We start from the raw sequence: 57,671 nt of genomic DNA on the forward strand, positions 1-57,671 counted from the left end.
GGTCGTCCCATCGCCATGCTGACGTCTCCCGTTCCGTTGACGTCAACATGCTACGTGAACATAGACCGGTTAACAACGGAACAGGACACTAGTACGCCGCTGCAGCCGGGATGGCGAGTTGTCGCCAAGGGTGAGGCCGAGTCCATTTGGGGAAAGGGGCCCACGAGCGCGACCCAACCGGGTGACGCCAACGATCCGACCGCCAACAACGGACCGAACAATTGCAATAGCCCGATGTGTGGCTATGACATCAAGGAAGGGACAGTCGGCGTTACGCTGTCGGACACCCCGGTCGGTTACGTGCCACCAATCGGCCCGTCGATGAAAGTGAAGGTGACGTACAACCAGCGCGAAGACAGCCAGCCCGCCAATTTCACATTCTTCAACGTTGGTCAGAAGTGGACATTGAATTGGCTAACCTACGTGACTGACGACCCGACAAATGCGGGCGGGAACGTGTCACGCTACCTTCCCGGCGGAGGAGCGTACTACTATACCGGGTACAGTGCTGGCACTGGACGCTTCACTCAGCAGAGTGATGACGGCTCGATACTGCTGCTGGCATCGCAATCGCCCATCACCTACCGTCGCATGCTCGCGAACGGCGGCGTCGAAGTTTACTCGCAGTCCAATGGTAGCGCCGCGTATCCGCGGAGAATCTTCCTGAGCCAAGTGATTGACCCGCAGGGGAATGTGGTCACGCTCAACTATGACAGTAGTCTGCGATTGACATCGATTACGGATGCGACGGGTAGGCAAACAACGTTCGCATATGGACGGCCCTCGTCGCCGTTGGCTGTCACCCAAATTACCGATCCGTTCGGGCGCAGTGCAATTCTGCGTTACGACAACTCTGGCCGGCTCACCTCGATTACAGACGTCATCGGATTAACTTCGAGTTTCGGCTACGACGCCAACTCACTGATTAACAAAATGACGACGCCTTACGGCACGACGAGTTTTTCGTATACGGCGCCGACCTCGAGTGGGCCACCGAGATTCGTCGATGTAACGGATCCGTTAGGCTATCACGAGAGGGAGGAGTGGGTGGAGCCGGCCTCGATACCGGACAGCGATCCGGCTGCCACCGTGCCGCAGGGTATGCCGATTACCTTGACCAACCAGTATCTTTCGTATCGAAGCAGCTTCCATTGGGACAAGAGTGCATACGTCACGGCGGGGTGTACTCCGACGGGCGGCTGCGACTACACGAAGGCACGGGATACGCATTTTGCCCACGTGTCGGGCGGGGCCGCAACAAAGTCGACCACGATCGAGAGTATCAAATATCCGCTCGAGAATCGCATCTGGTTCGCCTATCCAGGGCAGACCCAGAGTATCGCCGCGGGAATCTACAGTAGCCCCATAGCGACTGGCCGCGTCCTGGATGACGGCTCAACCCAGCTGACGCAAGCGTCATATGACACTTCCGGCTTCTTCAACCAGATCCAATCGAGTGATGCAGTAGGCCGGGTAACTGGGTTCAGCATTCCAAACCAGATCGATCTAGCTGCAGTGGTGCAGACGACAGCTGGTGCTCGGACAACCGTTGACCAGTACACCTACAACTATCTGCACCGCCCGATCGTACATACAGATGCGGCGGGGCAGACGACGATTAGCGCGTATAACGCGGCGGGACAGTTGACCGCGAAGACTAACCCGCTTGGTCAGACAACGCGTTATCAATACGATCCGAACGGAAATCTGACATCGATTGTGAATGCCAACGGGGTAACCTCGGCATCCTATACGTACGATACGTTCAATCGCGTTGCGACTTTTACCGACTCTGAAGGCTGGCAAGTATCGTATAGCTACGACAATGCCGATCGTGTTACGCGGGTCACCTACCCCGATGGGACGTACAAGAGGTTCACATATGACAAGCTGGACCTTGTTTCATATTCCGATCGAATTGGTCGCGTCTGGCGCTATACCTACGATGCGAATCGTCGACGGACCTCGATAGTCGATCCGGGCGGTCAACAGACTCTTCTGAACTATGATCCAAGCGGGCGGCTTGTCAGCCGAACGGATCCCAAGGGTAACGTCACAAGCTGGGACTATGACGTGCAAGGCCGATTAACGACGAAAACCTACGCGGATACAAGCAAGGTCACCTATACCTACGAGAATACGACGAGTCGCGTGAAGTCAATTACCGACGCGCTCGGACAGACCAAGCAATTCAATTATGCGAAGGACAATGCGGTTACGGCGATCACATACACCGGTGCGGTAAATCCGACGCCGAACGTTTCGTTTTCCTACGATGCGTATTGGCCTCGCATCGTGTCGATGAGTGATGGTACGGGCACGAACCAGTATAGCTACGTGCCAGTCGGAACATACGGCGCACTCCAACGTCAGCAGGAGAGCACGCCGTTTGCGAGCGGGACAATCTCCTATGCTTATGACGCGCTCGGTAGATTGAGCAACCGAACAGTTGCAGGTGCGGGGCCAGAAACTTTCCAGTACGACGCGCTTGGTCGACCGGTGACCCATGCAAGTGATCTGGGTTCTTTCACACTTGGTTACCTCGGACAGACCCGTCAGATCGCGTCACGCCAGCTTGCGGGTGCCTCGCTCGGAACGACATGGAGTTATCTTCCGAATTCGGGTGATCGGCGTCTTTCCGGTGTCAATACGACCGGATTGTCGTCTGGCCAGTACACAACGTTTCAATATACGTCAAACGACGAGGACATGACGACGGGCACCACTCAAACGAGTGACGCAACGATTTCCTATCCGTCAAGCGCGACGACGCAGACAGCGAACTACAATACGCTCAACCAACTCACGACGCTGTCAAATCCGCCCGCAGCAAGCCAGCCTTTGACGTACGACGCCAACGGAAATCTCCTATCGGATGGAGGGCGCACGTATAGTTGGGACGCCGAGAACAGACTGGTCGCGATCGCGTATCCTGGCCAGTCTGGCAAGGCGACCAGTTTCACCTATGACGGGCTGGGACGCAGAACATCAATTAGCAGTACGCCCGCGGGCGCTGGCGGAACGGTAACGACTTCCTACATCTGGTGTGGTCTGCGTCCTTGTCAAGCAAGAGGCATCAGCAACGCCGTGACACGCGGCTACTACGCGGAGGGCGAATTCCAACCGGGGAGTCCGGCGCAATACGCCTATTACGGGGTCGATCAAATCGGATCAGTTCGACGGGCCTTTACGAGCGGTAGCGCACCGGCTTACGACTATGACGCATACGGTGCCGCGTTGCAATCGAATCCCCCCTTGACCGACTATGGATATGCGGGGATGTTCGCGAACGCGGATAGCGGTCTGTACCTGACAATGTTCCGCGCCTACGATCCCGTGACGGGGCGATGGCTCTCACGCGATCCGAGTGGCGAGACAAGCGACTCAGAAGGAAACCTGTACGCTTATGTCAGTGGGGATCCGGTGCAGTTCAGCGACCCGACGGGGTTGCAGGCAATTCCAATTCCCATTCTGCCGCCAATGCCTGCGCCGGGTTGCAGTCCTGATACAGGAGGTGTTCCGAACTGGTTCATGGATCTGTTTAATGGGCCGACGTTTAATAGGCCAAAAAATCCTCCCGATGAGGGTCCCGAGAATGGTTGGATTGAGGGGCCGCGTCGAGGACGTGAATACGGACCGGATGGCTTGCCACTGCGCGATTATGACAAACCGCATCAAGGCAATGAGGTCGACCATGTGCATGAGTGGCCGGGGGGAGAGCGCGAGGAGCCAGGGCGCCCTTATTCTCCATGGCCCCGCAGGCCATGACAAACAGGAGTTCACCAATGATCGATTTCTCTGATTTCGTAGAAGCGCATGTCACTGGGATCGTCCTGACCGAGGACGATAATGGTGTCAGCATTTCTTTCCGCGGACAAGCCAAGCAGCGTTTCACCCTAGTTGCGAAAGGAGTGGAGCGTTTTGTCGCTGAAAAGTTCCGCGACAAGAGCATCGTTGACAGGGCTTTTCTATGGGACTTAATGAGTGATCCGAATGACTATCGGACCTCGCTAGCGCTTCTGCTGTCAGGGGTACCCCGTGACCAAATGAATGAGGCCATCTGGCTACCGGCAGTTGAGCGCGAGATCGCTGCGATCAAGCGCGGCGAGAAAGTCTTCCTTGAAATCGAGCCTGTATATGGAGGTTGGATTGTTCTTCTGGCGAAGAGCGTAACCGTAAGTAGATAGACGCCTTCTGGTGTGACACCATGGCACGGGATGCCTTCATTCGCGGCGCCTCTGCACTTGCGTACTCCCTCCGTACCGAAATATCAGGATCCGAAGAGCGGCGCCACCTGGAGCGGTCTAGGCAAGCCGCCTTCGTGGATTGCCAAGGCCAGAAATCGAGACCGCTTCTTGATTCCGCAATGAATTCGAGCCGGCGGGTCACCTTCGGTAGCTCACCGAAATCCGGCGGCTCACAGCAGGGGCTGAACCATTCCTTTCCACACGCGCCCACTGTCTGCTGATTTCGTTAGGAATTCATTTTACATAATTGTATCTGGCGAATTTTTTGTTGTAGCAGCTAGATTGAAATGTCCGCTTTGGTGTGCGGCAGCACGGCTGGAGTTGACGACGCGGCAGGCTCGCCGGCTGGTCGCCCGGCTGCGTGAGCATGGCCCGGCGGATTTGGTGTCTGGACACCGAGCGAAGCCTGGCAATCGTCGCCTCGACCCGGGAGCCGCCGACCGGGCGCTGTCGTTCATCCCCGATCGCTACGCCGATTTTGGGCCGACGCCGGCCTGCGAGAAGCTCTTGGAATGCCACGGCATTCGGCTGGCCAAGGAAACCAGTCAGGAAGCTGATGACGGACGCTGGCTTGTGGATTCCGCGCCGGCAACGACCGCCGAAGGTGTATCAGCCGCGAGCGCGCCGGGCGTGCCTGGGCGAACTGATCCAGATCGATGGCAGCGACCAGGATCGGGGATGGCGACATAGCGATGCAGTTCGCCCTGGATTGCCGCGCCGTTATTGCCTTCGCTGACTGTGCGCGGGTTCCCAATCGCGCTCAGGGAGCTTTTTTGTACGCCAGCAGTCCCCGCATCGCCTCTCCATCTGACCAACGACCAATCTCTGGATGGCGCGTTGCGAGGTTCTCGAGCCCTGACAGAACGACAACAAGCAGGACCCCCGCTTGTGAGGCCGTCTGTCCCTGGAGAGGAAAGACGCAAACTACCGCCGCTGCCAGAAACGTTGCACCCACGCCTGCAGCGTACACCGCGACACGCCGTGGCCGGGATATCGGCAACCATTTGAATTCGACGTGACCGGTGAATGGTAACCAACCATGCAGGAGCCGGAAATTCGGGCCGAACTGAAGGACCAAGCGCTGCTTTCCACCACCAAGTCTGAGCTCCGAAACGGGTACGCCGAATGCGATCCCCATCAGCAGATGCCCAAGCTCATGGATGACCGTCGATACCGGAACGGAAAGCCAAGCTGAGGCCACTAACATAAGCGCAGGGTCACGGTAGGCCGGATAGAGGTCAGCTGCAGCCGCGCTTGCGTAGATAAGCGAAATTGTTAATACGGGTCCCTAGATGAAAGACCATATCCGACTGATTTTCCGTGCCGTTACTCCGTCCACCGGCTACATAACCCAGAAGTACGAAGCGGCAAGGAGGCCCAGCGCCACGCTGACGGTTGCGGAAGCGATCAAGACGATCCGATCGCGCTCTCTCAATGGACCGTCTTCGTTCCAGGCGGTTACGGTGAACACCGTTGCTGCGAGGTATGCAACAGTAAGCGTCAGAAAGGCCGCGATCCCGTTCTTCGGCATCGCGTGCCCCAGCATAGAGCCGATCGAGAACATCACAATGAATGTCGAAATCGGAAGTGTGAGCGCGATCAGGCGCGTCACGCCCCCGACCCGCGTCCGCCTTTTAGTGTTTTTTTAGTGTTCAGACTGGGGTAAGGGAAGTTTGGCTTTGGGGGCCGGAGTGCAAAGCCTTGCTGGCATTGCCTCGGTACACAGCCACAATTCAAAGTTAAATGAAACGTGATGATCGGGATGGTCCGTCGAGGTGCGCTGGAATTTGCCGAAGCGCCGGCTGGTTACGGCCATCGAGCGGGTGAGCCGCCGACGGTGGCCGAGCCTCTGTTCGAGACGCGGTTTTTATTGTCTTTTTAGTGTTCGTCGAGCCGCGTGATGAATCCGGACTTGGGCTTGCCGATCGAATCGGATCGGGATGTGAGCGTTGTTCGATCGCGGTCGCGCATCACGTCGGGCGGCCGATGCGCGTGTGGACGCGGAAGTTTGACGGTTTTTATGTAGAAACTTCAGGGGGCCAGGTCAGGAAGAACGGTGCAGGAACGCACGCGATGCGGGTCCACCGGACCGCGCATGGTCGATGCGACGCCGCACTACGCCCGGTCGAGCAGGTCGGCGAGCAGCCTGGCCCCGGCGGCCCCCTTCGTGGAATCGGTCCACAGCCGGTCGATCATCTTCCGGTACATCGCGACGGCATCCGCCGACGTGGTGATCGTCGCGATGCCGGTACGGATGTTCGGCAGCTCGCCGAGCCGGAACGGCGATACCGCGATATGCGCGCTGTCGTCGTCCTCGAAGATCTGGAAGGTCTCGTTCGGCAGGTTGTCGCTGACGATGCCGATACGCACGCCTTTCGCATCGTCCTCGAGCATCCCGACGATTCGCATCACTTCCCGGCGCGCCGCCAGTTTGCGCTCGAGCTGCACGCCCGGCGGCAGCCCGAGGCGGCCGACCAGGCCGTGGTGCAGGAACTGCTCGATCTGGCGCAGCCCGATCAGGCTCGTCACGTTCAGCGGTGCGCGTCGGAACGCGGCTTTCCGGTCCGCGAGGATCGCCATCACTTTCGACAGCGTCTGCCGCCACGCGGCATCGGTCAGCGACGGCGGGATGCTTTCCTCGAGCATCTGGCGCAGCCAGCCTTCGTAATCGTCGGAGGTCAGCAGGAACGAGAACGGATCGAAATGCGCGAAGATCCGCTGCGAGCGGCTCTCGATCTGCCGCATGCGCTCGAAATAGCTGATCGCCGAATCGTGATACTCGACCTCGACGCCCATCAGGTTCGCGAGCGACACGCCGAACAGCGCGGCGAGCCGCTCGAGCGTATCGATCTTGACGATCTCGCCACGTTCGAGCTTGTAGACCGCCGCGCGCGAGATGTTCAGGCGCTCGGCGACATCCTCGCTGCGCAACTCGGCAGCCATCCGGTACGCGCGCAAGCGCTCGCCAATGCTGTCGAAGTCGAAGCGCGCGCCGCGCAGACGTGTTTTTCGGGAACCGGCGGTGGACATGAAGTACCTCTAGGTGGCGGGTGAAAAATCGACAGACACCGGTTGCGCGACCGCGCCGCCATCCTGCCGGGGGCATCGCGAAGATCGATGTTTGTCTATTTTTTTGTATCGGGTATTTTAACGTAGCCGACGACGGATGCTCGCACACCCGCGGCTTGCGCTCGTCTTGTGCGCGGTAACGGCCTGCGACCGGCCCGTGTCCGTGCGCGGGCACGCCGTCTAAATATTTGGACGAACGGCGCGCGCGCAGACGTGTCGGCGATAGAGGCATCGCACCTTCCAGACATTCCCACGTGCCGGCCCATTGCGCCGGGAGGAGAAAAGCATGACGTTGCGCACCCCGTGCGCCCGATTTCGGGCAGGATTCCTGATGGCCGGCGCGGCAGGCGCCATTGGCATCGCGCCGCTCGCGCACGCGCAGTCGAGCGTGACGCTGTACGGCGTTGCCGACGCTTTCGTCGGTTCGGTGAAGCAACCCGGCGCTCGCACGGCGCTCGTGCAGTCGGGCGGCGGGATGACGACGTCGTTCTGGGGCCTCGGCGGCAGCGAGGATCTCGGCAACGGCAACAAGGCGTTCTTCGTGCTCGAAAGCTACTTTCAACCGCAAAGCGGCGCGTACGGCCGCTACGCCGGGGACAGCCTGTTTTCGCGCAATGCGTACGCGGGATTGCAGACGCGGTTCGGCCAGCTTCGTCTTGGCCGGATCACGACGCCGCTGTATCTCGCGACGATCCAGTTCAACCCGCTGTTCAATTCGTACACGTTCTCGCCGATGATCTTCCACACGTTCAAGGGCGTGGGCGCCGAGGGCGTGGTCGGCGATTCGGCGTGGAACAACGCGCTCGCCTATACGAGCCCGACGTTCGGCGGCTTCAATGCGGGGCTGCTGTATGCACTCGGCAATACGGCCGGCCGGAACGGCGCCAAGAAATGGAGCGTCAACGCGAACTACGCGCGCGGCGCGTTCGCGGCCGCCGTGGTCTTCCAGTACGTGAATTTCAGCGCGACGCCTGGCGATCTCGACGGCGCGCTCGCCGCGGCGCCGGGCCTGTCGAGCCAGCGCACGGTGCAGGTCGGCGCGTGGTACGACTGGCGTGTCGTGAAGCTGTTCGCGCAGTACATGAACGTCGCGAACCGCGCGCAGCGCGGCAACTTCCACGGCGATACGCTGCAGGCCGGCGTCAGCGTGCCGATCGGCGTGGGTTCGCTGCTGGCGAGCTACGCGTATACGCATTCGAGCGGGGCGCTCGCCGACGGCGCGCATCGCAGCACCGGTGCGCTCGGCTACGACTATCTGCTGTCGAAGCGCACCGACCTCTATTCGGCGATCAAGGTCGATCACGTCGGCGGGCTATCGACCGGCATCACGTACGGCGCGGGCCTGCGCACGCGTTTCTGACGCAGGCATCGCGATGCGAGGCTTCGCGGTTTACCCCGATACATCGGATGCTTGCATTCCGTTTTTGATGCGGGTAGTCTAAATATTTAGACGAGGAGGAAAGCATGAACCTTATGGACGCCACGCAGTGGCTGGCACAGGACGTCGTCGGCTTTTCCGACATTCACCGGTTCGCGACGCGCTGCCGGGACGCGGCGGCGCCGCACGGGCGGGAATCGGCGGCGCTGGTGCTGCTCGCACAGGCGGCCGCGACGTTCGCCGAACGGCAGGAGGGCGTGGCGGTCTGCACGGAGACGGTGCAGGCGTTTCTCGCCGAACTGCGCGAGCACGCGCGGCGGCTGAGCGATGCGAGCGGGCGCTCGGACGACGCGCTGCTCGCGGCGCTCAACGGCTTCGCCGCGCAGGTGTCGAAGGAACTGGTCGTCTGATGCGCGACGCCGGCGCGAATCTGCCCGGGCCGCGCCCTTAAGCTGTGCGATGCCGACGATCGGGTCGCGGTCAGTTCGTCTAGAAAAAACGACAAACGACCGCGAAACGGACCGCCGGCATCGATATTTCCTCCTCACGATACGGACAATCATGGAAGCGAACCTTCGATCCTCCGCGGCCGCGCCCGCCGGCGCACCGCCCGAACGGGTGTCGCGCTACGCGTGGAAAGTGCTGGCCGGCTCGGCCATCGGCTATGCGATGGACGGCTTCGACCTGCTGATCCTCGGCTTCATGCTGCCGGCAATTTCGGCGTCGCTGCAGCTCGGCGCGCAGCAGGCGGGGGCGCTCGTCACGTGGACGCTGGTCGGCGCCGTCGCGGGCGGCGTGATTTTCGGCACGCTCAGCGATCGCTACGGCCGCGTACGCGTGCTGACCTGGACGATCCTGCTTTTCGCGGTGTTCACCGGGCTATGCGCGTTCGCACAGGGCTTCTGGGATCTGCTCGCGTACCGGACCATCGCCGGCATCGGCCTCGGCGGCGAATTCGGCATCGGCATGGCGCTCGCGGCCGAAGCGTGGCCTGCAGCCAAGCGCGCCCGCGTGTCGTCGTACGTGGCGCTCGGCTGGCAGAGCGGCGTGCTCGCGGCGTCGCTGCTGACGCCGCTGCTGCTGCAGAGCGTCGGCTGGCGCGGCATGTTCGCGATCGGCGTGCTGCCCGCGATCGTCGCCTGGGTGCTGCGCAACAAGCTGCACGAGCCGGAAGTGTTCGTCCGGAGCCAGCAGCCGGCGCGCACGGGCGCGCGTTTCCGGCTGCTGTTCGCCGATGCGCGCACGACCCGCACGAGCATCGGCATCGTCGTGCTGTGCGCGGTGCAGAACTTCGGCTACTACGGGATCATGATCTGGATGCCGACGTTCCTGTCGAAGCAGCTCGGCTTCTCGCTGACGAAATCCGGAGTGTGGACCGCGGTGACCGTGCTCGGGATGATGGCCGGCGTCTGGCTGTTCGGACATCTGGCCGACCGGATCGGCCGCAAGCCGACGTTCCTGCTGTACCAGCTCGGCGCGGTGGCGATGGTATTCGTGTATTCGCGGCTGACGGACCCGGCCACGATGCTGTGGGCTGGCGCGCTGATGGGCATGTTCGTGAACGGCATGGTCGGCGGCTACGGCACGCTGATGTCCGAAGCGTATCCGACCGCGGTGCGCGCGACCGCGCAGAACGTGCTGTGGAACGTCGGCCGTGCGATCGGCGGGCTCGGGCCGCTCGTCGTCGGCGCGCTCGCCGCGCGCTATTCGTTTCAGATCGCGATCGCGATGCTGGCCGCGCTTTACGTGCTCGACATGATCGTCACGGTCACGCTGATTCCGGAACTGAAGGACCGCGCGCTCGACTGACGCGCGTGCCTCCGCCCAACCGTAACGAGGAGAGAACGATGGACGTGATCGACGGGGCGCGCGCCTGCGCGCAGCCGTGGGCGGCCACGGTCGCCACGCACGCGTGCGACGTGGTCGCGCATCGCGCGGTGAACCGGCGCTATCGCTATCTGCGCGTGCGCGCCGACGCGCCGCTCGCGAGCGTCACGCAGGCCGGCCAGTTCTATCAGCTCGTCTGCCCCGTCAGCGATCTGCACCGGCCATTCCTGCCGCGCCCGATGAGCGTGTACGGCGTCGGCCCCGGCGCCGGCGAAATCGAGTTCCTGTACAACGTCACCGGCGAAGGCACGCGTGCGCTCGCGCAACTCGGCGTCGGCGCGCGGCTGTCGATCGTCGGGCCGCTCGGCCGCCCGTTCACGCTCGACGCCGATGCGCGACGGCTGCTGCTCGTCGCGCGCGGCGTCGGTCTCGCGACGATGGCGCCGCTCGTGCAGCGCGCGGCGCGGGCGGGCCTCGCGCTGACGGTCGTGATGTCGGCGCGCACGCCGGACGACCTGATGACCGCGGAATTCCTGCGCGGCGCGCCGGCCGACGTGCATGCGGTGTTCGACAGCGACGGCTCGTCGGCGGTCGCGAACGTGGACGCGCTGCTGCGCGCGAGAATCGCGCGCGATCGGCCGGACGCGGTCTACACGTGCGGCTCGCAACGGTTGCTCGCGCTGCTGCAGCGCGTGCTCGCCGGCCATCCGTCGATGCGCGGCGAGGTCGCGCTCGAGCAGCGGATGGCTTGCGGGATGGGCGTCTGCCTGTCGTGCGTGCGGATGTTCGACGACGGCGCGACCCGCGCATTCCGGCGCGTGTGCCGCGAGGGCCCGGTATTCGCGATTCGCGACGTGGTGACGGAGGGGGAGGTGGAAGTTGGCTGACCTGAGCGTACGCGTGGGCGAACTGCGCCTGCGCAATCCCGTGATGCCGGCATCCGGCTGTTTCGCGATCGAGTATCGCGATGCGCTCGACCTGACCGGGCTCGGCGCGCTCGTGATCAAGAGCGTGTCGCCCGTCAGCCGCCCGGGTAACCCGACGCCGCGTGTCGCCGACGCGGGTGACGGCATGTTGAATTCGATCGGCATTCCGAGCCGCGGCATCGACGACTATCTCGAACACGTGCTGCCCGCGTACACGGGCCACGGCACGCCGGTCGTCGCGTCGGTGTCCGCCGATACGGCGGACGCGTTCGCGCGCGCGTGCGAGGCGCTGTCGCGGCCGGACGTCGCGGCGATCGAGGCGAACATCTCGTGCCCGAATCTCGAGGCGGACGGCATGGCGTTCGGGATGGACGCGGGCATGACGTGGCAGGTCGTCGACGCGATCCGCATGCGCACCGGGCATCCGCTGTGGGTGAAGCTGACGCCGAACGCGGGCAACATCGCGAAGATCGCGCAAGCGGCACAGGACGCGGGCGCCGATGCGATCGTGATGGGCAACACGGTGCTCGGCATGTCGATCGACGTGCGCACGCGCCGGCCGTCGCTCGGCAACGTGATGGGCGGCCTGTCCGGGCCGTCGATCAAGCCGATCGCGCTGCGGCTCGTCCACCAGTGCTATCGCGCCGTGTCGATTCCGGTGATCGGCTGCGGCGGCATCCGGAGCGCCGCCGACGCCATCGAGTTCCTGCTCGCCGGCGCGAGCGCGGTGCAGGTGGGCACGGCGTCGTTCCGCGATCCGGGCGTGATGCGCACGATCATCGACGGGCTCGAGCAGTTTTGCGCGGACGAGGGCGTCGGCGCGATCGCGTCGCTGACCGGGCAGGTCAGGCTCGACGCGGCGCTGAGCGAGCGCTGGCAGCGCTTTTGCGCGGCGCCGGCGCGCGCGCGCGGCACGACGGCGGGGGCGTGATGAACGCGCATACCGACAGGCCGGACGCGCCAGCGGACCTCGACGTGCACGACGCGGCGGCGCTGCCGCTTGCCGAACTGACGGCGCTCGCCGAGCAGTGGTTCGACGAGATCCGCGTGCTGTCGGCGGACGGCGTCGGCGTCACGCGCGAGAGCTACGGCGACAGCGAAACGGCGGCCGCGCAGCGGCTGGCGGCGCACGCCGAACGCGAGGGCATCGCGGTGCGCGTGGACCGTGCGGCCAACCTGGTCTTCAGCCTGCCCGACGCGGACCCGCATGCGCGTGCGATCTGGGTCGGCTCGCATCTCGACTCGGTGCCGCATGGCGGCAACTACGACGGGCTCGCGGGCATCGTCGCGGGGCTGCTGTGCCTCGTCGCGCAACGGCGCGGCGGCCGCGCGTCGCCGCACCCGTTGAACGTGATCGCGCTGCGCGGCGAAGAGAGCGCCTGGTTCGGCAAGGCCTACATGGGATCGAGCGCGCTGTTCGGCCGGCTGACGCCGGACGATCTCGCGATGAAGCATCGCAGCACCGGCCGCCCGCTGGCCGATTGCATGGCGGCGGCGGGCGTCGACATCGACGCGGTGCGGGCGCGCAAGCCGCTGTTCGACGTGCGGCGCGCGCATGCGTATCTGGAGCTCCACATCGAGCAGGGGCCCGTGATGGTCGCGCGCGGGCTGCCGGTCGCGGTCGTGTCCGGCATTCGCGGCAACGTGCGGCACAACTCCATCAGCTGCATCGGCGAGGCCGGCCACTCCGGCGCGGTGCCGCGCGACCTGCGGCACGACGCGATCTTCGCGGTCGCCGAGCTGATCACGCGGCTCGACGAGCACTGGCGCCGGCTGCTCGAACGCAACATCGATCTCGTCGTGACGACCGGCATCGTGTCGACCGACCAGGACGAGCATTCGATTTCGCGGATTCCCGGCCAGGTGCATTTCAGCTTCGAGGCGCGCAGCGAGAGCACGGAGACGCTCGACGTCTTCCATGAATTGCTGATCGCCGAATGCAATTCGATCGCGCGCGAGCGTGGCGTGCGATTCGATTTCGACCGGCGGTTGGCGAGCGCGCCGGCGCGGATGGATGCCACCCTGCGCGCCGCACTTGCCGACGCGTGCACGCGGCTCGACGTGCCGTATGCGACGCTGCCGAGCGGCGCGGGCCACGACGCGGCGCTGTTCGCGAACGCGGGCGTGCCAAGCGGGATGCTGTTCGTGCGCAACGATCACGGGTCGCACAACCCGCACGAGGCGATGTCGATCGATGATTTCATGCTGGGCGTGCGCGTGCTCGCCGACACGATTGCGCGGCTGTGACCGGCAATACGGGAAGCGACGGGAAGCGATGGCGGCCGACGCGCCGTGGAGCCGGAACGCGTGCGGTTCACGCCGACGGAACGTGTGCGCCTGCGCCGCCCGCCGCGCGGTTCACGTGCGCGAGCACGAATGCATAGACGTCATCGAGCGCCGACACGATGCGCGTGCCGGCCGCGACGCCATCGAACGCGCTCGCGGGCCCGGTGCAGATCAACGGCTTCGCGAAGCGCGTCGCGAGGCGGATCTCGTCGAGCGTGCCCTTGCTCCCCGGCAGCGCGACGACGACGTCGCTCGTCAGCACGTTCACGTAGTTGCGGCTCAATGCGTCGTCCGGCGCGTCAGCTTCCTTGCGCGGCAGTGGCGTGACGATAGGCAGGTCGATGAACGGATTCGGATAGCCGGCGATCGGCACGAAGCCGAACAGCGGGTGCGCTTCGCTCGGCACGATGCCGATCGAGCGGCCGCGGCGCCCCGGCGTCGTCGCGTAGGCGCGCGCGACCGACAGCATCACGCCGCGGCCGGCGCCGGTCAGCAGGTCGAATCCTTGCGCGGCGATCCACGTTCCGAGCGGCGTCGCCCACTCCGGCCATTCGTTCTTGCCCGAGCCCATCACGCCAATGATCGCCATCTTGTCCTCCTGGTTGGCCGACGCGCGGCGTGTCGATCTCGGCGATCGCGCGCACCGTTCGTCTTTTTAATTATACACATCGACCGATTTCTGGTGATGCGGCGGCGATGACGGGCTGAAAATTGTGGATTTTCCCGCCTTGCATTTTTCCTTCACTTTATTTAGTCTAAAAAAATAGATTTATCGACGGACGTATCGCGACTCGAGGGTTCGCCGGTACGCAGCCGTCTCCGGGGCGATACAGCCCGCTACAACCTGAGAGAGAGGTGTATTCATGCTTGACCACGCCACCAACGAATTGCTGACCCGCGTGGGGCCCGGCACGCCGTGCGGCGAGTTGCTGCGTCGCTACTGGCATCCGGTCGGTTATTCGTCGGAGCTGGCCGAAGCCGGCCAGACGAAACGCGTGCGGATTCTCGGCGAGGATCTGGTGCTCGCGCGCACCGGCAACGGCGGCGTGCTGCTCGTGCAGGAGCGTTGCCCGCATCGCGGTGCATCGCTGCTGTACGGCTTCGTCGAGGAAGCCACGATCCGCTGCGCGTATCACGGCTGGCAGTACAACGCGGCCGGCGAATGCGTGGAGCGGCCGTTCGAATCGGCGAAGGCGAGCCGCGTCTGCAAGAAGCTGATCGACAGCTATGCGACGCACGAATGCGGCGGGCTGATCTTCGCCTACATGGGGCCGGCGGAGCAGAAGCCCGCGTTTCCGAACTGGGACATCCTCGTGCGCAACGACGGCCTCCGCCATTTCGAGGTGCAGGACGATCTCGCGTGCAACTGGTTCCAGGTGCAGGAAAACGCGGTCGACGTCACGCACACCTTCTATACGCACTCGAAATACTTCGAGCGCCTCGGCATGCGCGACGCGTCCGGGTTCGGCAAGCCGTTCAAGCGGTTCGGCTTCCAGCGCTTCGACTGGGGCATCGTGAAGAGCTGGGAATACGAAGGCGAGGGCCGCGGCTGGGGCAACCTGATGGTGTTCCCGAACATGCTGCGGATCATGACCGAGATGCACTGGCGCGTGCCGGTCGACGATACGACGACGCGGATCGTCTGGGTGTCGTTCACGCCGAACGCGGACGGCGCGCAGCCGCCCGCTCACGAGGCGCCGAAGATCGTCCGGCAGCCGGCGCGCACCGACGCGGCGGGCCGCTACCTGATGGACACGTTCATGAGCCAGGATGCGATGGCGGTCGAGACGCAGGGCCCGATCTTCGATCGTTCGCGCGAGAACCTCGGCGCGTCCGATCGCGGCATCGTGATGTTCCGCCAGATGCTGCAGGAGCAGATCGACGCGGTCGCGCGCGGCGAGCGGCCGGTCGCGAACGTGTACGGCGGCGCGCCGGACGTGACCGACCTGCGCGCGTGGATGGGCGGCTATCTGCCGATGAGCTGCGCGCCGGACCCGACGTTCCGCCAGCAGCGCGAATTCGGCGACATCTTCGACGAGTCGCACGTCGAGTACGAGATCCCGGCGAACTCGCCGGTGATGCGCGCTTGAGCGGCGGTGCGCTCGGCGGGCCGGGCCGCGGCGCCGGCATGCTGACGGCCGGCCGCGTCACGGTCGCGCTGCTCGCGGCGGGGCTCGCGAGCGTCGCCGCGCTCGGCGCGCGCGGCACGGTGTCGGCCGGCGACGCACGCATCGTCGCGATCGTGTTCACCTGCATCGTGCTGTGGGCGACGGGCGCGGTCGCGAGCCTGTGGGTGTCGCTGCTGTTTTTCTTCCTCGCGGCGACCTGCACGCCGGTGCCCACCGCCGAGATCTTCTCCGGCTTCGGGTCGAGCGCGTTCTGGCTCGTGTTCAGCGGCGCGGCGATCGGCTTCGCGCTGAAGGAGAGCGGCCTGAGCGAACGGATCGGCATCGCGCTCGCGCGCCGGATCGGCGGCTCGTATCTGAAGGCGCTGCTCGCATTCGCGATCCTGAGCTTCCTGCTGTCGCTCGTGATGCCGTCGACGTTCGGGCGGATCGCGATCCTGATTCCGATCGCGATCGGCTACTGCGACGTCGTGAAGCTCGGCGCGCACGCGAACGGGCGGCGCGGCATCCTGCTGCTCGTGATCGTCGGCTCGTACGAGCTCGCTGCCGCGGTGCTGCCCGCGAACCTGCCGAACGTGATCATGGCGGGGATTCTCGAGCAGTCGCACGGGATGCATCTGCGCTTCTCCGAGTATCTGCTGCTGTTCTTTCCGGCCGGCGTGATCGTGCGCGGCGCGGTGCTGGTGTTCGCGTCCTGGTGGCTGTTCGCGGATACGGTCGGCGAAGTCGAGATACCGGCGGCGCGCGTCGCGCTCGGCCGCCGCGAATGGCACGCGATCGTGCTGCTGGCGATCACGCTCGCGTTCTGGTTCACCGACGCCGTGCATCGCATCGCGCCCGGCTGGGTCGGGCTCGGCTTCGCGCTCGTCTACTTCGGCACGTCGCCGCCCGCACAGCTCGAGCGCTTCACCGCGACGCTGAAGATGGACCTGCTGTGGTTCATCGCGGCGATCATCGGGCTGACTGCGCTCGTCAACCATCTCGACATGCGCGTGCCGGACACGCTCGCGCTCGACGCGTTGCGCGACAGCCCGATGCTCATGTACTTCGCGCTGACCGCGCTGTCGATCGTCGTCTGCTTCGCGGTCACGTCGAATGCGGAACCGGCGCTATACGTGCCGATCGTGTCGCGCCTGCTCGCGCAGGGGCTGCACCTGAAGGCCGGCCTGCTCGCGCAGGTAATGGGCTATGCGACCACGGTCCTGCCGTACCAGTCGCCGCCGATTGTGTTCGGCAACGCGCTCGCGCAGCTGGACCGGAGGGCGGTGCTCCGGTACTGCATCGCGACGGCGCTGCTGGGCGTGGTGTTCGTGATCCCGATCAATGCGTTGTGGTGGCGGCTGATCGGGCTGCTGTGAGTTTTCCTGAACGGTGAATCCAATGATCGAAAACGATCTGCTTGCCGCGCGCGTGATTGCGCGCGAGCGCGTCGCGTGCGACGTGATTTCGCTGCGGCTCGTCAGCGACGCGCCGGGTCTCCCCCTGCCCGCGTTCGAGGCCGGCGCGCATATCGACCTGCATCTGCGCGACGGGCTCACGCGCAAGTATTCGCTGTGCAACGATCCGGTCGAGCGCGGCGTGTACGAGATCGCGATCAAGCGCGAGCCGGCGTCGAGCGGCGGCTCCGCGCACGTGCACGATGCGATCCGGGTAGGCGATGTGCTGCGGATCGGCGCGCCGCTGAATTACTTCCCGCTCGCGCCGGACGACAGCCCGGCCGTGCTGCTCGCCGCCGGGATCGGCGTGACGCCGTTACTCGCGATGGCGCACAGCCTGATGCGCGCGGGGCGGCCGCTCGCGTTCCACTACTTCGTGCGTTCGGCCGACGCGGCCGCGTACGGGGCGACGCTCGCGTCGCGGCTCGCGGACGTCGCGACGGTGCACACGGGGCTGACGCCCGACGCGACCCGCGACGCGATCGCGACGATCGTCGGCGCGATGGATTCGCGCTCGCATCTGTATTTCTGCGGACCGGCGCCGTTCATGGCGGCCGTCGACGCGATCGCGCGCCCGGCGCTCGGCGATGCGCGGCTTCATCACGAGTATTTTTCCGCGCCAGCCGCGGAGCCTGCCGACGGCGCGGCCGACGCGTTCCGGATCGAGCTCGCGCGCGCGCAGCGTGCGCTGCTCGTACCGCCGGGGCAGTCGATCACCGATGTGCTGTACGAGCACGGCATCGCGGTCGCCACGTCGTGCGAGGCGGGCGTGTGCGGCGCATGCCGGACGACCGTGCTCGAGGGCACGCCCGATCATCGGGATGCGTTCCTGAGCGCGGCGGAAAAGGCCCGCAACGACTGCATGATGCCGTGCGTGTCGCGATGCCGCGGCGAACGGCTGGTGCTGGATCTCTGAGCCGTCACGGAGGGCTGAGTGAGGCCGGTCGGAAAAAATGGAAGCCAACGTTTCGTAGAATCGGGAAACGGAGGCATGGATGAATCGCATTCCACGAGCGGTCGATACGAAGGCGCTTCGCGACGAAGCTGCCAAACTGGCGTGGACTGAAGGTGTTGGGGGATCGGAAGCTTTCCGGCGCTTGCCGATCCCGATCGAGACGCTGGCAAATCGGCACGTCGTTCGACGATGTGCAGGACGACGAGCGCGAATGGATCGCCTCCGCATAACGCTTGGGATGCGCTCTTTTATTTTTCGGCGAATCACTCCGAAGCATGGCACAGCATACCGACCAACTTGTCTCGGTACAGGTTCTTCTCTGCCGGACTGCGCTGTACGCATACGTGCAGGTTGCGCTGGGACCAAGGCTCAATCAGCGGGATGACCGCGATCTTTCCCTCATCCGATGATTCGATCGCCGTTCGCGGAACGATACCCATTCCAGCTCCCGACGATACGAGGCGAGCGATAGCCCGATAACCGGATACCTGCACGCGAATGTCGAGTCGTCCATCCAGCGCGGAGGCATGGTTCACCAGAAACGTGTGCAGCGCAGCCCCTGATTGCAGACTAATGAACGGCTGGCCCAGGCACGCCTCGAAGCTGACTTCGCTCTGCCTGGCGAGCGCGTGCGTCACAGGCGCGAGCAAGACCAACTGGTCCTTCTTGTACGGTACGAATCGCAGCGCCGAATGCCCGGAATCCAAGGCCACGACACCGACATCCGCTCGACCGGCCACCACCGCGGCGACGATGTCGTGACTCAGTCGTTCTTCCAGTGTGATGCGCACGCTCGGGAACGCCGCGAAGAAACGAGCGAGGTCGTCCGGCAGATGGGAGCTGATCGCGTTGTTGTTGGCGAATACGGTGACGTGCCCGGTCATTCCCTGGGTGAAAGGCAAAAGATCCGAGCGCATTTGGTCGAGTTGAGCGAGACAACGCCGTGCGTGCTCCACGAGAACCTGGCCCGCCGCCGTCAGCGCGACGCCTCTCGGATGCCGACTCAGCAACGTCACCCCTACCGAGTCTTCAAGATTCTTCACGCGAAGGCTCGCAGACGATGGCGCAAGGTGGCAGCGTTCGGCGCCGCGCGAGACGTTGCCTTCCTCGGCGACGGCGACGAACACCTTCAGGTCAGTCAAGTCATAGCTCATCGTGTTCGAATTTGGCGAAGATGACGCCGGCTTTATAGCACAGCAGCACTCGCCAGCTTGCGGTACGCAAATTGCTGCATTGCACGATTTCGTTAATCCCGAACGATCCTTTCGTGAAATCTCGCTGTAATCGACCGCCGCGTTTTCCGATACTGGTAGCCATCAACCTAACTCGGGAAGGCAGTGATGGTCGCATCAGTGGGTGAAGCATCCTCGGCGAAGCCACTCGCCGGCGTCGTCGTCGTCTCCATCGAACAAGCGCTGGCGGCGCCTTTGTGCACAGGACGCCTGGCGGAAATGGGGGCGCGGGTCATCAAGATCGAACGCGCGGAGGGCGATTTTGCGCGTGGCTACGACGCGGCCGCGAACGGTCAATCGTCGTATTTTGTCTGGACAAATCGCGGCAAGGAATCGGTCGTGCTGGACTTCAAGGACGCCGATGACGCCGCACTCCTGCATCGGCTTATCGCGGAGGCCGATGTCTTCGTTCAAAACCTGGCCCCCGGCGCATTGGATAGAGCCGGATTCGGCAGTGAAAGACTGCGTGAAATGCACACGCGTCTGATCACGTGCGATATCAGCGGCTACGGCACGAACAACGCTGCGAGCCATCTCAAGGCGTACGACCTTCTCGTGCAGTGCGAAAGCGGTCTGGCGGGTATCACTGGCGCACCGGATGCATGTGGGCGCGTTGGCGTTTCCATCTGCGACATTGGCGCGGGGATGAACGCAACCATTGCCGTGCTGTCGGCTCTCGCGCTTCGCTCGAGCACCGGCAAGGGATCGGGTGTCTCGGTTTCCTTGTTCGACGGTGCGGCGGACTGGATGACGATCCCCTACGTACACCACGTTTACGGAAATGGAGCACCTGCACGCCAGGGTCTGAAGCATCCTTCCATTGCGCCGTATGGCGCGTTCAAGACCAAGGACGGTGACGAAATCGTCATCAGCATTCAAAACGAGCGCGAGTGGCGTCAGTTCTGCTCGGCGTTCCTCCAGCAACCGGACGTGGCGGAAGACGCGCGCTTCTCGTCCAACACGAATCGCGTGCAAAACCGCGCAGCCCTCGAACGGGTGATTGCCGACGCATTCGCGAAGGTCGACTCCAGCGAAGCACTTCAACGCCTGTCAACCTCGAACACAGCGTATGGTCAGGTTCGCTCGGTTGCCCAGATGGCTGAACACCCTGCGCTGCGGACGTGGCCGATGACAGTCGACGGCGAAGCATTGCGAATGATTGCGCCGGCGGTTCGCGCGCCGTGGGACAGCCAACACTTTGATGCAGCACCTAAGTTGGGAGAACACACCGAGCGGATTCGCGCCGAGTTCGCCACGAAACAAGTGGGAGAATTCGCATGAGCGTCGTCGACATTGCCCACCTCCGCGAATGGATCGGCAAGAGCCAGTCCGACCGTGACGTCCTGTCGTCGCGTCACGCGCGACTGATGGCCGCGACCCTCGGAATGCCTCAGTCCGACTTCGTCGACGGCGCACGATTGCCCCCGCTTTGGCATTGGCTCTATTTCCTGAGTGGCGACGCACCTTCGGCGCTCGGTCGAGACGGGCACCCCGCAAGAGGCGGCTTCCTGCCTCCCGTCCCGTTGCCGAACCGCATGTGGGCCGGGGGCAAGCTCGAATTTCATGGCGACCTGCCGCTTGGCGCGGAAGTTGAAAAGCGTTCGAGCATCGCATAGGTCGAGCACAAACAAGGACGAAGCGGCGAACTCGTCTTCGTGACCGTCCTGCATGAAGTCGTGCGCGAAGGGAAAGTGCTTGTCACCGAGCACCACGACATTGTCTACAAGGAAGCGTCGAAGGGCGGCGCCACGCCTGCGCAAACGGACATGCCCCAACCGCAGCGGACGCGTCGAGTGAAACCCGATTCGACGATGCTGTTCCGCTACTCCGCGCTGACGTTCAATGGCCACCGCATTCACTACGACGCGGACTACTTCCTTGGCAGGCAAAAGACTGTCGAACAGAAGTCGGTATCAGAGCGTCTCGTAGAGGTCGCTCGCTAAGCTCATCACGATGCTCGCGTCGGAAGACCGATGCCTCTTGCGGCTTGCAAGACGCAAGCTCAGCCCCTGGACAAATCGTATGTATCCGAGATCCTATTTGTTCGTTCCCGGCAATCGACCGGAACGATTCGACAAAGCGTGCGCTGCGGGCGCAGACGCGGTAATCATTGACCTCGAAGACGCGGTGCCACCCACCGCAAAAGCGCAGGCTCGTGATGCCGTCATGTCGTGGCTCAGGAATGGTGGACGAGCGTATGTGAGAGCGAACGCGGTGGATACCGAGTGGTACAAGGACGATATAGCGGCTCTTCGGACGTGTCGGAGCCTCCAGGGCATCGTCGTCCCCAAGGCTGAGCGAACCGACCTGCTGTCGAACCTTGCGAACGAGATCTCCGATGAAGCGGCACTGCTGCCGCTCATCGAGACCGCGGTTGCATTTGATGACCTCCGCTCGCTTGCGAAGGTGCCGAAAGTCGAGCGCCTTCTGTTCGGAACCTTGGACTTTCAGGTCGACACCGGTATTCAAGGTGATGGCGATGAGCTCGTGTACTTCCGCTCGCAACTAACCATAGCGTCACGGATTGCCGGCATCGCGGCGCCCGTGGACGGAGTCACTGCAGCAATCGATGAGGCCCAGAGGATCCGTCGGGATACGGTTCGAGCTCGCAATCTCGGTTTCAGGGGCAAGCTGTGCATCCACCCCAAACAAATCGAGCATGTACACGCGGCTCTCCGCCCTTGCCTGGAAGAGATCGAGTGGGCGCACCGCGTCCTTTCTGCCGTTCAGGAAAGCGACGGCTCGGCCATTAGCGTCGATGGAAAAATGGTGGACGCCCCTGTCATTGCCAAGGCGAATGACATCGTAAGCAGTTCGGTCGCCGAGTCGGCGACCGAGCCGCGTCATCCGGCGTCGTCCGATGGCGCGGCAGGCGCTTCGCCTTGACCGCCGCGCTCCGTCGTCGACCCATGGCTCAGGCGGGAAGCGATGTCGGCCCCGAGCGCATGGAGAATCGATCGGCCTTTCTTCGTCAGATACGCGCGTCGGCGGCCGGGGGCGCCATGTTCGAGCATGACGAGTTGCCGTTCGAGCAACGCATCGAGTTCGGCGCGATTCATGTCGAGCTGATCCGGCGCCTGGCACACCAGCATCAGCGTCGCGAATTCATGCGGGCTCAGCATGGCCGCCCCCCGTCGCGTACGGCGCCGCCCATAGCGGGCGCGATCCAGAAAAACGAAACAGGGTGCACCACGCGTCCGCGCGCGGCGATCCGACGGCGCGGCGGCTTCGGTCGGCCGATCGCGGCGGGTTGGGGCGCGCCGCGCAACGCGAACGGCTTGCGCACAGCACGTACGCGAGCGCCGGTCGGCGCGAAGCGACGCGTGCCGTTGCGCGCTGCCCGCAGGCCGACCGGCAGGCCCGTGACGACGCGGGCGGCGCGTCGCGGTCGGCGGCCGACCTCCGGCAGCCGATCGAAGATAAAGAAAGGATCGTTCATGATTCGCTCCGGGTTGAACCTCGCACGGAGGACAAACCGGACCACGCGCTCCAGTTCGTCGATCCACGAGAGGCCTCGCTGACAAACCAATCGAAACACGCAGCGCATAAGCCGCGGCTGCTTGAGCGCTACCCAAAATAGGATGGGAAGCGCGGATTTCAAGTACCGCTTCGCGACGATTCGCATGGCCCGTCGCGAGACAACCGCCGATCATCAAACAGTCCATTCCGCGTTGAAACATTTTGTTACAAACGTCCTGTTTTCACCCTCTTGAAGCGCGCTCCCCGCGCCACTATTTCGCTTTTCGCCAATCGATGGCACGCGGGCGCAGTGCAGCCTTGCGCGTGCACGCGCCAGCGGATTCCTTTTTCAGGTGATCTCATCGCTCAGGAGATGAAAATGCAGATTCGTCCCCTCTACGACCGGGTTATCGTCAAGCGAATCGAACAGCAGCGAACGACGGCCTCCGGCATCGTGATTCCCGATTCGGCCGCCGAACGGCCCGAGCAGGGTGAAGTGATGGCGGTCGGCAGCGGCCGGCTGCTCCAGGACGGCTCGCAGCGCCCGCTGCAGCTTCAGGTCGGCGACCAGGTTCTCTTCGGCAAATATGCAGGCCAGACCGTGAAGGTGAACGGCGAGGAACTGCTCGTGATGCGCGAAGAGGACGTCATGGGCGTACTCGAACCCGAATCGCCGGCCGCCAGGAAAGCGGCCTGAATGCCGATTCGACCGCGCCGCACGGGTGATTGCCCGATGCGCGCGGCATCCCGTTCAACGACTGTATCCGGAGCAAGAAAATGACTGCAAAAGACGTGAAATTCCGCGACGGCGCGCGCCAGCAGATCGTCAAGGGCGTGAACGTGCTGGCCGACGCGGTGAAGGTGACGCTCGGCCCGAAAGGCCGCAACGTCGTGATCGAACGCGGCTTCGGCGCGCCCGTGATCACGAAGGACGGCGTGTCGGTCGCGAAAGAAATCGAGTTGAAGGACCGCTTCGAGAACATGGGCGCGCAGATCGTCAAGGAGGTCGCATCCAAGACCGCCGACGTGGCCGGCGACGGGACGACCACCGCCACCGTGCTCGCGCAGGCGATCGTGCAGGAGGGCATGAAGCACGTCGCGGCCGGCATGAATCCGATGGATCTGAAGCGCGGCATCGACAAGGCCGTCGGCGCGGTGCTCGACGAGCTGCGCAAGCTGTCCCGGCCGATTTCGACCCACAAGGAAATCGCGCAGGTCGGCGCGATTTCCGCGAACTCGGACGAGGCGATCGGCAAGATCATTGCCGACGCGATGGAGAAAGTGGGCAAGGACGGCGTGATCACCGTCGAGGACGGCAAGTCGCTGGAGAACGAACTCGACGTGGTCGAAGGCATGCAGTTCGATCGCGGCTACGTGAGCCCGTATTTCATCAACGATCCGGCGAAGCAGGCGGCCTATCTCGACGATGCGCTGATTCTGCTGCACGACAAGAAGATCTCCAGTGTCCGCGACCTGCTGCCGATCCTCGAAGCGGCGTCCAAGGCCGGCAAGCCGTTGCTGATCGTCGCCGAGGATGTCGAAGGCGAAGCGCTCGCGACACTCGTGGTGAACTCGATGCGCGGCATCCTGAAGGTCGTCGCCGTCAAGGCGCCGGGCTTCGGCGACCGACGCAAGGCCATGCTCGAGGATCTCGCGATCCTGACCGGCGCGACGGTCATCTCGGAGGAAACCGGCAAGCAGCTCGACAAGGCCACGCTCGAGGATCTTGGCAGCGCGAAGCGCGTCGAGGTGCGCAAGGACGATACGATCATCATCGACGGCGCGGGCGATGCGGCGCGCATCGACGCGCGCGTGAAGTCGATTCGCGTGCAGATCGACGAAGCGACGAGCGACTACGATCGCGAGAAGCTGCAGGAGCGTGTCGCGAAGCTCGCGGGCGGCGTGGCGGTGATCAAGGTCGGCGCGGTCACCGAGGTCGAAATGAAGGAGAAGAAGGATCGCGTCGACGATGCGCTGCATGCGACGCGCGCCGCGGTCGAGGAAGGCATCGTGCCGGGCGGCGGCGTCGCGCTGCTGCGTGCGCGCGCGGCGCTGTCGGACATGCGGGGCGCGAATGCAGACCAGGACGCCGGCATCCGGATCGTACTGCGCGCGCTGGAGGCGCCGCTGCGCGTCATCGCGGCCAATGCGGGCGACGAACCGTCGGTCGTGGTGTCGAAAGTGCTCGAAGGCACCGGGACCTTCGGCTACAACGCGGCGACCGGCGAGTACGGCGATCTGGTGGACGCGGGCGTGGTCGATCCGACCAAGGTCACGCGTACCGCGCTGCAGAACGCCGCGTCGATCGCGAGCCTGGTGCTGACGACCGATGCGACCGTCGCGCAAGCGCCGAAAGAGGACAGCGCCGAGCCGGCTCCCGCGCCCGAACTCGGCTACTGACCGGCGTCGCAGGCTTGCCTGCGATCGTCGAACGGCCGCTGGCCGGAGCGGCCTTTCCCGGCGCGCGCGACAGCGGGGGCGCGCCGCGCCGCCTTTTCATGTTTGCGAAACCGACCATGAAGCTCGAACTCTCGATCGATTCCAGGCCGCTGCACGTCGAACTCGACGACGTCATCGCCGGCCTGCTCGCGGCGCGGCTCGGCCTGCCTCCGGACGGCGACCATCGCGTCGCGATCGGCCGCTACCTCGGCGATGCGGCGGGGCCGTGGACGCTGGATGACGACCATATGCGCAAGCGCGTGATGCGCCGCCTGATTCTCGACATCGCCGATCCGACGCTGGTCATCCAGTACCTGATGGCCGACCAGGCCGGGCGCGGCGAAGCAGGCGCCTGACGCACGCCGAACACGCGATGGAGCGTGCGAGAGCGCGTGCGCGTCGCGCAGCCAGTCCGTCGAACGTTCGTCGCCTGCAGCGTCAGGCTGTTGTCATTTCATCATCAGTAGAACGAAGAGGCGCTCGCGGTGATGTCCGAGCGCCCGTCTTCGCGCTTCCGGTCAGGTACCACCGTCCGGCTTGCCGGGCGCGCGGCTCTGCGGGACCGGCTGGCCTGCACCCAGTTCGGCGCCCGTCACCGGGTCGCTGTTCGGATCGGACGCGAGCCGCTGCGCCATCGCCTCGATGGCGTCCACCTGCTGCGGCTCGAGCATCCCTTCGGCAATACCGGTGCCGCCGTCGACGGCCGGCTCGGCGTCGCGGATTTCGAGACCCTCTCCATGATTCCAGGGGCCGACCAGCGGCGCCGCGTCCGGCTGCATCCGGAAGTACACGCTGTCGTACGGCGCCTTCGGCGGCAGCTTGCCCGGCGGGAAATGCGCGGTGATCGCATACAGCGCCTTCTCGAACGACTTCAGGTGCGAGACCTCGCGCGTCATCAGGAAGCCGAGCGCGTCCCGAATGCCCGGATCGTCGGTCACGTTGATGAGCCGTTCGTAAATGATCTTCGCCCGCGCTTCGGCTGCGATGTTCGAACGCAGGTCGGCGGTCGGTTCGCCGATCGTGTCGATGTACGCGGCCGACCACGGCACGCCGCCGGAATTCGTCAGTGGCGCGCCCGCGCCGTACAGCACCTGCGTCACGTGGCTGTCGTTGCCCGCCCCGTGCAGCTTGCGGTACAGCTCGGCCTGTTCGTCGACTGCTTCGGCGAGTTCGCCTTTGGCGCCGCGGTTGAGCATCGCGGCCATCGAGCCGATCACTTCGAGGTGGCTCAGCTCCTCGGTGGCGATGTCGAGCAGCATGTCCTTGCGGCCGGGATCCTCCTCGGTGATCGCCTGAGTGAAATAGCGCATCGCGGCGGCGAGTTCGCCCTGCGGGCCGCCGAACTGCTCGAGCAGCAGATTGGCGAGGCCGGGGTTCGGCGCGCCCACGCGCACCGTGTACTGAAGCCGTGTGTTGTGGATGAACATGGCATCTCCATGGAAAGGGTTGCGCGACATTCGCGGTGGCGACCCAGCACGAATCGATCCCGTGGCCACCGCCACCGCCGGGTACGCGCGGTGCTGGCTGGTGCGGGCTGTGTAGCGGCAGCGGTTTCCCGTCGACGCCGGCAGCGTTCGTTGAGTGGCGCGCGTATCGCGACGGCAGGCGACAACGGCCGGCGAGGCACGGACGCGCGCCGGATGGAGACGGCGCGACCGGGTCGCGAGGCGTCGCTTCTCGCGAACGGCGCGGACCGCTGTCGATGCACGGATGCGGCACGCGGGAAGGGTGGAGTCGACGGCAATACGAGCGCGCATCGCATGACCTGAAGCCCTCGTTGCCGGATTTTCAAGCAGTTGTCATTTCGGCGGCATGGGCCGTACCACGCCGGGCAAGGGTGCGGTGCGGCGCGTCGGCACGCACGTGATGGCGGTTTTGCAAAGGAGTGCAGATGGCGACGCTCGACAGGAACGCGGCGACGGAGCGCACCGCGATGGACATGCGCGAGGTGTTTGCCGGCCGACGGCGCGGGCCGCGGGCGGCGCTGCCGTTCGCGGGGCCGGCGATCGTCGCGTCGGTCGCCTATATGGACCCCGGCAATTTCGCGACGAACATCCGGGCCGGCGCGCAGTTCGGTTACACGCTGCTCTGGGTGGTGCTGATGGCGAACGGCATCGCCATGTTGTTCCAGTCGCTGTCCGCGAAGCTCGGCATCGTCACCGGCCGGAATCTCGCGGAGCTGTGCCGCATGCATTTCCCGCGGCCGCTGGTGTTCGCCATGTGGGTCGCGAGCGAACTCGCCGCGATGGCGACCGAGCTCGCCGAATTTCTCGGCGGCGCGATCGCGCTGTCGTTACTGTTCGACCTGCCGACCTTCGCCGGGATGTTCGTGATGGCGCTCGCCACCTACGGCATCCTGCTGGCCGACCGGAACGGGTTCCGGCCGATGGAAATCGCCGTGGGCATATTCGTCGGCGTGACCGGTCTTTGCTATCTCGCCGAGATGTTCATCGCGCCGGTCGCGTGGGCCGACGTCGCGTGGCATGCCGTCGTGCCGGAATGGCCGCGCGGCGATGCGTTGATGGTGTCGGTCGGCATTGTCGGCGCGACGATCATGCCGCATGCGCTGTATCTGCACGCCGGGCTCACGCAGCGACGCGCGGCGGGGCTCGACCACGCGCAGCGCCGGATGATGGTGCGCTTCTCGGATCGGGAAGTGATCGTCGCGCTGTCCGCTGCGGGTGCGATCAACATGGCCATGATCGTGATGGCGAGCGCGGCGTTTCATGCCGACCATCGCGATGTCGTGGAAATCGAAGCGGCGTACCGGATGCTCACCCCGTTGCTCGGCCCGGCCGCCGCGACCTGCTTTCTCGTGTCGCTGATGAGCGCCGGCATCTCGAGTTCCGTCGTCGGCACGATGGCCGGGCAGATGATCATGCAGGGTTTCGTCGGGTTCCGGATTCCGGTCTGGCTGCGCAGGCTCGTCACGATGGCGCCCGCGTTCGTCGTCGTCGGGATGGGCGTCGATTCGATGCAGGCGCTCGTGATCAGCCAGGTCGTGCTGTCCGTCGTCCTGCCGGTGCCGATGCTGGCGCTGATTTACTTCTGCGGACGGCGTGACGTCATGGGCGCCTTCGCGAGCGGACGTATCGCGCGCTGCGCCGCGCTTGGCGCGACTGCCGTCGTCGTCGGGCTGAATGCCGTGTTGCTGGCGGGGCCGATCGGCGCGATGGCGTTGCGGTTGGGCGGCAACTGAACGGCCCGAGTGTCAGCGTCCGGACGATCGTGGCAGCCCGTGTTCAGCGCGCTTTCAGCATTTCGTCGGCGAGCCGATAGGCGCTGACCGCGCGCTTCGATTCGTAGTCGGCGATCGTCGACACGTTGCGCCCGGCGTCGCGCGACAGCAAGCCTTGCAGCGCGGCGGCGGCGAAGAAATCGCGCAGGTCCGGCGTCGCGGATTTCGGCTCCGGCGGAGCGGCTTCGACGATCGGCCCCGCTTTCCAGAAAACGGGCGACGGCGTGGCTGCCTTGGAGACGGCGGCGGTTTGCTTGCTCACATCCTGGGAAAACGGCGTCATTTCTTCCCCTTCGATTCAGTATCTGTTGGCGAAGCAGCGTAACGTCCCCGACTGCGTGGGCGAGCATCGTTTCGTCTTGTTTTTGAGCGGTACTAACCACTTGATCGACGCGAATATTCGCCGGTAATACGGCATCCGTCAAAGGAAATAAATTGAATCCGACGGGCCGGCGCCCGAGCACGATTCGTTCCCGGTGGCGATCGGCGGGGGAGGCATCGCGTTGCGCCAACCGACGGAAATGGTATGTCGGCACGAATGACGTTCCGGTGACACACCCGAGTGCGGGCGTGGTGCTCCGCCGCACGAGGGTTGCAAGCCTCGCGTCAGGCGCCCGGTCGCGCTTTCCGGTGCCGTCCAATGCGCATGGAAGCCTAGGGGGAAGTATCGCCAGCGGGATCGTGGGACGACCGGACGAGGGCGATGCGACCCGGCACCGATCGGCGCTCGGCACACGATGTTCCGCACACCATCAGGAGAATTCAATGGCACGGCAAGCGCCTACGCACAAGGAGCTGCCTCCATCGCCCGCGACGTTGAAGAGCGATCTGTCGTTTCCGGTAGTGGGCATCGGTGCGTCGGCAGGCGGCACGATGGCCTTGCAGACCTTTTTCGAGAGCGCGCCGACGGGCATGGACATGGCGTTCGTCGTCGTCGTCCATCTCGCGCCGGAACAGGTCAGTCATATGGACGCCGTCCTGCAGCGCACGACGGGCATGCCGGTGCATCAGGTGACGTCCACGGTACCGATCGAGAAAAACCATATCTACGTGATCGCACCGGGCATGCAGCTCGAGATGTCGGACGGTTGCCTTCGTTGCCGCAGCCGTGACCCGTCCGACGAGGTTCCGTTCACGATCGACCACTTCTTTCGGACGCTGGCGGACGCGCACGACTGGCGCGCGGTCGGCATCGTGATGTCCGGCACCGGCTCCGACGGCGCCGCGGGCTTGAGCCGCATCAAGGAGGCGGGCGGCATCACGCTCGCGCAAACGCCGGACGACGCCGAGCACGCGGAGATGCCGCAGCACGCGATTGCGATGGCGCGCGTCGATATCGTGCTGCCGGCGGCCGAGATGCCGCAACGGTTGCTCGAACTCTGGTCGAATGCGCGCCGCATCGAACAGCAAAGCCTCGAATTCGCGCAATCGCTGCACAACGTCGATCGGCCGACGGTCAACGATCCCGAACGGGCGCTCTCCGACATTCTGATGCACCTGAGGGTACGCACCGGCCACGATTTCAGGCTGTACAAGCGGGCGACCGTGCTGCGACGTATCGAGCGGCGCATGCAGGTCAACGGCCAGCGCGATCTCCTCGCGTATCGGGATTTCCTGCGGGCCACGCCGGAAGAAGCGAACGCGCTGCTGGCGGACATGCTGATCGGCGTGACCCAGTTCTTCCGCGACCGCGAAGCCTTCGATTTCCTCGAACGGGAAGTGATCGGCTCGTTGTTCGCGTCGGAGTCCGGCGAGGAGCAGGTACGCGTGTGGGTGGCCGGATGCGCGACGGGCGAAGAGGCGTACTCGATCTCGCTGCTGCTGGCGCGGGCGCGTGAGGCCGCGATGTCGAGCCAGGCCATCCAGGTCTTCGCGACCGATATCGACGAAGCGGCGATCGTCCGCGCGCGGACCGGTTCCTAGCCGCTGTCGATCGCGAGCGACGTGCCCGCCCCGCTGCTGCAGCGGTATTTCACGCGAGAAGGCGCGCACTACGTGATCGCGAAGGCGGTACGCGAACGTATCCTGTTCGCGGCGCACAGCCTGCTGCGCGATCCGCCGTTCTCGCATCTCGACCTGATCTCGTGCCGCAACGTGCTGATCTATCTCGAGCGGGCGGTGCAGCGGCAAATCCTGGAGCTGTTCCATTTCGCGTTGCGCCCCAACGGCTATCTGTTCCTCGGCACCGCGGAGTCCGCCGACGCGGCGGACGATCTGTTTGTCGTCGTGGACAAGAAACGCCGGATCTACCGCGCACGCGTCGTCACGCATCGCGCGAAGCCGGCCACGGGCTTTCCGCCGCTGTTCCAGGTCGAATCCGGCGCATCCGACGAGCGGGCCGCGCCGCAGCCGCCGTTGCGCGTGCCGGCCAGCCCGGCCCAACGCAACTTCTCCTATTCGGAGCTCCATCAGCGCGCGCTCGAAACGTATTCGCCGCCGAGCGTCATCATCGACAAGGAATCGAACGTCGTTCATCTGTCGGATAACGCGGGCCGGTTCCTGCGGCACGTTGGCGGCGAGCTGTCGAGCAACATCATGACGCTGGTGCTGCCGGATCTGCGGCTCGATCTGCGCACCGCGATTTTCCGTGCGCTGCAAACGGGCACGAGCGTCGAGGCGCGCCGGGTGAAATGGGCACACGATGCCCGCGTGTCGTGGATCAACATGACGGTCAGGCCGTTTCACGACAAGGTCGCGAATGCGGAATTCCTGCTCATCGTGTTCGACGAGGTGGCCGGCCGCATGACCGAGGAGGACCAGGTCGAGACGAGCGGGCAGGATCCGGTTCTGGCCCAGCTCGAACAGGAGCTGCAGCACAGCCGCGAGCAACTCGCGACGATCATCGAGCAGTACGAAACATCCGTCGAGGAATTGAAGGCGTCGAACGAGGAGCTGCAGGCGATCAACGAAGAGTTGCGCTCCACGAGCGAGGAGCTGGAAAGCAGCAAGGAGGAACTGCAATCGGTCAACGAGGAGTTGACGACGGCCAACGCCGAAATGCAGGCAAGGATCGAAGACACCGCGAAAGCGAACGACGACCTCCACAACATCATCGCGTCGAGCGAGATCGCGACCGTGTTCGTCGACAAGGAAATCCGGGTCAAGCGGTTTACGCCCAACGCCACTGCGATTTTCAATCTGATCGATACGGACCTGGGTAGGTCGCTATTTCATATTACCCACGCACTGCGGTATCCGACGCTGGCAGACGACGTACGGCAGTCGTTTCAGTCGCTGCGGCTGATCGAGCGCGAGATCGAGAGCGAGGCTGGCCGGTGGTATCTGATGCGGTTGCTGCCCTATCGGACGGCGGACGATCACATCGACGGCGCGGTGATCACGCTGATCGACATCACCGACCGGCATCACGCGGAAGAGGCGGCGCGGGCAGGCGAGCAGCGCCTGCGTCTGGTCGCGCAATCGACCAAGGACTACGCGATCATCATCCAGGACGGCAACGGGTCCATCGTGAGCTGGAACGCCGGAGCGGAACGCATCTTCGGCTATACGGAAGAAGAGATGATCGGCCAGGACGTGGATCTGATCGACGAGCCGAGCGACCGACAGGCGCTCGTGCCGACGCGCGAGCGCGACATCGCGACCCGCGAAGGGCGCGCGGACGACGAACGCTGGCACCGGACCAAGGACGGACGGCGGATTTTCTGTAGCGGCGTCGTCACGCCGATTTCCGATACGTCGTTCAACGGCTTCGCGAAGATCGTGCGCGACATGACGCTGCGCAAGCAGAGCGACGACGCGAACCGCGAAGCGCTGGCGCGGGAACAGGCGGCACGCGAGCAGGCGCTCAGTTCGAGTCAGCTGAAGGACGAGTTCATTGCGGTGTTGTCCCACGAGCTGCGGCATCCGCTCAACCTGATCGGCGTCAAGTCGGAAATGCTGCCGCGCCTGCCGGAGACGCGTGACATTCCCGCCGTGCGCGACGCCGCGGATTCGATTCGGCAGGCCGTGCGCGCACAGGCGCAGATCATCGACGACCTGCTCGATCTGTCGCGCATCCAGACCGGCAAGCTCGCGCTCGAGCTGGGCCGGGTCGATCTGACGGCGATGTTGCGCAGCATCACGGATACCTGCGAGCTCGACGTGCACGCGCGCGGCCTGATCCTGCAAACGGAGCTGCCGACGGAGCCGGCCATCGCGCTTGCCGATTCGGTGCGATGCGAGCAGATCTTCTGGAACCTGATGTCCAATGCACTCAAGTACACGCAGCCGCACGGCGAGATCGTCGTGCGTCTCGCGCATGAGGGCAAGATGCTGCGTGTCGACGTGATCGACGACGGGCAGGGGATCGACGAAGATACGCTGCCGCATGTCTTCGATATGTTCCGGCAGGCGCCGCGCGACCGGACCCGCGGCGGTCTCGGTATCGGGCTGGCGCTCGTTCGGCAACTCGTCGAAATGCACGGCGGCCGGATCGCCGCGACGTCCGCTGGCCTGGGGTCCGGCACCACGATGACGGTATGGCTGCCGGCCGCACCGATCGAGCGCGCCGTGCCAGCGGGCGGCGGCGTGCCGGAGGGGAATATCGCCGGCCTGCGCGTGCTGCTGGTCGAGGACGATGAGGAGACGGCGATGTCGCTCACCGCGCTGCTGGAACTGGCGGGGGCGGTGGTCCAGACCGCGAAAAACGGAGCCGCGGCGTTGGCGATGCTGCAGGAGGCGTCCGTCGATGCGATCGTGTCCGACATCGGGCTTCCCGACATGGACGGCTACGAGTTGCTTCGCCGCATCAAGGCCGATCCCCGATGGGCCACGCTCCGGACCGTTGCGCTGACCGGCCGCAATCGCCAGGACGATGTCCGGGCCGCGGCGGAAGCCGGCTTCGACAGCCATCTGTCAAAACCGCTCGATTTCGGGATGTTGCTCGCGGCACTCGGCGACGCGCGTCGGGACACCCGATGACGGCCGACGGCCCGCGCGTGCGTCGCGGGTCGTTCGGGCGCGGCTGGCCACGGCGGCGTTTCCGGCAATCGCCATTCGACCCGCATTGCGGCATGCGGGGCCGCCCGTGGCGGAATCCCGGTTCAGGAACCCGATTTGCGGCTATCTCCGCAAAGGGGGGTCTATGGATCGTCGAGATATCGTCGTAATCGCATCGTCCCGAGGCGGTCTCCCGGTCCTCCGGACGCTGGTGGCCGGCGTCGCCGCGGATTTTCCGGTGCCGATTTGCATCGTGCAGCATATTGGTCGACATCGGACGATGTTGCCGGAGCTGCTGTCGCGATGGGGTACGCTGGATGCGAGCGTGGCGCTACAAGGGGAACCGCCGCAAGCGGGCAGAATTTACGTGGCGCCGCCCGACCGGCACATGATCGTGCGTGACGGAAATCTATGGCTGCTCGATACCGTGGCCGAGAACTTCGCCCGACCGGCCGCCGATCCGCTGTTCCGGTCTGCCGCCCGCGAATATGGCGCCGGTGCGATCGGCGTCGTCCTCAGCGGCGATCTCGATGACGGCGCGGCCGGCCTGGCGGCGATTCGCGCACGGGGCGGCTACGGTATCGTTCAGGACCCCGACGAATGCGAAGCGCCGTCGATGCCGCGCAGCGCGCTGGCCGCGACGGGAGCCGATGCGGTCGCAAAAGCCGGGGAACTGCCGGGGACCATTCATGCAGCGGTCTACGGCGCATGTGTGAAGGAGCAGCGGAAAATGGCAGACTTGCGCGACCTGGACCATGAGAGCCGGATAGCAGAGGACGGCCTCGTCGACCCGGGACTGCTTGACGAGATCGGGACGCGTTCCGCCCTCACGTGCCCCAGTTGCAACGGCGTGCTCTGGCGCATGCGCGACGAACGGCCGTTGCGATATCGATGCCATACCGGGCATGCGTTCTCCGTGCTTTCACTCGACGACGCCGAGGCCCGGAAAGCGGAGGATGCGATATGGGGGGCCATCCGCGCGGTTCACGAGCGCATGATCTTTGCGCGCGAGCGCCAGGAATGGGCGCGCCGCACGGGCAACGCCGAGGACGTCGCGATCGAACAGGCCCGCATCGACGAAAACCAGCGGCTCGCGGACGTGCTGCGCAATGCGGTCGGCACGGCGATAAACAGGGGCGAACTGGAGTGAGCGCAGCGAGCCGTGCCAACCGCGCCGCAGGCTTTATCCCGGTACGAACACGCCCAGCGCCGCGATCGCCATCGCGAGCGTCGCGATCCATCCGCCCCACGCAAGCGTGCCGCTGACGGCGAACTCCCCCATGACGCGTCTGCTTCGCGCCATCAGCATCATCACGACCATGATCGGCACGGCGCTTACCCCGTTGATGACGGCGCTCCAGTAAAGCGCGCGGATCGGGTCGAAATGCGTGAACGTGAACGCGATTCCGCCGACGATCGCCAACACGATCACCGCATAGAATTCGGGCGCGACGCCCAGCTGCAACGCGAGACTGTTGCGCCAGCGGAACGTGCCGGCCGCCGCATACGCGGCCGATCCCGCGAGCACCGGCAGCGCCAGCAGGCCGGTGCCGACGATGCCGAGCGCGAACAGCACGTACGCGAAGTGACCGGCAACCGGCTCGAGCGCCCGCGCGGCGTCCGCGGAAGTCTTGACGTCGATGTGATGCGCGTTCAGCGTGGCCGCCGCCGTCAGCACGATGAAGAACGCAATCACGTTCGAGACGCCCATGCCGAACCACGTATCGAAGCTGATCCGGCGCAACTGCGCGGGCGCCTGACGCGGCATGCGTCGCAGCGGCCGCTGGTTCGGCGCGGCGCGCAATTCCTCGACTTCCTGAGATGCCTGCCAGAAAAACAGATACGGGCTGATGGTCGTGCCGAGCACCGCGACGACCGTGGTCAGATAAGCGGCGGTCAGTTGCGCATGGGGCTGCACGATCGCGCGGCCGACCTCGGCCCAGCTGACGGGCACGATGAGGGCGACCGCGACATACGCCAGCAGCGTCAGCGCGGTCCATTTGAGCAATCGCGCGTAGCGGTCGTACGGAACGAACACCTGCAGCACGACCGACACGCCGCCCAGGCACACGATGTAGAGCTGTTGCGGGCCGGGCAGCAACAAATTGACGGCCGCGCCCATGGCCGACAGGTCGGCGGCGATGTTGATCACGTTGGCCGTGATCAGCAGCACGACCGTCCCGTACAGCAGCCATCGCGGATAGTGCGTGCGCATGTTGGACGCGAGACCCTTGCCCGTCACGCGGCCGATTCTCGCGCTGACCAGCTGGATGGCCGTCATCAGCGGGTACGTCAACAGCAGCGCCCACAGCAATTCGAAGCCGAACTGCGCACCCGCCTGCGAATACGTGCCGATGCCGGAAGGGTCGTCGTCGGCGGCGCCGGTGACGAGGCCGGGACCGAGACGCCGGACCCACGTGGCCGCATTCGGGGCGGGCTCCGTCGGCTCCGGCTGGAGAAAATCGTTGTCGTTCATGATCGCGGCCTCCCGGGAGTCCAGCAGGCGCAATCGCCGTGCCTGGTCGGGCGCGTCGCGCACTGGCGGCCCGGGCGGGCGTTACGGCCCGTTCGACTTCGCGATGTCGCCTGCGTCGACCTTGCCCGGCGCCTTCCCACCGACGGTTTGCCTGCAATACGACGGCGCGCGACCTGCGTTACGTCGGGCTAGCCGCACCGTCGGCGGCCGGAACCGTCGCGTGCATCGCCTGTTCGAGCAGGGCGTGCGCGGCTTGCCACGCGCGCGCGGCAGCCGCGGAATCGTTGAACGCCCGTGCCTCGACCGTGGCGCCGTCCAGCAGCATCATGAAGACCGTTGCCAGCCGGTTGGCGGCTTCGGGCGGCACGAGGGCCTCGATCAGTTCCGCGATCCATTCGACCATTTTGCGGCGATAGCGGATCGCGACATCCGAGATCGGCGCATAAGCGGTGCCGAATTCGGCCAGCGCGCGCTCGAACAGGCAGCCGGCAAATTCGGGTGTCCTGAACCACGCCGCGTACCAGTCGAAGATGGTCTTGACGCGCTCGACCGGATCGGCGACGTGCTGCAATTGCGCGGCGATGCTGCCGACGATCAGGTCGTAGCGCTGGACCAGCACTTCGCGGATCAGCTCGTCCTTGCTCGCAAAATGCCGGTACAGCGTCATGCGGGCGACACCGGAATCGTCGATGATCCAGTCGACGCCCACCGGATGGAATCCGTGCCTGGAGAACAGTTCGGTCGCTTTGTCTACCACCAGCTGGCGTTTGTTGGCTCGCACGAACGGCTTCCTCCTCGATGTTTCAGCAGCATAGACCGATTATTCTAGCATCATGCTGTTCGACGAAATCGGGCTGCCGGCGCGGTCGGATCGCATTGTCGCCCGGCGATCTTCGCGTGCGGCGCCGGTCATCAAGTCATCTTGACTATTGGATAGACCGATATGTATCATTTGAATCCAGAAAGCATCGATCAGTATTGCGGGGATTCAGGAGGCGGAACACGGGGCTGCGTCCCGCTTGCTGTTTTCCGCCGCATCGGACGCTGCAACGATGTTTCAAGCCGAAAAGAGAACCTGAGAGAGCCTCGGTGTGCGAGCCCGCGGAACGTCTTCGCTGCGCGTCGCCCCGCCGGGGGCATGCTCGCGGGCGAGCGCGCGAAGCAATACGGCGCCAATGAAACGTGAGGAAAGTACCCATGTATCGCCGTTTACTCGCACCGGGGCTGCTGTTGCTGCTGGCCGCGTGCGCGCAGGATCCGTCGGTTACCGCCGGCACGGTACGGATCTGCGACGACACAGGTTGTTCCTATCGCCCTAAAGATCAGGTCTCCTATCAAAAAAGGGACGATGCGGAAGACCGGGACGATCCACGCATCGCCGCGCTCAAGCAAACCGCGAAGACCCAGCCGAAGGCCGCCTACGACCTCGGCCTGCGCTATTTCCGCGGCGACGGCGTGCGCCAGGACAGCTACCAGGCGCTCAAGTGGATGCGCGAGGCCGCCGAACGCGGCGACCTGAACGCGCAGAAGGCGCTCGGCAGTTTCTACCTGTTCGGTCTCGAGGAAATGGGCTCGGATGCGCGCGAAGCGGAGAAGTGGCTGTCGATCGCGGCCGGCCGCGGCGACAAGGAATCGAAGAAGCTGCTCGACCTTGCACGCAAGGCCAAGAAGGAAGACGAAGAAGACTGGAAATGGCGCACGCAATGGCGTGACGTCTATTACGGCTACTGGTACTCGGGCTATCCGTACTACGGCGTCTGGCAGCAGACGTACTGGTACTACTGACCGGGTATCGAGCAACGGGGCGGCAGCGGGGAGACCACCATCGCGCGCCACGCCGGGGGGCTTATCGAAGTTCGCACGAACACATAAGCCGAACAACGACGCTAATCGATCGATAACGACATGAAGACCAACCTTTCCCAACGTCTCACTCAAGGCGCGCTGGTTGCAGCGCTTGGCGCGTCCGTCGCGGGTTGCGGCGGCGTGGTGACGCCCGGCGGGCAGAACGCCGGCGTGACGGGCGCGGCGGCCGGCGGCGCGAGCGCCGGCGCCGATTCGCAACTGCAGCGCTGCCCGTCGCCGCTCGGCACGATCGCGGTCGACGACGGCCGCAACGCCGACTGGTGGGGCCAGTTCGGCAGCGCGACCAAGGTGACGAGCATCGATCCGCTGCTGCGGCTGGCGGTGCAGCAGTCGAACTGCTTCGTGATCACGTCGATCGGCAACCAGAAGAGCGACGCGCGCCTGTCGCGCATCACGCAGTTGCAACGCAACTCGGGCGAATACCGCGCGGGCTCGAAGCAGCAGAAGGGCCAGCGCGTCGCGGCCGACTACTACATGGAACCGCAGATCGTGATCAACGATTCGCCGATCGGCGGGATCGGCAGCATGATCGGCGGGCTGATCGGCAACAGCGCGGTGGCGGCGGTGGCGGGCCACCTGCAGACGAAGGCGTCGGTGGTGACGCTGACGCTGTTCGACGTGCGCTCGGCGGTGCAGATCGCGGCGTCGGAAGGCAGCTCGACGGCGACCAACTACGGTGCGGCGCTGGGCGGCTTCGGCGGCGGGGTAGGCGGCGCGCTGGCGGGCTTCTCGTCGACGCCGGAAGGCAAGGCGACGGTCGTCGCGTTCATCGACGCGTACAACAAGATGGTCGTCGCGCTGCGCAGCTACAAGGCGCAGGACGTCAAGGGCGGGCTGGGCCGCGGTGGGCAACTGCAGGTCAATTGACGTCGCCGGGCCGGCGGAGGCCGCCGGCCGCCGGCCGACTCCCGATTTCTGATTCTTGATTCTTGATGGTCGGTGCGCGCGGCGTGATTCGCGCGTACGGGCTTCGTTCGTCCCGTTCGTTTGGAAGGTGATCCCGATGAAAGCCGTTGCACTGATCGCATTGACCTGCCTCGCGCTCACCGCTTGCGGTGGCGACGACAATTCCTCGCCGGCTTCGTCAGGCGGATCGGGGACGAGCAACAACGGCGGCAGCGGCGGGACAGGCGGCACGGGTTCGGGCGGAACGGGTTCCGGCGGCAGCGGCGGTTCGGGTGGTTCCGGCGGCAGCACACTGACGTGGCGCTACGAGGCGCAGCCTGTTGCGGCCGACCAGGCGGGCTTCCTGACGCTGGTCAACAGCGAAGGCGCGAAGGGCTACCGCTATCTGGGCGACTACTTCTACAGCGCGGCCAACGGTGGCACGCAGTCGATCTTCGTGAACGACGGCACCGCTCAGACGTATACGTACCAGTTGCAAACGGCGTCGTCCGACATGACGTCCTTCGTCAACGCGGCAAACGCGCAAGGGGCGAGCGGCTACCGGTACGAAGGACCGCTCACGTACGGCGATCTCTATCGCAAGGACGGCGGCTCGTCGGCCACGTACACGTACACGACGACCGGCCTGCCGGCCGATGCGAACGCGTTCCTCACGCAGGCGAACGGCCAGGGCCAGTCGGGCTACTGGTTCGTCGGTCCGCTGATGGTCGGGGCCGCGCAGGCGAACGTATACATGAAGAACAACGCGTCGAACGCGACCTATACGTACGACGCGCTGGCGCCGACGTCGACCGTGAACGACTTCATCGCGCAGGCCAACAGCGAAGGCGCGAAGGGTTATCGTGCGAAGGGCGCGATGGCGTTCGGCACGGCGATCTCGTGGATCTACGTGAAGGACCAGACGCAATCGCCGACCTTCACGTACCAGTCGGCCGCGATCCAGTCGACCGGCGCGAGCTTCGTCCAGCAGTCGAACACGTTCGGTGCGCAGGGCTCGGCCTACCTGAGCGACCTCGCGCTCGGTTCGCCCGTGCCGGCGATGGCGTCGTTCTATTTCACGCCGAAGAACTGCACGGGCTTCCTGTGCACGACGCTGAATCCGCTCACGCAGAACTGAGCGGAAACGTCCGGCGCGGCAGCGTCGCGCGGGGCAGTCATTCGCGAATGACCTGCGCGCGTCCCATCGAGTGCCTCAGGTGCGACCCGCGATGCGTGTCCGCATCTTTTGCCGCCGGCTTGCCGGCGGCATTTCGTTTACGCGTACACCGCGCGTTGCCGTTCCCCTGCGTGACGCAGCGGCCCGGATCAGACGAAATGTCGCATCAAAGACTCGGTCAAGTTCAAAAAAATTATTCAAATTATTCAGACGAGTACTAAAAAGGACTGCATCGACTGATTTCCCCCGAGTCGTTTGGCATGATCGGGACAATTCCATCCCTTTCATTCCATCGTGACGTCCGTTCGGGCCGAGCATCCGCTCGACCGCGGAACCCGACGCGTCGTCGCGCCAGGCTATGCCGTACAGCACGCTTCAGTCCATTCGCCGCTATCAGAGCATTTCGATGTTCGGCGGCGCCATTGTCGTGACGATCCTGATCCTCGTCGCCTGCGGGCTCGGGATCGTTTCGATCGTCTACGGCTACCTGGACGGCGAGCGGCGCAATTTTCTGAACGGCGTCGAGGAAACCGTCGACGAGATTCAGGTGAGCGAGACGTCGTTCCGCAACGGCGTCGCGAATACGCAGCTGATATGGCGCGAGCTGGACCCCGCACCGGCCGACGTCGTGGACGGATTCTTCGCCAACGGCGAGCAGCTCGCGATCAAGCCGTATCCGTCGCTGGTGGTCGGTGTACCGGGCCAGACGGCGCAGCGCGACGAGGTGGCGCGCTATCTCGCGCTGTCGTTCATGCTGTCGCGCATCTGCGCGGCGAGTTCGCTCAATCGCGGGCGCACGTTGGAGGGGTACCACTACAGCACCCGCACGGGACTGTTCGGTCTCGTGCCGCATCTGTCGCGCGACAATCCGGCGCTGGCTACCGCCGATGCGCGCGCGCACGTGCTCGACGCATTGCGCATCGACTTCACACACACGCCCGAACTCGGTGCGGACGGTCGGCCGCACGTGCACTGGCTGCCGCCGTACGTCAACCCGGTGACTGGGCAGGCCCGCATCCGGATCGCCGCGGAGGCGCGTGCCGACGGCCGGCCGTTCGCGGTGCTCGTGACCGAGTATGCGCCCGAGTATCTGCTGTCGTGGCTGCAGGATCGTCATGCGACCGGCGTGTTCTTCATCACGGCCGCCGACAACCGGCTCATCACGGTCGATCCCGCCGTCGAGCGCACGCAGGCGCTCGATGCGCGTCTGCTCGAGCTGGACGTCGCGCACGGGCTCGCGGCGCCGGCCGAGGCGATGTTCCGCGACGGCACGATCGTGTTCCGCGGTCCGCTCGGCGCGACCGGCTGGACGATCGCCTATATGCTGTCGTGGGCCGACGTCGCGGCCGCGATCGGCGTGCAGGCCGGTGCGCTCGTCGCGGCATCGCTGCTGGCGATCGCGGTGATGTGGCTGTTGCTCATGCGTTTCTACCGGCGCGTGCTCGTGCCCGTCTACGCGCGCTCGGCCCGCGTGTTCGACAGCGAGGATCTGTGCCGCAGCGTGATCGGGATGGCGCCGGTCGGCATCGGGCTCGTGTCGCTGTCCGATCGCCGCGTGATCCTGGCGAGCGACGTGCTGGCGCAGATGCTCGTGCCGTACGGTGGCAATCCGCAGGCGCTGACCGCGCAGGTCCTCGCGCAATACGAGGTGTTCGTCGCGGACGGCGGGGCGGGCAGGACGATGATGACCGAACTCGTGCTCGACGCGCACGGCGCCTCGCCGCTGCATCTGGAGGTCATTGCGCACGGCGCCCGTTACCAGGGCGAGGACGTGATGATCGCGGCCTTCGCCGATACGTCCGCCCAGCGCCGGCTCGTGCATCAGCTCGAGGAAGCCGTGCGCGCGGCCGATTCGGCGAATGCAGCCAAGTCGTCGTTTCTCGCCGCGACGAGCCATGAGATCCGCACACCGCTGAATGTGATCCTCGGCAACCTCGAGCTGCTCGAGCGCACGGCGCTCGATGCCTCGCAGCAGAGTCGCGTACAGACGCTGCGCGCATCGGCCGAGGGCCTGCTCGCGATCGTCAGCGATATCCTCGATTTCTCGAAGATCGAGGCCGGTGCGATGTCGGTCGAGTCGATCGAGTTCGACGTGATCGCCGTGATGGAGCGCCAACTGGCCGCGTTCGCGTCCGTGGCGAAGGCGAAAGGGTTACCGCTGTTTGCCGATATCGATGCGAGCGACGCGCAGCGCATGCGCGGCGATCCGACGCGGCTCGCACAGGTGGTCGGCAACCTGTTGAGCAACGCGATCAAGTTCACGAGCGAAGGGCGCGTCGTCGCGCGCGTGGCGGTGGGACGCAACGCGCGCGGCGCGCCCGAGCTCGCGATCGGCATCGAGGATACGGGCATCGGGATCGATCCCGCGCAGCAGGCGAGGCTGTTCAAGCCGTTTTCGCAGGTCGACGCGTCGATCACGCGGCGCTACGGCGGCACGGGGCTCGGGCTCGCGCTGTGCGATCGGCTGGTCGCGGCGATGGGCGGGACGATTTCGGTCGACAGCGCACCGCGCGTCGGCAGCCTGTTTACCGTTCGCCTGCCGTTGCGCATGGCCATTGCGCCGAAATGTCCGGTCGGCGCGGGCGCCGGGCAGACGCTGATCGTCGTGTCGCCGGAGGATGCGTGGCGCACGTTCGCGTTTCCCCATCTGCGCGCATGGGGTTTCGATGTCGCGATGCATCCGAGTCCGATCGGAATGGCCGCCGGGTGCCTCGCGCGTGCTCACGCGATCGTGCTCTTCGGCGATTCCGATCGATGGCGGCGCGACGAGCTCGACAGCCTCGGAGGGGGTACGCCGATCGTGCTGGCCACCCCAGACGGCCCGCTGCAGCCGGACGTTGCGGGCCGCACGATTCGCGTGTCGAGCTATTCGCTGAGCGGGCTGCGCACGGCGATCGGGCAGGCGCGGGTCGCGACGGCGGAATCGCGGCGCGGGACGCGTGGCGCTGCGGATGCCGGCCGGCGGGCGGTGCCGGCGGTGCCGGCATCCGATGCGCGCGGGCTGAGGGTGCTGGTTGCCGACGATACGTCGGTCAACGGCTCGATCTTCCGCGAACAGCTCGACGTGCTTGGCCATACGGTCCGCTGCGTGTCGTCCGGCGCGGCGGCGCTCGATACGCTGGCGAACGGTGCATGGGAGGTGCTGCTGCTCGGCGCCGACCTGCCCGACATGCCGGCCCGTGAACTGGCGGAGGTCGTCCATGCGCGCGCGCTGCCGTGCGACATGATCGCCGTGGTATCGCACCTGGGGCCGGACGACGCAAGGCGTTATGCGGTATCGAACGTCGAATGCGTGTTGACCAAGCCCGTGACGCTGGCGGACCTGCGCCGCAGTCTGGCGCGCATCGCGCGGCGGCGCGGGACGGGCGCGCCCGCCGAAGCGGCAGACAGGCGACGGGCATCGGATGCGATGGCCGCAACGGTGGATTGGCCGGGACGATAAGAAAACGACACGCGAAGGCAGCGCAGACCGCCGGCGTCAAACAGGGAAGGCAGACACGCGGCATCGTGCCGGTGCCGCGTGATTTCGACTGAAGAAGGAAGGGTAAGGCCGTGCGCTATATAGGAAAGGTGTTCGGGCTGCTGCTTGGATTCGCGACGTTGCCGGAGAAATCCAGACGGGATTTCCTCACGAAGCTGAACGAATTCATGATGATGTCGCCGTCGCAGAAGCGGCGGGCCATCACCGAGTGGCAGCACGCCGCGGGCGATGGAGCGGATGAACCGGGCAAGTCAGTGGACAAACGATAGACAGGCTGCGGCTCGGGCCACCCCGCAGGGCAGAACGGATCGACGGCGTTGGGGCGCCGTCGATTGGGCGTGCATGGGCGGCGGATCGCCGAAAGGGTCTGCCGCGGCAAGGCCGTGCCCGGTCACGGCGGATGGCGAGGCGACTATTGCGTCGAGCCCCGGCCGCTGTGCGTGGCCGCACGCCGGTGCTCCCGGTCGCACTCCGTCGCATTGAGGCAACGCAGAACCCGCCTATTATCTTAAAATTACGCTGCGCACCGCCCGGTTCGCTGAACACCGCAACGCGATCGTGTTGCGAGATGGATTCGAATCCCGGCGCGTCGCACAACATGGCACGTCGGGCCGCGTGTATCGGGAGAAGAATAGAGATGGATGAATTTTTTGTGCGAGTGATGGTGGCAGACGATCATCCATCGTCCGCACTCGGGATGTCGCAGGCACTCGCGGGCAGCAGCACGATCAGGCTGCTCGGTACTGTCTCGAATTCGACCGACCTGGTGGCGATGCTCGACGAGCAGCAGAGCGACGTGCTCGTCGTCGACTACGTGATGCCCGGCGGCAAGTATGGCGACGGTCTCGCGTTGCTGTCGTTTTTGCAGCGCCGCTATCCCGCGCTTCATCTCGTGACGATCACGATGATCGACAACCCGAGCGTGCTGCATGCGATTCAGCGGCAGGGTGTCGGATGCATCCTCAGCAAATCCGACGCGATTTCGCATCTGGTTGGCGCGGTACACGCCGCTTACGTCGGCGCGAATTATCTGTCTCCGTTCGTCAAGCAATTGCTGGAGGGCACCGAGTCGTCGTCGGGCACACGGGTGCTGACGGCCCGCGAGATCGAAGTCGTGCGACTTTACGGGGCCGGCCTGACGGTGGGTGAGATCGCCGTTCAGCTTCACCGCAGCAAGCAGACGATCAGTTCGCAGAAGTCGAGCGCGATGAAGAAGCTCGGCATCGTGCGCGATGCCGACCTGATCCGCTACGCCAGTGAAGGCAAGCTCCCGGACATGCCCGGCGCCGACGCGCCGGCGCACGGCGAATAGCGGCATGCGATGCGCGATCCGGTGTCGGTTCCGGCGGCGAGCAACGGCTGCCGGCACACGTTTCGGCACGCGATAGTCGATGCCCGCCAAACTGAAGCGATTCGCCAGCCAGGTCGCCCATGCCGGCCGCAAGCCGTTCGATCCCGGCCGGGTGCGCCGTCAGCAGCAGTTCCTGCTGTATGGCGGCGGGATCGCGGTCACGCTGTTCATTCTGATTTGCGCCGCGCTTGTCGTGCGGCTCGACGTGCAGGACTATCGCGCGCAGGCGCGCTCGACTTTCCTGTACCGGGAAGCGCAGTTCTTCGGGAGCATGCAGGCGGCCGACATGGTGCTGGCGACCTACGGGAGCCGGATCGAGCAGCTCTGGAATCAGGGCGCACGGCCGTCGCCCGACGCGCTGACACAATTCTCGGCGGCGGGCGGTGTGCTGGGCGCAAGCAACGGCGCGGGTGGCGAGACGCTACTCGCCTTGGCGGAAATCACGCCGGATCGCCCCGCCGCATCGTATGCTGGCTATCTCGGTGCGTTGCTCGGCCTGTTCCGGAAGGACGACCGGTTGGTCCCGACGCAACCCTCTGCGCTTACATCCGACACCGAACCGTTCGGTGGCTACCTGATCGGGCTCGATGGCCGGTTTCTCGCCGTCGTGGGGCCGGGGCTCGTCGCACGCGCCCGTTCGCTCGGGCCGGGCATCGATCTGACGGCGCTGATTGCCCGGACGATGCCGACCGGGGTCGCGAAACAGAAGGCGTTCATTCAGAGCCGGCTGGTCATGCTCGATCGCCGTTTCGACCCGTTGTCCGGACGGGACGTCGTGCGGTTCGCGCGTCGGCTCGACGACGCGGCCGGACGGCCGTTCGGATGGCTCGTCGTCAACGGGGCGTACCGGGTCGACGATGCGATGGTGCCGCGTTCCGACGATGAGGACGTCGCGGTCGTCGACGCGCGCGGGAACATCGTCTTCGGGCGCGAGCGCGACCCGGCGATGATCGAGCGCGCGCTGCGCGACGCGCGCGAACCGTTAGGCGAAAACGTGGCCGTGCGACGGCGCGGCGCGCGCTTCATCGTCTACGATCGCTTGCCCGGGTCCAGCCTCGTCGTGATGACGACTTTCTCGTGGCGCAGCGTATTGACGGCAACCCTCGTCAGCTTGAGCGTCACGCTCGGCGCCGCGCTGTTCGGCATCGTGCTGCTCTGGTCGACGATCGTGCTGTTCGATCGCCGCGCGCTGCGTCCGGCGAACCGGCGCGCGATCCGCCTGATCGAGAGCGAGGCATTCAACCGGACGCTGATCCGCCACGCGCCGGCCGGGTTGCTGCTGCTGTCGGTGGCGGACGGCGAGACGATGCTGCGCAACGATGCGGTGCTCGCATACGACCGCGGCGTGCCCGGGCTGTCGCTCGGCAAGCGCATCTGGCAGGCCTACCGCGAGCGCCACGCGGGCAGCAGCGCCCGGCGCGGCGTCATGCAGCACGAACTGGCGATCGAGCACCCGGATCACGACACGGTCTATCTGGCGGCACAGGTCGTGCGAACCCGGTTCCGTGGCGTCGATGTGTTGCTGTGCACCTTGACCGACGTCACCGCCCGCAAGCTGACGGAAGACAAACTGAAGGAAGCGCGCATGGCGGCGGATGATGCGAACAAGGCGAAATCGACGTTCCTCGCGACGATGAGCCACGAGATTCGCACGCCGCTGAACGCGATCGTCGGCAACCTCGAGCTGATGGCGCGCGCCACGCTGCCGTCGATGGAGCAGCGCCGGCTGCAGACGGTCATGTCGTCGTCGGATGCGTTGCTGCGCGTGATCAACGACGTGCTCGATCTGTCGAAGGTCGAATCCAACCAGATGGCGCTGGAAGCGGTTCCGTTCGATGTGCGTGCCGTTCTGCACGACGTCGCGGCGATCTTCCGCCCGCTCGCGGACGCGAAGCATCTCGCGCTCGAATGCCGGATCGCGCCGGAACTGGCCGACGGCTACGTCGGCGACCCGAGCCGCCTGCGTCAGATCGTGTCGAATCTCGTCAGCAACGCGATCAAGTTTACCGAGCACGGCAGCGTGACGATCGATGCGCGCTTGGCCGGCGCATCGGGCGACCGGCGCGGCGTCGAGATCGCGGTGCGCGATACCGGGATCGGCATTCCTCCGGAAGGCCTGCCGACGTTGTTCGATGTGTACGTTCAGACCGATCCGTCGATCTACCGGCGCTTCGGCGGCACGGGGCTCGGGCTGCCGCTTTGCCGGCGTCTCGTGCGGCTGATGCAGGGCGATCTGACCGTCGCGAGCCGGCCAGGCTCGGGCACGACGTTCACGGCGTCGCTGCCGCTGTCCGACGCGCCGCACGGGTGGCGGGCCGCGTTCGACGAGCCGGAACCCGGGGCGCCGCCGCTGCCGATCCTTGCGGACGACGAGACCCCGCTGCGCGTGCTCGTGGCGGAGGATCATCCTGCGAGCCGCACGCTGCTGCGCGATCAGCTGGATGCGCTGCATTGCGACGCCACGCTCGTCGCGAATGGCGTCGAGGCGATGCGTGCGTACTTCCAGCAGCCGTTCGACGTGGTGCTGACCGATCTCGGCATGCCCGAACTCGACGGCTTCGCGCTCGCGAATTTCCTGCGCGAGCAGGGTGCGACCGTGCCGGTGATCGCGATGACCGCGCATGCGACCGACGAGGACCGGCGCCGCTGCGTGCAGGTGGGGGCGGTGGAAGTCGTGCTCAAGCCGTTGTCGATCGATGCGCTCGAGGCGGTGTTGCGTCGGCACGGGGGGCGTGGTGCGGCGGAGACCGGCGCTCGTCCGGCCGATTTCAGCGGTCGAACGCCGCCGGTGATGACCGACGAAATCCGCGAGAAATTGCGGGCTGCGACGCTGCGCTCGCTCGCGGCGATTGACGAGGCGCTGCCGCGCGGCGACGCCGTTCCTGTCAGGATCGAGCTGCACTCGATGCGGGGCGGCTTCGCGCTTGCCGACAATACCGAAGCGCGCGACGCCTGCGCAGCCATGGAGCGTATCGTGAACGAGGGCGGAGCCGAGGCGCTCCGGGCTCACTGGGTTGCGTTCCGCAGCGAGATCGAACGGCATCTCGAGCGTTGACTCCGGGGCGCAGCCGTTCGGCGCTCAGGCCAGGTCTGGCCGAAGCCCGCGCGTGGCCGCACGACTGATAACTCATCGTAAAGGTCGGCACTGCAAATGCCGTGGCGACCTTTACGATGAGCTACCAGTAAGGTGGCGGGCCGGTTTCGAATGGCCCGGACCGGAAACGAGATGGCCGGCAGTTTCGTCGAAGCCGCCGGCCATTGATTTTTCCGCCCCCCACTTTTGAAACGAGCGGGGGCCGTCACGCCAAACCCTACGGTTTCAACGCACCATTATCAGTCGACGGGACCGTACTGCCACCGCCCGTCGATCTTGCCGAAACTCATGCCGACCGTCGAATAGGGCTGGCCCGGGCCGCTGGCCGAGCTGGTTTCGATGTGGCCGCTCTCCGTATTGAACCCCACCAGTCGGCCCCAGTAAAACGGACCGTAGACCGGCGACACCAGGTTCAGACGGCTGCTCGACGTCGAGGCCCGGATCGTGCCGGCGTTTTCACCGACCAGGCCGCCCAGGTTCGAACGGGTGCCCGCAATCGTGCCGGTGGACGATGCATCCTCGATGAGGGCGTCCTTGTCGTTCAGGCCCGCCAGGCCGCCGACGTTCGAGTCGTCCGCCGCAGCATTGCCCGACGCCGACGCATGACGCACGATCGCCTTGTTGCCGCGGTTCGCGCCCACCAGTCCGCCGGCACGGCTACCGTTGCCGGCCGTCACGTCGACGGCGGCCTGCACGGTGTCCAGCAGCCCCGTGTTCAGGCCCACGAGCCCGCCAACGTCGCTCCCATCTCCTGCGCTTGCCTTGCCTTCGGCGCGCGCGTTCGACACGGTGCCGTCGTTGGTACCGACGAGCCCGCCCACGTGGCTGTTGCGGCCGGCCTTCACCGTGGCCGTGGCGTGCGCGTTGCGGATCGTGCCGCGGTTCGCGCCGGCCAGGCCGCCGACATGGCCGCTCGCGAGGTCGGTCACGTCACCGGTCGAGCGCACGTCGTCCAGCGTGCCGCGCGCGTTTTCGCCGATGAAGCCGCCGATCGCCTTCGCACCGGCGGCCGTGACCGAGCCGGAGGCGGACGCGTTCGCGATCGTGCCGCCGTCGCGGTTCTTGCCGACGAAGCCGCCGACATACCCGCCTTTGCCTGCCGTGACCGTGGCGGAGGTCGACGCGTCGCGAATCGTGCCGTAGTTGACGCCGACGAAGCCGCCGGTGCTTGTGTTGTCGCGACCGGACACGCGCCCGCCGCTCGACGAGCGAACGATGCGGCCGCCGTTCATCCCGACGAGCCCGCCGGCACTCTGCACGTCAGGGTTGAACTGCTGGTCGAGCGGGATGCCGGGGCGGCCGGCGAGCGTGACGTCGGCGAAGGCTTCGCTGTCGGCGATCGTGCCGACGTTGGAGCCGACCAGCCCACCCACGATGAACGCGTTGTTGCTGCCGGATACGCGCCCGGCGAAGCGCGCGCGATCGATGGTCCCGACGTTCCGGCCGACGAGGCCGCCCATCTGGACCGTGTCGCTGCCGTTGTACGACACGCTCATGTTTTTCGCGGTGACGTTGGTGATGCGTCCGCCCAGATTGTCGCCGACGAGGCCGCCGACGAACGCAGCGCGGGCGGCCGAGGTGCCGTCGACGACGAGCGAATCGAGCGTCAGGTTCGCGAGCGTGCCGCTGCTTTGCCCGAACAGGCCGATGTTCGGGCCGGTGTTGGTGATCGACAGCCGGCTGATCGTGTTGCCGAGGCCGTCGAACACGCCGTGGAACGCGCGGTCGCCGCCGATGCTGCGGAAGCTCGCGTTCGCGCCGTCGATCGTGTTGCCGATCACGTAGCGGCCGCCCAGGTTCGCATCGATGCTGCGCAGGTCGGCAACGGTATGCAATACCTTGTAGTCCTCGCCGTTCGCGCGGAACGACGCGTTGTCGCCGGACAGCGTCACGACGGCTTTGTCGTTCAGCGTATGACCGTTCTTCGCGTTGAGCTCGAGGTGCGCGTTGCGGCCGGTGAGCTTGACTGCTTCGTTGATACGGATCTTGTCGGCGGCATTGACGTTCAGGCTGGCGTTGGCGCCAGTGGCGGACAGCGCCTGCTGCAGATCGACGTTGCCCTTCTGCGAGGTCAGCGTGAGCGAGCGATCGCTGTTCCAGGCGACCGGGCCGCTAACCGTCAGGTCGCCTTGCGTGTTGGTCAGTGCGACGTTGGTGGTGCCGAGGTTGAGCGACAGCGTGTCGGCGTCGATCGACGCGCCGTCCGGATAGAGGCTGTCGGCCTGGTTGCGTGCGACGCCCGCGTTGGCGGCTTCGACGGTCCAGGTGCCGGCGGTGTCGCCGGCGCGCGTGTCGACTGTGGTGTCGCGTGCGACGCGAACCTGTTCGCCGCGCGTGATGACGGAGCCGGCCGGTGCGCCGGCTTCGGCCGCGCTCGTATCGAGCTTGCCAGCGACCTTGACGGTGCCGCCGTCGAGCGTGATCTTGCCGGCGCGGTTGGCGAGGCCCTTCGCTTCGATCGTGCCGGTGTTGTTGACCACGGCGTTCAGCAGGTTGCCGGCCGCGTGCGCGGTCATCAGCACTTCGCCGCCGTCGGCTTTCAGCAAACCGCCGTTGGTGGCCTGCGCGTCGACCGCACCGCCCTCGACCTGCAGGCTGAGCAGGTCGTTGCCGTCGAAGTTGACCTTGAACGCGTTGCCGGCGCCGAGCGCGACGCGGCCCATCTTCGCCTGGATCACGCCGTTGTTGGACACGCGCGCGCCGAGCAGCGCGACGCTGCCGCCGTCGGCGGCAGTGATGTGGCCGTCGTTGACGATCGACGCGGTGGAGTGACCGGAGAAGCGATAGTTGCCGGCGAGGAAATCGGCGTCGGCGATGTTCTGGGTGGACGCGACGAGGCCGCCGACGTTGATCTGCGCGCCGGAGCCGAACAGCACGCCGTTGGGGTTGACGAGGAAGACCTGGCCGTTGGCGTCGAGCTGGCCGTGAATCTGGCTGCCGTTATTGCCGACCACGCGGTTCAGCGCGATCGACTGCTTGCCGGGTTGATGGAACGCGACGCGCTCGTTGCCGGCGATGCTGAAGTCGTTCCAGGCGGTGATGTTCTCGCCGGTGGGCAGTGCGAAGGCGGGCATCGCGGTGAAGCCAAGCAGGGAGAGGACGGCGGCGGCGCGCTTGGCGCTGCCGGGCTTGGCGCGGCGGCGCGCGGTTTCCCCGACTGCGCTCCAGCATCCCTGGGTCTGGTTCCAGACCAATGCGTAGGTCTTGTTCATCGTTTCGTTATCCAGATTGAGTTTCATGAACCCGGCCGACCGTGAAGGCCGGTCGACCGAGGGTGACAACCGGCGGCCTCGCGGCCGCCGGCTACGAGCGGACAGGCCGCTCGCAACAGGCGACGGCGTCCGGCATGCCGTTCAGGCGGCGGAGCCGGAACCGTCCGGGTTCAGGCTCAGGGCTTCACCTGGCCATAGTTCACGCCGACCAGCGCGCCGTAGGACTGGTCGTAGCCAGCCTTCACGTCGACGCGGCTGGTGCTCGACGAGCCGTAGACGAAGCCGAAGTTACCGCCGACGAGCCCGCCCAACCGCGCGTACCGGCCGCCGGAAACCGTGCCGCTCGACGACGAGGCGGTGATGACACCAGCATTGCTGCCGACGAGGCCGCCGACGTAGCTGGCGTCGCCGCCCTTGACGGATCCCGTCGCGCGACTGGTCGATCTTCCCGAGCAGACTGCCGACGAGGCCGCCGACCTGGCTCTGCCGGCCGGCTTCGACGTCGCCCGATGCGGTCGATCGTGCGATGTCGCCGCTTTCGTTGGCGCCGACGAGGCCGCCGGCCGACGAGAAGTCGCCGGCCTTCACCGCGCCGGTGGCACGGGAATCGGCGATCGTCCCGAGGTTACGGCCTGCGAGGCCGCCCGCCTTGCTCGATTGCCCGGCCACTACCTTGCCGTTGGCGCTCGACGTGCGGATGATGCCGGTGTTGACCCCCACGAGGCCGCCTGCCGAGCTGTTGTTCAGCACGGTGACGTTGCCCGACGCGTTGGAGGAATCGAGCGTGCCGGCGTTGATCCCGGCAAAGCCGCCCGCCGTGCTGTTGTAGCCCGCGACCACTTCGCCGGATGCGTCGGATGCCTCGATGCGGCCGCCGTTCGTGCCGACGAAGCCGCCGACCGTGCTGTTGTGGTCGCCGTCCACGTTGCCGGTCGCCTGCGAGGTCTCGATGAAGCCGAGGTTTTCGCCGACGAAGCCGCCGAGCGTCGATTGGCCCGCGGCGCGGAGGTGACCTTGCGCGACGGATGCATGGATACGGCCCGCCTTGCCGTTGCGCCCGACGAAGCCGCCGGCGAGGCTGTCGGCACCGGCGACGACGTTGCCCGTCGCGGTCGACGCGTCGATGTCGCCGTCGTTGTAGCCGGCGAAGCCGCCCGCGGCCACGGCCTTGTTGCCCGCCGTCACGTTGCCGTTGGCTTGTGACGTCCGGATTCGGCCGCTGTTCGAGCCGACGAGGCCGCCGACCGTGCTGGACGCCGCCGCGAACACGTCGCCGTCGGCCGTGGAGGAATCGATGTCGCCCAGGTTCACCCCTGCGAGACCGCCCGCGACGCTGCGTTCGCCGACGCTGACCTTGCCGCTGGCGCGCGATGCCGTGATGGTGGCCATGTTGATGCCGACGAGCCCGCCCGCCACGGCATTGTTGCGTGCGGTCACGCTGGCAGACGACGAGGACTGCTTGACGATGCCGTTGCCGTCGTTGATGCCGACGAGCCCGCCGACCTGCGCGTTGGCGCCTGTCGCGTTGATGGTGCCGGCACTCGACGAGCGCTCGATCATGCCGGTGTTGTACCCGACCAGGCCGCCCGTGGCGCCGTCGTGCGCGGCGTTGATGCGCACGTCGGCCTGGCTGTCGCGAATCAGCGCCGAGACCGGCGGCTTGTTCAGCAGCGTCAGGTTCTCGCCCACGAGGCCGCCAACCGTATTCGCGTAGCGATCGGTGTCGATGCGGCCGGACACGCTGGCGCGCTCGATCGTGCCGCCATAGTTCGAGCCGACGAGACCGCCGACGAATGCGGGCCCGGTCGTCGAGACCGTGACGTTTTCGGCCGTCACGTTCGAGATCGTGCCCGAGTTGCTGCCGGCGAGCGTGCCGACCGAAATCGGCGAGCCATACGGCAGACCCGATGCGACCGTCACGATGTCGCGCAGGCTGAGGTTGGCGATGCGGCCGGCGTTGTGCGAGAACAGGCCGACGGTCATTTTGCCGGGGTTGGAAATGTTCAGGCGACTGACCGTATTGCCGAGGCCGTCGAACACGCCGTAGAACGCGCTGTCGGCCGCGATGCTGCGGAAGCTCGCGTTCGCGCCGTCGATCGTGTTGCCGATCACGTAGCGGCCGCCCAGGTTCGCATCGATGCTGCGCAGGTCGGCGACCGTATGCAGCACCTTATAGTCCTCGCCGTTCGAGCGGAACGACGCATTGTCGCCGGACAGCGTCACGGCCGCCTTGTTGTTCAGCGTATGGCCGTTCTTCGCGTTGAGTTCGAGATGCGCATTGCGGCCGGTGAGCTTGACTGCTTCGTTGATACGGATCTTGTCGGCGGCATTGACGTTCAGGCTGGCGTTGGCGCCAGTGGCGGACAGCGCCTGCTGCAGATCGACGTTGCCCTTCTGCGAGGTCAGCGTGAGCGAGCGGTCGCTGTTCCACGCGACCGGGCCGCCGACCGTCAGGTCGCCTTGCGTGTTGGTCAGCGCGACGTTGGTGGTGTCGAGATTGCGCGAGAGGGTGTCGGCGCCGATCGAACGATCGCCGTTTACGCCCGCGTTGACGGCCTCGATGGTCCAGGTGCCGGCGGCGTTGCCCGCGCGCGTGTCGATGCGGGTATCGGCGGCGACGTCGACGCGCTCGCCGCGCGTGATGACGGAGCCCACCGGTGCGCCGGCTTCGGCCGCGCTCGCGTCGAGCTTGCCAGCGACCTTGACGGTGCCGCCGTCGAGCGTGATCTTGCCGGCGCGGTTGGCGAGGCCCTTCGCTTCGATCGTGCCGGTGTTGTTGACCACGGCGTTCAGCAGGTTGCCGGCCGCGTGCGCGGTCATCAGCACTTCGCCGCCGTCGGCTTTCAGCAAACCGCCGTTGGTGGCCTGCGCGTCGACCGCACCGCCCTCGACCTGCAGGCTGAGCAGGTCGTTGCCGTCGAAGTTGACCTTGAACGCGTTGCCGGCGCCGAGCGCGACGCGGCCCATCTTCGCCTGGATCACGCCGTTGTTGGACACGCGCGCGCCGAGCAGCGCGACGCTGCCGCCGTCGGCGGCAGTGATGTGGCCATCGTTGACGATCGACGCGGTGGAGTGACCGGAGAAGCGATAGTTGCCGGCGAGGAAGTCGGCGTCGGCGATGTTCTGGGTGGACGCGACGAGGCCGCCGACGTTGATCTGCGCGCCGGAGCCGAACAGCACGCCGTTGGGGTTGACGAGGAAGACCTTGCCGTTGGCGTCGAGCTGGCCCTGAATCTGGCTGCCGTTGTTGCCGACCACGCGGTTCAGCGCGATCGACTGCTTGCCGGGTTGACGGAACGCGACGCGCTCGTTGCCGGCGATGCTGAAGTCGTTCCAGTTGGTGATGAGCTTGTCGGTGTGCTGGTTGATGGACATCGACTTGCCGTCGTTTTCGCGAATGATGTCGGCCTTGCCGGCGGTGATGTTCTCGCCGGTGGGCAGTGCGAAGGCGGGCATCGCGGTGAAGCCAAGCAGGGAGAGGACGGCGGCGGCGCGCTTGGCGCTGCCGGGCTTGGCGCGGCGGCGCGCGGTTTCCCCGACTGCGCTCCAGCACCCCTGGGTCTGGTTCCAGACCAGTGCGTAGGTCTTGTTCATGAGATTGTTGTTCCTATGGAAAGGTACAGGGTGTTCGCTTCGTATCGATACGTATACCTAACGAAACGGGAAAGGCCGAAGGCATGCAGGACGCACGCTTTCGACGATGCGGGCGACGGGGCCGCCCGTGCTACTTGCGGCTCGCTCCTGCCTGGCGGGCCGCTTGTCGTGTACCGCTCAGAAATACTGGGCGGCTTGCAACCAGACGCTCGGCGACCGCGTGGCCGACGCGACCGGATCGGCGTAACCGACCGGCAGCGCGGCGGTGAGATTGATTTGATGGCGCGCGCCGAACCAGCTCGCGCCGATGCCGAGCGACGACAGCGGCACGGTGTTGCGCTCGCGGGACCATCGCTGCTTGCTGAGCTGGATGCGGCCCGTGTCGGCGAACGCGCTCAGTTGCCAGCCGGGCGCGACGAGATAGCGCAGTTCGGCCGTGGCCTGCCAGCCCTGATCGCCGCTGCCGGCGCCGAGTGCGAATGCACGCACGCCGTACGGGCCGCCGAGGCTGAATTTTTCCGATGCGTCGAGATTGCGCGACGACAGCTGCGCGCTGAATTGGGTGTAGAGCTGGAATCGCGCGCCGAGCGCCTGCAGCCGCAGCGCGCTGACATTCAGCTTCGCGAACTGGCCTTGGGTATGGACGTAGTAGTCCATGTCGAGCGGATCGTTGCCGCTCAGGTGGCCGATGCCGAGCGTGGCGGAGAAGCCGGTCCGGCCGCCGCCGCCGAGGGTGTCCTGATGGTTGCCGCTTACGCCGAACGACCACAGGTCGACGGTCTTGTCGTTGACCACGTCGAACGCGCCGTACACGTCGCGCAAATGCTTGTTTTCGTAGATGACCTGCGCGTCGAGGCTCGTGCGCCTGCTGCGCAGCAGCGGCTGCGTGACGAACGCGGAGCGAACGTCGGCGCCGCCGTGGTAGCGGAGGTCCTTGAGGCTGCCGCCGATCCGGTAGTTCATGTCGGAATACGCGACGCCGACGCGCGTCGATGCGGGGCCGACGGGCAGTTGATACGACGTGCGGTAATAGCGCTGATTCGTATTGCTCGTCAGTCCGCGCAGCGAGAAGCGATCGCCGACGCGCAGCGGCGCATTGACGTCGACGCTGCCGGTCGCGCGGTAGCGGCCGGTCAGCGGATCGCCGAAGTTGTCGAGTTCGATCGAGCCGGTGGCGAAGCGGCCGGGTTCGGCATCGATCACGAGATCGGTCGTGCCGGGTTCGGCGCCGGGCCGCAGCGTGCCCTTCGCATCGACGCCGGGCATCTCGTTCAGCAGCATGAGGCTGCGCTCGAGGCGGTTGCCGTGCGCAATCTCACCGGGCTGAAGCGACGCAAGCGGCTGCCGCAGCGCGCGGTCGAGCACGCGTGTGCGGTTGTGCAATTCGATCTGTCCGTAGCGGCCTTCGACGACAGCGATGCGCACGACACCGTGTTCGATGTCCTGGCGGGGAAGATACGCGCGGGCGAGGACGTAGCCGTGTTCGCGGTAGTACGTCGTGATCCGGTTGGCGGCCTGCTGCAGATCGCCGAAGCTCAGGTCGCGGCCGACGAAATCGGCGAGCAGCGGGTCGAGCTGTGCGGCGGGAATGGCCGCATTGCCTTCAACGGCGAATGCGCTGACCGGAATGCGTGGGCCGCCAGCCGCAGCAGGCGAGGGCGCTTCGCTTGGCGCAGGCATCGCGAGATCGGGCGCGGCCGGAGCGGGCAGCGCCGGGCGGAGCGTCTCGACGTCGCGTAGCGACTGTCCCGCATTGGGGACTTGGACTTGTGCATGCGCGAGACCGTGAAACGACAGCGCGAGACCGGTCAGGCACGCGATGCGGAACGGGCGGGAGCGCTTTCGGACGGTAGGATCGGGGCGGCAGGACGGCCAGGCACCGGGCATGGCCGCTGGCGTGGCGGGAGGAAGAGCGGGTACTTGCGCCGGCATCGGGGGCGTCCCGGGCACGGCGTCGAGAGAACGGATGAAATGGATTTTCGACCTCGAACGGTTGCGCCTTTGGGCCGAAGCGTGGTCTTCCGCTCCGGCCGTTTGGATTGCCGACGATGTTACGAAATGGTTCCCTCAATGAATATGGAACAAGTACGAGCGACTTGTTTCCATCATTCATTCTTGTCAGATTCTTCGATTCAATCGCGTCCGTGCTCAAGACGCCGCTGCACGGCGCTTCCGCGACAACCGGTGCTTCAAGACAGCAAGTATCGGCCGCTCGATCCACGCATGGCAGGCACAGCCGCATGCGCAGACAGCGGCCAGCGTCGCGAGCGCAGCCGCTGTGCCCGACCACGTGCCGGCGTCGAGGCGCACCCCGACGATCTTGTTCGCTGCACCGATCACGTACGGATGCAGCAAATAGATCGAATAGCTCGCATCGCCGAGGCGGGCGAGCATCGCGTTCCCGATCGTCCAGCCCCGCAGGTCGAGCGCGACCGCGGCGACGATCAGCATGCAGGCCGGCACGCCCCACCAGACGACACGTTCAAAGCCGGTCGGCGTGCCGGACAGGGTGGCGGCGAGCGGTATCGCCGCGAGCGCCGCTACGGATGCCGCGAGCCACGCGAAGCGCGGAAGTCGCCCGGCGATGCCGGTTTCCAGCAGGCGGCAGGCGAGTACCCCAAGCCCGAATTCGAGCACGAACGGCTGGCCGAGATGGGCGGCGACTTCGCCTGCCGGGCCGCCGGCGGCCACGTACGCGCAGAACAGCGCAAGCGCGAGCGCCGCGAACGTCGTTGCATGGCGGGCGCGGACGAACCACATCGATCCGGCGATGACGAGATAGAACAGCATCTCGTATTCGAGCGTCCAGCCGTTGAGGTTCAGCGGCCCCCAATGGCCGTTCTCCTTCACGTATGGCACGAAAAGCAGCGACTTGACGAGATAGTCGAGGCCGGCCGTCGTCGAATTCAGCCATTGGGGCTTCACGACCGCGATCGCGAACACGCCCAGCGTGGTCAGCCAGTAGAGCGGCACGATCCG

Annotated in this window: 43 protein-coding genes and 4 pseudogenes (1 of these 47 running past the window's edge); 31 read left to right on the forward strand and 16 right to left on the reverse strand. The window is 65.7% G+C overall.

All coding sequences use genetic code 11. The annotated features are described in order from the left end of the window. Positions 1-321: 321 nt before the first annotated feature. The 4 genes and pseudogenes from HWX76_RS23245 to HWX76_RS36760 all read left to right on the forward strand — a co-directional run. Positions 322-3,768 carry an RHS repeat protein gene (locus HWX76_RS23245; protein ID WP_208458933.1) on the forward strand — a complete coding sequence of 1,149 codons (3,447 nt, stop codon included), beginning with the start codon at positions 322-324 and terminating at the stop codon, positions 3,766-3,768. A gap of 17 nt (positions 3,769-3,785) precedes the next feature. Further along, entirely contained in the window at positions 3,786-4,187 is a 402-nt protein-coding gene (locus tag HWX76_RS23250; RefSeq protein WP_050016129.1) for a hypothetical protein, read from the forward strand. Positions 4,188-4,262: 75 nt separating this feature from the next. Beyond that, positions 4,263-4,370 (forward strand): annotated as a pseudogene (locus tag HWX76_RS23255) (H-NS family nucleoid-associated regulatory protein); the annotation flags it as partial. Positions 4,371-4,490: 120 nt separating this feature from the next. Further along, positions 4,491-4,911, forward strand: a pseudogene (locus HWX76_RS36760) (ISNCY family transposase); the annotation flags it as partial. Positions 4,912-5,589: 678 nt separating this feature from the next. Here the strand turns inward: HWX76_RS36760 and HWX76_RS23260 are convergent. Continuing rightward, complete coding sequence (locus HWX76_RS23260; RefSeq protein WP_050016127.1) at positions 5,590-5,859, reverse strand: hypothetical protein; 270 nt, start codon at positions 5,857-5,859, stop codon at positions 5,590-5,592. 503 nt (positions 5,860-6,362) lie between these two features. Beyond that, positions 6,363-7,277 carry a helix-turn-helix transcriptional regulator gene (locus HWX76_RS23265; protein ID WP_050016122.1) on the reverse strand — a complete coding sequence of 305 codons (915 nt, stop codon included), beginning with the start codon at positions 7,275-7,277 and terminating at the stop codon, positions 6,363-6,365. Positions 7,278-7,602: 325 nt separating this feature from the next. Between HWX76_RS23265 and HWX76_RS23270 the strand changes: the two genes are divergently transcribed. The 6 genes from HWX76_RS23270 to HWX76_RS23295 all read left to right on the forward strand — a co-directional run bounded on the left by HWX76_RS23270 (position 7,603) and on the right by HWX76_RS23295 (position 13,694). Next, positions 7,603-8,676, forward strand: coding sequence for a porin (locus HWX76_RS23270; protein WP_050016121.1), 1,074 nt, complete (start codon positions 7,603-7,605; stop codon positions 8,674-8,676). A 104-nt stretch (positions 8,677-8,780) separates the two neighbouring features. Beyond that, the gene (locus HWX76_RS23275) at positions 8,781-9,104 is read left to right on the forward strand and encodes a hypothetical protein (RefSeq protein WP_011660795.1); all 324 of its coding nucleotides are present in this window, start codon (positions 8,781-8,783) and stop codon (positions 9,102-9,104) included. A gap of 151 nt (positions 9,105-9,255) precedes the next feature. After that, positions 9,256-10,503 carry an MFS transporter gene (locus HWX76_RS23280; RefSeq protein WP_050016119.1) on the forward strand — a complete coding sequence of 416 codons (1,248 nt, stop codon included), beginning with the start codon at positions 9,256-9,258 and terminating at the stop codon, positions 10,501-10,503. Positions 10,504-10,541: 38 nt separating this feature from the next. Then, a complete protein-coding gene (locus tag HWX76_RS23285) occupies positions 10,542-11,408 on the forward strand; it encodes a dihydroorotate dehydrogenase electron transfer subunit (RefSeq protein WP_089490219.1) in 867 nt (288 codons plus the stop codon). Next, positions 11,401-12,378 carry a dihydroorotate dehydrogenase gene (locus HWX76_RS23290; RefSeq protein WP_176016397.1) on the forward strand — a complete coding sequence of 326 codons (978 nt, stop codon included), beginning with the start codon at positions 11,401-11,403 and terminating at the stop codon, positions 12,376-12,378. Before HWX76_RS23285 ends, HWX76_RS23290 begins: the two co-directional genes overlap by 8 nt. After that, positions 12,378-13,694 (forward strand): hydantoinase/carbamoylase family amidase, encoded by a 1,317-nt coding sequence (locus HWX76_RS23295; RefSeq protein WP_050016194.1) that lies wholly within the window; start codon positions 12,378-12,380, stop codon positions 13,692-13,694. Before HWX76_RS23290 ends, HWX76_RS23295 begins: the two co-directional genes overlap by 1 nt. 67 nt (positions 13,695-13,761) lie before the next feature. Here HWX76_RS23295 and HWX76_RS23300 read toward each other — a convergent pair whose 3' ends face one another. Then, positions 13,762-14,322 carry a DNA-binding protein gene (locus tag HWX76_RS23300; protein WP_050016115.1) on the reverse strand — a complete coding sequence of 187 codons (561 nt, stop codon included), beginning with the start codon at positions 14,320-14,322 and terminating at the stop codon, positions 13,762-13,764. A 274-nt stretch (positions 14,323-14,596) separates the two neighbouring features. Here HWX76_RS23300 and HWX76_RS23305 point away from each other — a divergent pair, with 274 nt between their 5' ends. The 4 genes and pseudogenes from HWX76_RS23305 to HWX76_RS23320 all read left to right on the forward strand — a co-directional run. Next, on the forward strand, positions 14,597-15,823 hold the full coding sequence (locus tag HWX76_RS23305) for an aromatic ring-hydroxylating dioxygenase subunit alpha (protein WP_050016111.1): 1,227 nt from the start codon (positions 14,597-14,599) through the stop codon (positions 15,821-15,823). After that, a complete protein-coding gene (locus HWX76_RS23310; RefSeq protein WP_050016109.1) occupies positions 15,820-17,217 on the forward strand; it encodes an SLC13 family permease in 1,398 nt (465 codons plus the stop codon). The genes HWX76_RS23305 and HWX76_RS23310 overlap by 4 nt, the downstream gene beginning before the upstream one ends. 22 nt (positions 17,218-17,239) lie before the next feature. After that, positions 17,240-18,211, forward strand: coding sequence for a PDR/VanB family oxidoreductase (locus HWX76_RS23315; protein WP_050016105.1), 972 nt, complete (start codon positions 17,240-17,242; stop codon positions 18,209-18,211). Positions 18,212-18,290: 79 nt separating this feature from the next. Further along, positions 18,291-18,422 (forward strand): annotated as a pseudogene (locus HWX76_RS23320) (IS3 family transposase); the annotation flags it as partial. A 91-nt stretch (positions 18,423-18,513) separates the two neighbouring features. Here HWX76_RS23320 and HWX76_RS23325 read toward each other — a convergent pair. After that, a complete protein-coding gene (locus tag HWX76_RS23325) occupies positions 18,514-19,392 on the reverse strand; it encodes a LysR family transcriptional regulator (protein WP_244138001.1) in 879 nt (292 codons plus the stop codon). A gap of 1 nt (position 19,393) precedes the next feature. Continuing rightward, complete coding sequence (locus HWX76_RS23330) at positions 19,394-19,567, reverse strand: hypothetical protein (protein ID WP_160300523.1); 174 nt, start codon at positions 19,565-19,567, stop codon at positions 19,394-19,396. A gap of 23 nt (positions 19,568-19,590) precedes the next feature. Here HWX76_RS23330 and HWX76_RS23335 point away from each other — a divergent pair, with 23 nt between their 5' ends. From HWX76_RS23335 to HWX76_RS23345, 4 genes are all read left to right on the forward strand, one after another. Then, entirely contained in the window at positions 19,591-20,763 is a 1,173-nt protein-coding gene (locus HWX76_RS23335) for a CaiB/BaiF CoA-transferase family protein (RefSeq protein ID WP_176016398.1), read from the forward strand. Next, positions 20,760-21,098 carry a hypothetical protein gene (locus tag HWX76_RS36765; protein WP_244138002.1) on the forward strand — a complete coding sequence of 113 codons (339 nt, stop codon included), beginning with the start codon at positions 20,760-20,762 and terminating at the stop codon, positions 21,096-21,098. The genes HWX76_RS23335 and HWX76_RS36765 overlap by 4 nt, the downstream gene beginning before the upstream one ends. Positions 21,099-21,137: 39 nt before the next feature. Continuing rightward, the gene (locus HWX76_RS36770) at positions 21,138-21,425 is read left to right on the forward strand and encodes a hypothetical protein (protein ID WP_244138003.1); all 288 of its coding nucleotides are present in this window, start codon (positions 21,138-21,140) and stop codon (positions 21,423-21,425) included. Between the two features lie 79 nt (positions 21,426-21,504). Next, entirely contained in the window at positions 21,505-22,368 is an 864-nt protein-coding gene (locus HWX76_RS23345) for a CoA ester lyase (RefSeq protein WP_089490226.1), read from the forward strand. Here HWX76_RS23345 and HWX76_RS23350 read toward each other — a convergent pair. Together HWX76_RS23350 and HWX76_RS23355 are read right to left on the reverse strand one after the other, a co-directional pair. Then, positions 22,326-22,604 carry a hypothetical protein gene (locus HWX76_RS23350; protein ID WP_089490227.1) on the reverse strand — a complete coding sequence of 93 codons (279 nt, stop codon included), beginning with the start codon at positions 22,602-22,604 and terminating at the stop codon, positions 22,326-22,328. The two genes, HWX76_RS23345 and HWX76_RS23350, sit on opposite strands and share 43 nt — an antisense overlap. Continuing rightward, complete coding sequence (locus HWX76_RS23355; RefSeq protein ID WP_050016094.1) at positions 22,598-22,921, reverse strand: hypothetical protein; 324 nt, start codon at positions 22,919-22,921, stop codon at positions 22,598-22,600. The genes HWX76_RS23350 and HWX76_RS23355 overlap by 7 nt, the downstream gene beginning before the upstream one ends. A gap of 399 nt (positions 22,922-23,320) precedes the next feature. Between HWX76_RS23355 and HWX76_RS23360 the strand changes: the two genes are divergently transcribed. The 3 genes from HWX76_RS23360 to HWX76_RS23370 all read left to right on the forward strand — a co-directional run bounded on the left by HWX76_RS23360 (position 23,321) and on the right by HWX76_RS23370 (position 25,736). Next, positions 23,321-23,638 (forward strand): co-chaperone GroES, encoded by a 318-nt coding sequence (locus tag HWX76_RS23360; protein ID WP_050016092.1) that lies wholly within the window; start codon positions 23,321-23,323, stop codon positions 23,636-23,638. 80 nt (positions 23,639-23,718) lie between these two features. Further along, positions 23,719-25,341 (forward strand): chaperonin GroEL, encoded by a 1,623-nt coding sequence (gene groL / locus HWX76_RS23365; protein ID WP_124595165.1) that lies wholly within the window; start codon positions 23,719-23,721, stop codon positions 25,339-25,341. 116 nt (positions 25,342-25,457) lie between these two features. Further along, entirely contained in the window at positions 25,458-25,736 is a 279-nt protein-coding gene (locus HWX76_RS23370; RefSeq protein WP_050016190.1) for a hypothetical protein, read from the forward strand. A 162-nt stretch (positions 25,737-25,898) separates the two neighbouring features. Here the strand turns inward: HWX76_RS23370 and HWX76_RS23375 are convergent, their stop codons facing one another. Beyond that, positions 25,899-26,807 (reverse strand): manganese catalase family protein, encoded by a 909-nt coding sequence (locus HWX76_RS23375; RefSeq protein WP_050016090.1) that lies wholly within the window; start codon positions 26,805-26,807, stop codon positions 25,899-25,901. A 464-nt stretch (positions 26,808-27,271) separates the two neighbouring features. On the opposite strand from HWX76_RS23375, the gene HWX76_RS23380 reads away from it, so the two are divergent. Further along, positions 27,272-28,579: an Nramp family divalent metal transporter gene (locus HWX76_RS23380; protein ID WP_176016399.1), complete on the forward strand. Its 1,308-nt coding sequence runs from the start codon at positions 27,272-27,274 to the stop codon at positions 28,577-28,579. A gap of 43 nt (positions 28,580-28,622) precedes the next feature. On the opposite strand, the gene HWX76_RS23385 is transcribed toward HWX76_RS23380, so the two are convergent. Then, the gene (locus tag HWX76_RS23385; protein WP_050016086.1) at positions 28,623-28,901 is read right to left on the reverse strand and encodes a hypothetical protein; all 279 of its coding nucleotides are present in this window, start codon (positions 28,899-28,901) and stop codon (positions 28,623-28,625) included. A gap of 482 nt (positions 28,902-29,383) precedes the next feature. Here HWX76_RS23385 and HWX76_RS23390 point away from each other — a divergent pair. Together HWX76_RS23390 and HWX76_RS23395 are read left to right on the forward strand one after the other, a co-directional pair. Then, positions 29,384-33,538: pseudogene (locus HWX76_RS23390) on the forward strand (CheR family methyltransferase). A 163-nt stretch (positions 33,539-33,701) separates the two neighbouring features. Then, positions 33,702-34,706: a chemotaxis protein CheB gene (locus tag HWX76_RS23395; RefSeq protein WP_176016400.1), complete on the forward strand. Its 1,005-nt coding sequence runs from the start codon at positions 33,702-33,704 to the stop codon at positions 34,704-34,706. 33 nt (positions 34,707-34,739) lie between these two features. On the opposite strand, the gene HWX76_RS23400 is transcribed toward HWX76_RS23395, so the two are convergent. Continuing rightward, positions 34,740-36,032, reverse strand: coding sequence for a divalent metal cation transporter (locus HWX76_RS23400; RefSeq protein WP_089490232.1), 1,293 nt, complete (start codon positions 36,030-36,032; stop codon positions 34,740-34,742). Positions 36,033-36,210: 178 nt separating this feature from the next. Continuing rightward, positions 36,211-36,813 carry a TetR/AcrR family transcriptional regulator gene (locus HWX76_RS23405; RefSeq protein WP_050016079.1) on the reverse strand — a complete coding sequence of 201 codons (603 nt, stop codon included), beginning with the start codon at positions 36,811-36,813 and terminating at the stop codon, positions 36,211-36,213. A gap of 416 nt (positions 36,814-37,229) precedes the next feature. On the opposite strand from HWX76_RS23405, the gene HWX76_RS23410 reads away from it, so the two are divergent. The 7 genes from HWX76_RS23410 (at position 37,230) to HWX76_RS23440 (ending at position 47,847) form a co-directional block, all read left to right on the forward strand. Beyond that, a complete protein-coding gene (locus tag HWX76_RS23410; RefSeq protein WP_089490233.1) occupies positions 37,230-37,817 on the forward strand; it encodes an SEL1-like repeat protein in 588 nt (195 codons plus the stop codon). 120 nt (positions 37,818-37,937) lie between these two features. Then, positions 37,938-38,765: a hypothetical protein gene (locus HWX76_RS23415; protein ID WP_050016075.1), complete on the forward strand. Its 828-nt coding sequence runs from the start codon at positions 37,938-37,940 to the stop codon at positions 38,763-38,765. Positions 38,766-38,901: 136 nt separating this feature from the next. After that, positions 38,902-39,921: a hypothetical protein gene (locus HWX76_RS23420; protein ID WP_124594911.1), complete on the forward strand. Its 1,020-nt coding sequence runs from the start codon at positions 38,902-38,904 to the stop codon at positions 39,919-39,921. A 397-nt stretch (positions 39,922-40,318) separates the two neighbouring features. Further along, a complete protein-coding gene (locus HWX76_RS23425; RefSeq protein WP_089488950.1) occupies positions 40,319-43,402 on the forward strand; it encodes an ATP-binding protein in 3,084 nt (1,027 codons plus the stop codon). Positions 43,403-43,521: 119 nt separating this feature from the next. Then, complete coding sequence (locus HWX76_RS23430; RefSeq protein ID WP_205781944.1) at positions 43,522-43,710, forward strand: hypothetical protein; 189 nt, start codon at positions 43,522-43,524, stop codon at positions 43,708-43,710. Positions 43,711-44,078: 368 nt separating this feature from the next. Further along, a complete protein-coding gene (locus tag HWX76_RS23435) occupies positions 44,079-44,753 on the forward strand; it encodes a response regulator (RefSeq protein ID WP_050018240.1) in 675 nt (224 codons plus the stop codon). 79 nt (positions 44,754-44,832) lie between these two features. Beyond that, the gene (locus HWX76_RS23440; protein ID WP_050018241.1) at positions 44,833-47,847 is read left to right on the forward strand and encodes a hybrid sensor histidine kinase/response regulator; all 3,015 of its coding nucleotides are present in this window, start codon (positions 44,833-44,835) and stop codon (positions 47,845-47,847) included. A 278-nt stretch (positions 47,848-48,125) separates the two neighbouring features. Here the strand turns inward: HWX76_RS23440 and HWX76_RS23445 are convergent, their stop codons facing one another. From HWX76_RS23445 to HWX76_RS23460, 5 genes are all read right to left on the reverse strand, one after another. Further along, positions 48,126-51,098 carry a GLUG motif-containing protein gene (locus tag HWX76_RS23445; RefSeq protein WP_176016401.1) on the reverse strand — a complete coding sequence of 991 codons (2,973 nt, stop codon included), beginning with the start codon at positions 51,096-51,098 and terminating at the stop codon, positions 48,126-48,128. Between the two features lie 176 nt (positions 51,099-51,274). Then, positions 51,275-51,409: a hypothetical protein gene (locus tag HWX76_RS36775; RefSeq protein ID WP_347880199.1), complete on the reverse strand. Its 135-nt coding sequence runs from the start codon at positions 51,407-51,409 to the stop codon at positions 51,275-51,277. Then, a complete protein-coding gene (locus tag HWX76_RS23450) occupies positions 51,387-54,692 on the reverse strand; it encodes a GLUG motif-containing protein (protein ID WP_176016402.1) in 3,306 nt (1,101 codons plus the stop codon). Before HWX76_RS23450 ends, HWX76_RS36775 begins: the two co-directional genes overlap by 23 nt. 177 nt (positions 54,693-54,869) lie before the next feature. After that, positions 54,870-56,372, reverse strand: coding sequence for a ShlB/FhaC/HecB family hemolysin secretion/activation protein (locus HWX76_RS23455; RefSeq protein WP_239468950.1), 1,503 nt, complete (start codon positions 56,370-56,372; stop codon positions 54,870-54,872). 468 nt (positions 56,373-56,840) lie between these two features. Beyond that, positions 56,841-57,671, reverse strand: the 3' portion of a protein-coding gene (locus HWX76_RS23460) for an acyltransferase (RefSeq protein ID WP_124631820.1). 204 nt of this gene lie beyond the right edge of the window; only the last 831 of its 1,035 coding nucleotides appear in the window; its start codon lies off the right edge, out of view; it ends in the stop codon at positions 56,841-56,843.

The sequence above is a fragment of the Burkholderia sp. BCC0398 genome (genome assembly GCF_902833245.1).
In the GTDB taxonomy this organism is placed as follows: domain Bacteria; phylum Pseudomonadota; class Gammaproteobacteria; order Burkholderiales; family Burkholderiaceae; genus Burkholderia; species Burkholderia sola.

What these genes read in the sequence shown, in the direction of transcription:
- HWX76_RS23245 (WP_208458933.1), top strand. Translation starts at nt 322, where the DNA reads ATGAAAGTGAAGGTGACGTACAACCAGCGCGAAGACAGCCAGCCCGCC.
- HWX76_RS23250 (WP_050016129.1), top strand. Translation starts at nt 3,786, where the DNA reads ATGATCGATTTCTCTGATTTCGTAGAAGCGCATGTCACTGGGATCGTC.
- HWX76_RS23265 (WP_050016122.1), bottom strand. Translation starts at nt 7,277, where the DNA reads ATGTCCACCGCCGGTTCCCGAAAAACACGTCTGCGCGGCGCGCGCTTC.
- HWX76_RS23270 (WP_050016121.1), top strand. Translation starts at nt 7,603, where the DNA reads ATGACGTTGCGCACCCCGTGCGCCCGATTTCGGGCAGGATTCCTGATG.
- HWX76_RS23275 (WP_011660795.1), top strand. Translation starts at nt 8,781, where the DNA reads ATGAACCTTATGGACGCCACGCAGTGGCTGGCACAGGACGTCGTCGGC.
- HWX76_RS23280 (WP_050016119.1), top strand. Translation starts at nt 9,256, where the DNA reads ATGGAAGCGAACCTTCGATCCTCCGCGGCCGCGCCCGCCGGCGCACCG.
- HWX76_RS23285 (WP_089490219.1), top strand. Translation starts at nt 10,542, where the DNA reads ATGGACGTGATCGACGGGGCGCGCGCCTGCGCGCAGCCGTGGGCGGCC.
- HWX76_RS23295 (WP_050016194.1), top strand. Translation starts at nt 12,378, where the DNA reads ATGAACGCGCATACCGACAGGCCGGACGCGCCAGCGGACCTCGACGTG.
- HWX76_RS23300 (WP_050016115.1), bottom strand. Translation starts at nt 14,322, where the DNA reads ATGGCGATCATTGGCGTGATGGGCTCGGGCAAGAACGAATGGCCGGAG.
- HWX76_RS23305 (WP_050016111.1), top strand. Translation starts at nt 14,597, where the DNA reads ATGCTTGACCACGCCACCAACGAATTGCTGACCCGCGTGGGGCCCGGC.
- HWX76_RS23315 (WP_050016105.1), top strand. Translation starts at nt 17,240, where the DNA reads ATGATCGAAAACGATCTGCTTGCCGCGCGCGTGATTGCGCGCGAGCGC.
- HWX76_RS23330 (WP_160300523.1), bottom strand. Translation starts at nt 19,567, where the DNA reads ATGGCTACCAGTATCGGAAAACGCGGCGGTCGATTACAGCGAGATTTC.
- HWX76_RS23335 (WP_176016398.1), top strand. Translation starts at nt 19,591, where the DNA reads ATGGTCGCATCAGTGGGTGAAGCATCCTCGGCGAAGCCACTCGCCGGC.
- HWX76_RS36765 (WP_244138002.1), top strand. Translation starts at nt 20,760, where the DNA reads ATGAGCGTCGTCGACATTGCCCACCTCCGCGAATGGATCGGCAAGAGC.
- HWX76_RS23345 (WP_089490226.1), top strand. Translation starts at nt 21,505, where the DNA reads ATGTATCCGAGATCCTATTTGTTCGTTCCCGGCAATCGACCGGAACGA.
- HWX76_RS23350 (WP_089490227.1), bottom strand. Translation starts at nt 22,604, where the DNA reads ATGCTGAGCCCGCATGAATTCGCGACGCTGATGCTGGTGTGCCAGGCG.
- HWX76_RS23355 (WP_050016094.1), bottom strand. Translation starts at nt 22,921, where the DNA reads ATGAACGATCCTTTCTTTATCTTCGATCGGCTGCCGGAGGTCGGCCGC.
- HWX76_RS23360 (WP_050016092.1), top strand. Translation starts at nt 23,321, where the DNA reads ATGCAGATTCGTCCCCTCTACGACCGGGTTATCGTCAAGCGAATCGAA.
- groL (WP_124595165.1), top strand. Translation starts at nt 23,719, where the DNA reads ATGACTGCAAAAGACGTGAAATTCCGCGACGGCGCGCGCCAGCAGATC.
- HWX76_RS23370 (WP_050016190.1), top strand. Translation starts at nt 25,458, where the DNA reads ATGAAGCTCGAACTCTCGATCGATTCCAGGCCGCTGCACGTCGAACTC.
- HWX76_RS23375 (WP_050016090.1), bottom strand. Translation starts at nt 26,807, where the DNA reads ATGTTCATCCACAACACACGGCTTCAGTACACGGTGCGCGTGGGCGCG.
- HWX76_RS23380 (WP_176016399.1), top strand. Translation starts at nt 27,272, where the DNA reads ATGGCGACGCTCGACAGGAACGCGGCGACGGAGCGCACCGCGATGGAC.
- HWX76_RS23385 (WP_050016086.1), bottom strand. Translation starts at nt 28,901, where the DNA reads ATGACGCCGTTTTCCCAGGATGTGAGCAAGCAAACCGCCGCCGTCTCC.
- HWX76_RS23395 (WP_176016400.1), top strand. Translation starts at nt 33,702, where the DNA reads ATGGATCGTCGAGATATCGTCGTAATCGCATCGTCCCGAGGCGGTCTC.
- HWX76_RS23400 (WP_089490232.1), bottom strand. Translation starts at nt 36,032, where the DNA reads ATGAACGACAACGATTTTCTCCAGCCGGAGCCGACGGAGCCCGCCCCG.
- HWX76_RS23410 (WP_089490233.1), top strand. Translation starts at nt 37,230, where the DNA reads ATGTATCGCCGTTTACTCGCACCGGGGCTGCTGTTGCTGCTGGCCGCG.
- HWX76_RS23415 (WP_050016075.1), top strand. Translation starts at nt 37,938, where the DNA reads ATGAAGACCAACCTTTCCCAACGTCTCACTCAAGGCGCGCTGGTTGCA.
- HWX76_RS23420 (WP_124594911.1), top strand. Translation starts at nt 38,902, where the DNA reads ATGAAAGCCGTTGCACTGATCGCATTGACCTGCCTCGCGCTCACCGCT.
- HWX76_RS23425 (WP_089488950.1), top strand. Translation starts at nt 40,319, where the DNA reads ATGCCGTACAGCACGCTTCAGTCCATTCGCCGCTATCAGAGCATTTCG.
- HWX76_RS23435 (WP_050018240.1), top strand. Translation starts at nt 44,079, where the DNA reads ATGGATGAATTTTTTGTGCGAGTGATGGTGGCAGACGATCATCCATCG.
- HWX76_RS23440 (WP_050018241.1), top strand. Translation starts at nt 44,833, where the DNA reads ATGCCCGCCAAACTGAAGCGATTCGCCAGCCAGGTCGCCCATGCCGGC.
- HWX76_RS23445 (WP_176016401.1), bottom strand. Translation starts at nt 51,098, where the DNA reads ATGAACAAGACCTACGCATTGGTCTGGAACCAGACCCAGGGATGCTGG.
- HWX76_RS23450 (WP_176016402.1), bottom strand. Translation starts at nt 54,692, where the DNA reads ATGAACAAGACCTACGCACTGGTCTGGAACCAGACCCAGGGGTGCTGG.
- HWX76_RS23455 (WP_239468950.1), bottom strand. Translation starts at nt 56,372, where the DNA reads ATGCCTGCGCCAAGCGAAGCGCCCTCGCCTGCTGCGGCTGGCGGCCCA.